The sequence below is a fragment of the Rhodococcus sp. no. 34 genome (assembly GCF_054589475.1).
The window spans coordinates 249,602-294,446 of the sequence record NZ_BAAILK010000023.1 but is presented as its reverse complement, the minus strand read 5'-3'; the positions used below and the strand labels follow the sequence as shown (position 1 = coordinate 294,446).

Genomic DNA, 44,845 nt, shown 5'->3' with positions numbered 1-44,845 from the left:
CGGCTCGGAAGAGAAGTCATACCCGCCAGTATTCCAGTAGGTCAGCTAACGATCACACATCTGTGCTGAAGCGCACGCCACCGTCCGGCAGCGTCACCCCCGGCCACACGCGTGCGCCGCGCAACAATTCACACCGCGCACCGATGTCCGCGCCGTCGCCGATGACAGCGTCGCGGACCAGCGCTCGGGGTCCGATACGGACGCCGAATCCGAGGATCGATCGTTCGACCACCGCCCCGGCTTCCACAACGGCGCCGTCGAAGAGAATTGCACCGTCGAGGCGAGCGCCTGCACCAACTTCTGCGCCTCGACCGACAACCGTGCCGCCGATCAGAACAGCGCCCGGCGCGATTCCGGCTCCGGGGTGAACCAGCGACTCGCCGCGCGGACCTTCGAGAGCCGGCGAAGGTGCGATACCTCGCACCAGGTCGGCGGAACCGCGAACGAAGTCCTCGGGGGTTCCCATGTCACGCCAGTACGACGAGTCGACGTGGCCGAACACCCGCTTGCCCTCAGCCAGGAGATTCGGGAACACCTCGCGCTCGACCGATACCGGTCGTCCTTCGGGGATCTGTTCGATGATCTCGCGCTTGAAGACGTAGCAGCCGGCGTTGATCTGATCCGTCGGCGGATCCTGGGTCTTCTCCAGGAATGCCGAGACTCGTCCGTCCTCGTCGGTCGGAACACAACCGAATGCTCGCGGGTCTCCCACACGAACCAGATGCAGGGTCACGTCGGCGTCCGTCTTCTCGTGGGTCTCGAGAATGCCGTTCAGATCGGTGCCACCGAGCACGTCGCCGTTGAACACCATGACGTTGTCACCGCGCAACTTCGGCAGAACGTTGCGGATTCCGCCACCGGTGCCCAGCGGTTCGGTCTCGAAGACGTAGTCGATCTCGAGGCCCATCTTGGAGCCGTCGCCGAAGTAGTCCTCGAATACCTCTGCCTTGAAGGACGTTCCGAGCACGACGTGCTTGATTCCGGCTGCCTCGATGCGGGCGAGCAGGTGCGTCAGGAACGGCAGGCCGGCGGTCGGAAGCATCGGCTTGGGTGCCGACAGCGTCAGCGGACGCAGCCGAGTGCCTTTGCCGCCTACCAGGATTACGGCGTCGGTCGGATTCGGATCGGACATCATTTTCCCCCGTGGTTCGAAACTGATGGGTTGTCGGTCGAGTTGTCGGTGCGAGCGCGCTCGCGAACTGCAGAAGCTACGGCGATCTTGGATCGCACCGCGAGGCCACCGCGCAAGGCAAGTCGTAGCGGAGCCTGCCACCAGTGCGGATGGCGATCAGCCTGGAACTGGTACGCACTGCGATGATGGGCAGGCAACATCAGTTCCGGATGACGTCCTGCCGCATGGCCTTTGGCATGGGTGACGACGGCCGAGGGGACGAATACGTTGAGCCACCCGGCTTTTCCGAGGCGGTCACCGAAGTCCACGTCCTCCATGTACATGAAGTAACGAGAGTCGAAACCTGAGATGGTGTCGAAGGCGTCGCGTCGCACCAGCAGGCACGACCCGGAAAGCCACCCCACTGCACGCTCGGTGACGGCCTCGTTCTCCTGACGGTAACGAGCAGTCCACGGGTTCTTCGGCCATACGGTACCGAGCAACGCGTGCCCGACGCCCGAGGTGATGTCGGGCACCGTTCGCGCCGACGGATAGACACTGCCGTCCGGTTCGAGGACCTTCGGCCCCAGTGCACCGGCCCTTGGCCACCGATTTGCCGCAGCCACCAATTCGTCGAGTGAACCGGGTGCCCATTGGACGTCCGGGTTGGAAATCACGACGAATTCGATCGACGAATCGATCTCCGCTACAGCCCGATTTATCGCTCCCCCGTACCCGATGTTTCCGCCGGTTCGAAGCAGACGGACATGCTCGTACTTGGCATCGGCGGCCTCGGGGGCACCATCGGTCGACCCATTGTCGGCCATGATGACCTGGGGTTTTTCTGTCGTCGCCACAGCGAGCGTGCTCAAGAAATTCTCGAGATGCTCGCCTGGCGAGTAGGTCACCGTTACCACGGCCAGCTTGGGACTCACGCCGGTCAGCCTAGCCGTCCGCGGCCACTGTCCCGAACAATGCTCACGCCAGAGCGGCGTGCAGAGCCTCTCGCCACGGACGCAGCGGCGTCATTCCCGCGGTAACCCACGCGCGCTCGGACAAGACCGAATATGCCGGGCGCGGGGCAGGGCGTACGAACTCCGCACTACTGCACGGGCGCACCCGAGCAGGGTCTGCTCCGATCTCCTCGAAAACAGCTCGCGCCAACTCGTACCAACTTGCTTGCCCGCCGTTCGTCACGTGGAATGTCGACGCACCCGTGAAGTCCAGCAGCGCGAGTTCGACGATGCCGCCGGCCAGATCGACGCTGTACGTGGGTGACCCGATCTGGTCGTCCACGACGTTCACGAATTCGCGTTCGGCTTCGAGCCTTCTCATCGTGGCGACAAAATCCGTGCCGACACCGGAATACACCCACGCGGTGCGGACAACGGCCGCGTCAGCCCCCGACTCTCGAACAGCGATCTCGCCGTCCAGTTTGGTTCGGCCGTAGACCGTCGCGGGACCGGTCGGTGCATCGACGTCGTGTGGCGAGCTTGCATCGCCCGGAAAGACGTAGTCCGTCGAAACGTGGATCAACCGCGAACCCGCCCGCGCACAGGCTTGCGCGAGATTCCGCGGTCCGATCTCGTTGACCGCCCTCGCCGCCTCCTGGTCGGTCTCGGCAGCATCGACGGCCGTGTACGCAGCGCAGTTGATCAGCACCGAATCAGGCGAGACGAAGTCGTCGACCGCGCGGCTGTCGGTGATGTCGAGCTCGCGGGAACCGACGGCCGTCACAGTGTGACCCGCCGACGTTGCGAGAGCATCGATACGTGTTCCGAGCTGCCCTCGGGCGCCGGTGAGCAGGATATTCGTCACACGGTTGAGTCTGGCACGCCGCGTCGAGGTACCCGCGGCCGAGCATCGGACCAGTAACCTGAAGGGGTGTCCCACCAGCAACCGCAGCGCCGCGCGCGTCCACGACCTGCGCCGATTCGGACCAAGACGAGCCCGGCTCGCATAGCGGTCGCGGTGCTGTCCGTGCTCGTACTGCTGGTCACCGGGTTCGCGTGGCGGGGTGTGGACTCGTTGAGAAACAGCCTTGCCACTGCCAGCGGACTCGGCCTCGGTGGCGGCAAGGACGGCGCCATCGACATTCTGATGGTGGGAACGGACAGTCGAACGGACGCGCACGGCAACCCGCTCTCACAAAGCGAGCTCGACTCGTTGCGCGCAGGTGAGGAAGTTGCGTCCAATACCGACACCATCATCTTGATCCGCGTCCCCAACGACGGGAGTTCCGCGACCGCGATCTCGATTCCCCGCGACGCGTACGTCAACGTCCCGGGTATCGGTATGTCGAAGATCAACGCCGCGTTCGGTGCCACCAAGGAAACCGAGCGGCTGAAGTTGGTCAACAACGGGTCGTCCGACAGCGACGCAGACAAGAAGTCGACCGAAGCCGGCCGGACCGCGCTCATCGGAGCGGTGGCGAATCTGACCGGCATCACCGTCGATCACTACGCCGAAGTCGGACTACTCGGATTCGTCCTGCTGACCAACGCAGTGGGCGGAGTCGACGTGTGCCTCAACGCGCCGGTAGACGAACCGATGTCCGGAGCCAATTTCGCGGCCGGGAAACAGACACTCGACGGCGCCGACGCGCTGAGCTTCGTGCGACAACGACACGACCTTCCTCGCGGCGACCTGGACCGGATCGTTCGCCAGCAGGTGTTCATGGCTTCTCTCGTCAGCAAGGTACTCAGCGCAAAAACCCTCAGTGACCCCGGCAAGCTCAGTCAGCTGACCTCGGCTGTCCAGCGTTCCGTCGTGATCGACGACGACTGGGACATCATCGAGTTCGCCAAGCAGTTGCAGAATCTGGCCGGCGGCAAGGTGCAATTCGAGACCATTCCCGTTCTCGACATCAACGGCATGACCGACTACGGCGAGTCCATCGTCAAGGTCGATCCCAAGGCCGTCAAGAAGTACATCGCGGGATTGGTCGGCGCCGACAGCGAGGACTCGGAGGAGACCTCCGAAGCACCGACCACGGTGAATGCGTCCTCGATCACGGTCGACGTCGCAAACGCCAGTGACGTCGCAGGGTTGGCCAGCGGTGTTTCCGAAGCGTTGAGTGCCCTCGGGTACAAGCAGGGTCAGGTCGGCAACAACACCGGCTCGGACGTCACCGAATCGACGGTGTTCGCAAAGTCCGCGGACGACGACGCAGCACTCGCGGTGGCCGAGGCACTCGGCGGTCTGACGGTCAAGGAGGATTCGTCATTGTCCTCGGGCAAGGTTCGGGTTGTCATTGCCGAGGACTACAGCGGCCCGCAGTCCGCGGACGCGGTATCCCCGTCCGAAGGAGCGACAAGCACGACTGAATCGTCGAGCACCACCGAGACCAGCCCCACTCCCGCCCCTCCCGGTCCGCCGATCGACGCGGCCTCCAACGGCCCGCGCTGTGTCAACTGAACCGCTGCGTAAGCTGATTAGGTGCCTTCGCCTGTAGACAACCTGACCGACGCCCTCCTCGGACCGATCCTGGCTGCCGACCCGGCCGGCCCTCGCGTGACCTACTACGACGACGCCACCGGCGAGCGCATCGAATTGTCTGCGAGCACTCTGGCCAATTGGGCGGCAAAGACAGCGAACATGGTTCGCGACGAGTTCGCTCTCGAGCCCGGCAGCAAAGTTGCCGTGCTGCTTCCCGCGCACTGGCAGAGCGTCGCCGTCTTGCTGGGTGTGTGGTGGGCAGGCGGTGAGGTGGTCCTCTCCCCCGACGCCGACGCCGAACTGGCTTTCGTCACTGCCGACCGACTGGACGATGTTGCGGACGTACCGGAAGTAGCCGCACTCTCCCTCGACGCGTTCGGCAAAGGTTTGAGCGATCTTCCGCTCGGCGTCGCCGACTACGCAACCTCCATCCGTGTGCACGGCGACCAGTTCCGTAGCGCCGGGGCCGGTTCGGCGCTGGAAGGCCGGTCCGTAGCGGACACGATCGACGCGGCACGGGCATCGGCGAAGAACGTCGAATTGGTGTCGACGGATCGTGTCCTCTCCAATCGCACGTGGGACACGGCAGACGAAATGATCGACGGGCTTCTGGCAGTTCTCGCCGCGGGCGCCTCACTCGTGCAGGTGGCCCACCCGGACGCGGAAGCTACCGCGCGCCGAGTGGGCACCGAGAAGGTCACGAAACAGTTCTGAACGCTAGCTCGCGAGAGCTGTCACCGGTGACACCAGCCCCGCCCGCCTAGCGGGGAGCAGTGACGCGATCACACCGCAGATTCCGCCGATCAACACGATGGCTACCAACTGCACCCACGGCACTGCGCTGAGGGCGACGTCCTCGATCCCGAAAACCGATGCGGTACCGGCTACACCGAACACCATCCCGAACAGCACTCCGATCACCGATGCGACTCCTGCCACCAGCAGTGCTTCCCAGATCAACATGGCTCGAATTCCCTTCTTGGTCAGTCCGAGTGCGCGAAGCAGTCCGGATTCGCGGCGCCGTTCGAGAACGGACAGTGCCATGGTGTTTCCGACGCCGATCAAAGCGATCAACACCGCTACCGACAGCAATCCGGCAACCACCATGAGCATGGTGTCGAGGATCGAATCGAGAGCTGAACGCATCTCGGTCATGCCCTGAACATCGCTGCCCGGCGCTTCCTGGCGTGCCAGTTCCGTGATGCGGTCGGTGGCGGCCAAAGCCTGTTCGTCAGTATCCGTCCCCAGCCTTACCCAGTACGAATCGGTGGTCGGCGCGGTGGCCGCTGCACCGAGATCGCCTCGATCCAGTAGTGCTGGTTGACCTTTCACGCCCTCGACCACGCTGACGTTCACGACGCCGCGATCCCCACGCACCGTCGCCGTATCGCCCGCCGAAAGCTTGTATTCGGTCAGGTCAGCGGGCGAGAGCACCAACTGACCGGCCGCAGGTACCGAGATCTCGGTACGCAGAACATCTTTCACCCGAGCAGCGTCGACGCCGAATCCGGCCAACGAACCGCGCCCGTCGATCGTCAGTTCGGCCTTGTCCAGACCGCTCACCGCGCCGACACCGTTGACCGCGGCGATGTCTGTGCCCAACCCTGCGGGAAGCGGTGCCGAACCTGAACTGCTCACCATGACGTCGACGGGGAATTGACTGTCCATCGCCGCGGGTGCGGCTTCCTTGACCGTCGCGATTCCCACGACGAGCGTGCTCGTCAAGGCAACACCGATCAACAATGCGGTGGCCGTCGCCGAGGTGCGGCGTGGGTTCCGACCGGCGTTGCCTGCTGCCAGGCTTCCCACCGGACCGATCAGTCTCGCCAACACTCCGCCGGCCGCATTGATCAATGCAGGCACGATTCGACCGGACAGTGCCGCGATCCCCAGGAACGAGAACAGTCCACCGGCGGTTGCCGCCGGCACCTGCTGATTCGTCACTCCCAGGACGGTCATCGCGATGCCCGCGAGCAGGGTCACGACGCCGAGAACCCGGCGCACCACCGATACCTGAACGCTCTCAGGCTTGGACTCCATCGGCTGCAGTGCTGCCAGCGGGGAGAGCCTCGTTGCCGCCCGCCCGGGCGCAGATGCAGCGAGCATCGTCATCACGATGCCGACGGCAAGACCGACGAGCACGGTCACCGGGGTGACGCTCAGTGACGAAAGAGGAACCGGCACATCTGCGGCCGTTGCTACGCGACCGATTGCCCAGGCAAGTCCGACACCGAGTCCGACGCCGATCACCGAGGCGATCACGCCGACCGCCGCGGCTTCACTGCGAATGCTCCGGCGAACCTGTTTGGCCGTGGCGCCGACGCATCGCAGCAACGCAAGTTCCTGAGTGCGCGCCGCGAGCAGCACGGCAAATGTATTGGCGATCACCAGCGCGGCAACAACAACGGCGATGGCGCCGAAGGCGAGCAACACCGTGCTGAGGATCTTGGTGCCGCCCATGTATTCGGCTGCGGCGTTGTCTGTGGCTTCTTCGCCGGTCAGCACGGTGGAGTCCGCGGGCAACGCGCTCGCGATCGAATCCACGAGTTGTTGCTGAGAGCGTGAACCGTCACCGGCGACACGGAACTCACGTTCGGCACTGTCACCGGCCCACGCGCTCACCTGCTCGGCGGTGGTGAATATCTTGATCCCGCCCAGTCGTTGCGCCGAACCGGAGAGGTCGACCAGTCCGACTACCTCCGCGGTGGGTGCGGCGGCACCGACCGTCGAATCCCGTGCCGTGACTGTGATTCGGGCACCGATCGGTATCCCGGAGTCCGCGCTCACCAACACCTGCCCCAGACCGGCCGGAATCGATCCCTCCGACATCTTCTCCCAACGCAATTCGGGATTGTCGGCAATCGAGAGCGCATCCCCGTAGGACGCGCCCTTTGCCTCGGAGTCGACACGAACATACGTCGACACGTCGTCGGCCACCGCCGAGACGCCCGGCACCGCGCTCAGCAGAGCTTCCGTCACGCCTGGACCGGACGCGACGACATCTGTGGTTTCGTATTGCGTCGCAAGTGATTTGCTCACACTCGCGTCGACCGTCGAGCTCAAGGTCAAAGTCGCGACGATGTATCCGACGGCGATCACCACCGCGAGTATCGACGCCACATAGCGCCCGGCATGTGCCCGCGCCTGCGCAAAAGCCAGACCTCTCATCGCAGTGCACCCGAAACTGCAGGAACATCGGCCAGGTCGTCGGCACCGAGAGCTCGCATGGCACCGATCACCGAGTCGACGGTGGGATGGTCGATCTCTCCGGCAATACGCCCGTCCGCGATCAACACGACTCGATCCGCGTACGACGCCGCCACCGGATCGTGCGTCACCATGACGACGGTCTGACCGGTCTCCCGGACACTGGTCCGCAAGAGCCCCAGAACCTCTGTCCCGGAACGGGAATCCAGGTTGCCGGTGGGCTCGTCGGCAAAGATCACGTCGGGCTGCGGCAGTAGTGCGCGGGCGACGGCTACGCGTTGCTGCTGACCGCCCGACAATTCGTGCGGCAGGTGATCGAGACGCTGCGACAGGCCCAGCTTGCCGATCACCTCGTCCATCCACTCGGGCGAGGGTTCACTACCTGCCAGCTTCATCGGCAGCAGCATGTTCTCCCGAGCAGTGAGCACCGGTAGCAGGTTGAACGCTTGGAAGACGAATCCGATTCGCTCGCGTCGCAGTTCGGTGAGCTCCGTGTCGCCGAGTTTCGTGACTTCGGTGTCGCCCAGGAAAACCTGCCCACCCGAGACCGTGTCGAGTCCGGCCAGGCAGTGCATGAGCGTCGACTTTCCGGAGCCGGACGGGCCCATGATCGCGGTGAACCGCTCGCGACCGAAGTCCACGTCGACTCCGCCGAGCGCGTGAACCGTGGTCTCACCGGTGCCGTACACCTTGGTGACACCGCGGGCAGTGATCGCCGGCACTGCGGCTGGTTCCGTCGTGGTGTGCGCATGCATTCTTTTGCCCTCCGTAAAGCTTCTCGCTATGACGGAATCGACGTTATTGCAGCGCAAGTGGTCTCCGCGTCGGAGCGCGGGGCGATCTTGGAGAGCCCGGTGTCATCCCGGGGTAGGACTGAACAGAGCTGCTCGTCAGCCCTCGGTACCGAGGAGATCCGCGCGCCGGACAAGTCCGATCTGGAAAGCGAAGACGACTGCCTGCACACGATCACGAGAATGCGTCTTTGAAAGAACCCGTCCGACATGGGTTTTCACTGTCGTCTCGGAGACGTGGAATTTCGCAGCGATCTCCGAATTCGACAGCCCGTACGCCATGGCTTCGAGCACCTCGACCTCGCGCGGCGTCAACTCTTCGGGCAACTGCGCTTCGGGCGCCGAGCCTTCCAGGAGTGGCCCGACGTGCTGAAGCAGTCGCCGAGTGGCCCGGGCTTCGATCACCGCGTCCCCGCGGTGCACGGTGCGGATGGCGTCGAGCAACTGCTCCGGTGGCACGTCCTTGAGCAGGAAACCACTGGCGCCCGCCCGGATAGCCGACATCACGTACTCGTCGTTGTCGAAGGTGGTGAGCACCACGACCTTCGGCGCATCGGGGTCGGCCAGGAGCCGACGAGTCGCCTCGATGCCGTCCATCTTCGGCATCTGGACATCCATCAGAACGACGTCGACATGACGGGCGGCCAACTCGGTCAACGCCTGCTGACCGTCCGAAGCCTCGACAACCACCGACAGATCCGGCTGTGAGTCGATGACCATTCGAAAACCTGCACGGACCAGCTGCTGATCGTCGATCAGTGCCACTGCGATCGGAGCCACGTGTTCGTCCATGCCACTCACCTTAAGACCTTCGGACGTTTCAAGACCTACCCAGACGTTCGTTCGTACGGCAAGACGGCCCGGACGCTGTATCCGCCGCCTGATTTCGGTCCGGCGGTCACTTTGCCTCCGTGCAGCTTGGCTCGCTCGGCCATTCCGATCAGTCCCTGTCCGCCTGGTGACGATTCGACCAGCGCGGCGCTGCCGCCTCGTCCGTCGTCGGTGATACCGAGAACGAGTTCGGTTTCAGCCCATGTCATCTCGACGCTCGCCTGTGCTCCAGGCCCCGCATGTTTGAGAACATTCGTCAGCGATTCCTGCACGATGCGATACGCCGTCAACCCCGCACCCGCAGAGAGTTCGCGTGGTTCCCCGGTCACGCTGACGGCGATGTCGAGTCCGCTGCTGCGTAACTCGTGGAAGAGACTGTCGATGTCGCCGGCGCCCGGGATCACCGAGAAATCACGGGGCGTGTCCTCACGCAGGACGGACAGCAGCGATCGCATGTCGGTCAACGCCTGGCGGCCGGTGGAGGCAATTGTTTCGAGTGCCTGAATTGCAGCCTGAGGATCCTTGGCCGCGCTGTAGCGTCCACCGTCGGCCTGAGCGATGACAACGGTCAACGAATGCGCGACGATGTCGTGCATCTCGCGCGCAATCCTCGAGCGTTCGCTGATCGTCGCGATTTCCGCTTCCTGCGCACGCTCGAGTTCGAGCAACCGTGCGCGCTCGGTCAGACCTTCCAATTGTTTGGTACGAACTCGACGCAAATCACCGAACGCCCAGACCGCGAGCATGAAGATCATGACGGCCACGGACTGCATGACCTGCGAGGACACCGGGATTCCGTCGTAGCCGAAGTATCGAACAGTCCCGGCAATCGAGCCGAGCAACGCGAGCACCAGCCCGGTGAGTGAACTCCACCGAGCACCATAGGCGGCCAGCGCGTACAGGGAGATGGGGACGACAACGGCCGATGCGAGCAGTGTGTTGCCGATGAAGATCACGTGTAGAACTGCGAACCCTGCGATCACCATGCCGGAGAGTTCGGGGCGCGAGCGTCGCCACGCCAACGGAACGGTCATACCCAGCGAGATGAACACCGCCAGCGGACTCGCCTCGACCGCAACGACAACGCTGAACAGTGCGGCAACCGTCGCAATGCAGATGTCCACACCGCGAGCATGTTCCGCGCTCCAGCGGACGAAGCGTTCACTAGTCGGAAAACGAGCCATGCCGCCAAGAGTAGCTTTTACTGACGAGCTTTCACTCAGGTGCGGTAACCGCCGTCTTCGAGACCGGCCTCGATTTCGAAGCGGTTGCGCGGCCCGCGATGACGCAGTTCCTCACGCAGGTACAACAACCCGAATATGATTCCGTACCTGGCCCATTGGTCTGCATGAACGGCCTCGTGACGAAGGACGGATCGAGTCGTGTTCCGCCGCGTGAGATATACACCACCGAGAGTTGTTCCGCCTCTGGCGAACCCGCAGCGCAGTCCGGAGGCGACAAAGATTCCGAACTCGTCGTCGAAGCGGATGTCCGCGCCGAGAATCCTGGCGTACAGCAGGGCGACGCGGGTGACGAACGCGGACTGCGCGCTGCCCCGACTCGCTCGGATCAGCGGCAGCCCGCGTCGTGCACACACGAGAAGATCAGCCCAGCAGTTTTTCGCGGAGCGCCTTGTCCTTGTCGAGCACCATCGACTCGAGGCTCTCCTGGAACGCCACCATCCGCTGCTGCAGTGCGGGATCCGAAGCACCGAGAATCCGAGCAGCCAGCAGACCGGCGTTGCGAGCGCCGCCGATCGACACTGTCGCCACCGGGACGCCGGCCGGCATCTGGACGATCGAAAGCAGCGAATCCATACCGTCGAGGTACTTGAGCGGCACCGGAACACCGATGACGGGCAACGGCGTGGCCGAGGCAACCATGCCCGGAAGATGCGCGGCGCCACCGGCACCGGCGATGATGACCTTGATTCCGCGGCCGGAAGCTTCCTTGGCGTAGTCGAGCATCCGCTGAGGCGTGCGGTGCGCCGAGACGACACCGACCTCGAAGCGGATACCGAACTCGGCCAAAGCTTCGGCTGCAGCTTCCATGGTCGGCCAATCCGAATCGCTGCCCATGATCAGGCCGACCTGCGCGCTCTCACTCACCGTGTACATCCCATCCGTCGGTCCAAACTGCGTACGAAAGCCAATGTGCTGCGCGCTCGGCGCGTTCCCGAACTGCGGCAACGTAATTCGGATCGTCGATGGATCCGGCGACGCCCACGATGTTGACGTGTCCGATCTTGCGATCCTTGCGCTCACCCTTGCCGTACAGGTGGATCTTCGCGTCAGGCATCCGCGCGAACAGGTGATGGACGCGCTCGTCCATCGTCATCTCGGGAGCTTCCGGCGCACCGAGAACGTTGGCCATCACGGTGACCGGCGCGATCGGCGACGTATCTCCGAGCGGGTAGTCGAGAACCGCGCGCAGGTGCTGCTCGAACTGAGAGGTGCGGGCGCCGTCCATCGTCCAGTGACCGGAGTTGTGCGGGCGCATCGCCAACTCGTTGACCACGAGAGTGCCGTCGGTCGTCTCGAACAGTTCGACGGCCATGGAGCCGACCACACCGAGCTCCGACGCGATGCGCAGCGCCAACTGTTCAGCTTCCTCGGCAACGGCACTCGAAAGCTCGGGGGCAGGTGCGATCACGACGGCACACTGGCCGTTGCGCTGAACCGTTTCCACGACCGGCCAAGTAGCGCCCTGTCCGAACGGCGACCGCGCCACCATGGCGGACAGCTCCCGACGCATCGAGACCATTTCCTCGACGATCAGCGGAACACCCTTGTTCAGCTGCTCGGTGACGATGGCTTCTGCTTCGTCCTGATCGTCGGTGATCCAGACGCCGCGGCCGTCGTAGCCTCCGCGTGTTGCCTTGATGACGAGCGGCCAACCGTGTTCGGAGCCGAAACGCACGACGTCTTCCGCCCACGTCACTTCGGCGTACGCGGGTACGGGTGCGCCCAGTTCGGCAAGTTTGCGACGCATGAGCAGTTTGTCCTGAGCGAAGATCAGAGCCTGCGGCGGCGGCTGAACGTTCACGCCTTCGGCAACAAGAACCTCGAGGTGCTCGGTCGGCACGTGCTCGTGGTCGAAGGTCAGTGCATTGGAACCGACCGCTGCACGGCGGAGAGCATCGAGGTCGGTGTGGCTGCCGAGCACGACGTCGGGGCTGACCTGAGCTGCCGGCTCGTCCGAAGTCCCGGAGAGCACTCGGAGCGTCTGGCCCAGTGCCACCGCCGCCTGGTGAGTCATCCTGGCCAACTGTCCGCCACCGATCATGGTGACGACGGGCATGGATGCTTTTGCCGGTCGAGGGGTGGTCGGGCGGGCGGGGATCTGCGCGGGATCGTTGTTGCCGGTCACGGCTCTCTATGTTGTCATGTGCCGCGTTCGCCCGTTCATTCAGCGTTCCCAATCTGTGATTCTGCTGATGAATCCGCGGCAAATTGGTGGTAACGCGGTTTCGTTTCGTAAACTCATCTGTTGTGCCATTTGTCGACGGGGTCATTGCCCGCATACCCCAACCGTTTCGTGACATCGCTCTGCGTCACAGCGAGCTGATCAAATTCGCGATCGTCGGCGGAACGACCTTCCTCATCGACTCGGGCATCTTCTACACACTCAAGCTGTCGATCCTCGAATCCAAGCCGATCACGGCCAAGATCATCGCCGGCGTCGTCGCGGTGATCGCGTCGTACATTCTCAACCGCGAGTGGTCGTTCAAGAACCGTGGTGGCCGTGAACCAGCGCACGAAGCTGCGCTGTTCTTCATCATCAGCGCCATCGGTGTCGTCATCAGCTTCATCCCGCTGTACATCTCCAGTTACGTCTTCAACCTGCGCGTACCCGAAGTCAGCCTGGCGACGGAGAACATCGCCGACTTCATCAGTGCATATGTCATCGGCAACCTGCTGCAGATGGCGTTCCGATTCTGGGCCTTCCGCAAGTTCGTGTTTCCCGACGAGAATCCGGAACCGCTCGAGCTGTCCGACACCACAGGATTGTCCGAAACCACAGCGTTATCCGAAACCACGGCGCCTGACCCGGTAATTCCTGATGCCGAAGAGGAGCTCGGGCACTCCTGAGTTTTCCGTCTGCGCCGACCTTTCGGTCAGCGCGGTTCGCGGTGCGGAACGACGTCCGCGGTCGGCGCCGTGTTGGCCACCGGCAGGAAGACGGCGAACAAGGCAGGCTTACGCCTCTGCAGTTCCAGGCGGCCCCCGTCGGCTTCGATCAGTGCACGTGCGAGCGCCAACCCGACGCCGGTGGACCCCGCCCCCGAAAATCCTCTGTCGAAGATGTGCGGCGCCAGATCGTTCTCCACACCGGAGCCTTCGTCGGTGACCTCGACGCACACCATCGAGTCACGGCGAGACGAACTGCGACCCGTACCGTCGATCAATCGCACCGACACCGTGCACGTACCTTCACCGTGTTCGAACGAATTGTCGACCAGAACGGAAACAGCTTCACGCAGACGCGAACCTGTGGTCGCAGCCATCACCGTGCGATCGCCGCGTAGGCGCAGCCTGCGTCCCTCTCCGTCGAACTGAGCCTGCCAGTCGCGAGTCACCTGTTCCAGCTCGCCGACTACCGACACCAGACTCGCCGATGACCCACTGGTGCGCGACGAGCGAATCAGGTCGTCGATTCCGTCGGTGAGCCTGTCCACTTGCGCCATGGCTTCCTCGGCCTCGTTCACGACGTCAGGATCTTCGTGAACGGACAACTCGTCCAGGCGCAGCCGCACTGCAGTCAGTCGACTGCGCAGTTGATGCGAGACGTCCGCAACCAGCGCGCGCTCTCGTTGCAGCCGCACCGAAATCTCCACGGTTGCCGCATCGAGGACGTCGGACACGCGGTCGAGTTCGGGGATGTCGTGCCGACGAGGATCCGGCCGGAAGTCGCCTTCGGCGAGGCGCGCCGCCCGGTCGGCCACATCCTGCAGCGGATCGGCAAGCCGACGCGCAGTGACCACAGCAACCACGGTGCCTGCCGTGATGGACAGAAGCACGAGCACGCCGACAGCCATCACCGCCTGTTTCTGCTGGGTGCGCAGGTTCTCCGACGGCACCTCGAGGCGCAACGAGCCGGACGTTCCCATCGCGAGCGATTCGACGAGTGCGTTCTTGACCGTCGCCTCACCGACGTCGACGCGTGCAGCGCCGTCGACGACGGTCGGATACACGACGACGAGGCGCCCGTCGTTCGGGGTGAGAACCTTGAGCGAATCTGTGTTCAACGCACCTTCGACGAGTCCGTTCGTCCCCTCTTGCGCGATGACCTCAGCGGCCATCCGGTCGAGGCGCACCCGGAGATCACTTCGCGTCACGTCCTCCACCCAGAGCCACGCCGTGTAGATCAGCGGAACCCCCAGCAGCAACGCCGTCATGATCACGACAGCGAGAATCGACTGCAATATGCGACGCCGCATGCCGGCAGTTCCTGATTCTCGAGAAGTTAGTCGGTGTTGATTCGGAAACCGACACCGCGGACGGTGGCAATCCTGCGTTCCACGGCGGGGCCCTCGTCGCCGATCTTGCGGCGCAGCCACGACATGTGCATGTCGAGCGTCTTCGATCCACGAAGCTCGACGTCGCCCCACACCTCACGAAGGATCGTATCGCGCGAGACCACTTCCCCGGCGTGCTCGAGGAGGACCCGCAGAAGCTCGTATTCCTTGTTGGCCAAGGCGATTTCGGAGCCGTTGACGAGTACGCGTCGTGCCGCGGGCTCGAGCCTGATGCCACCGACCTCGACGATCGTGTCCTCGCGGCCACCGTGGCGACGCAGGAGTGCTCGCACACGTGCCATCAACTCGGCGAGACGAAACGGCTTGCTGACGTAGTCGTCGGCGCCCGCGTCCAACCCGACCACGAAGTCGACTTCGTCGGTCCTGGCGGTCAACATCAGCACGGCGAGCGAGGTGCGATGCGCACGAATCTGTCGGCAGACCTCGAGGCCGTCCATGCCCGGAAGGCCGAGATCGAGAATCAACAGGTCGAAATCACCTTCGAGCGCCTGCTGCAACGCAGCGGGTCCGGTCGGTTCGACCGTCACCGAATACCCTTCACGCCCCAAGGCGCGGGAAAGGGGTGCAGCAATGGCCTCGTCGTCTTCGGCTAGCAATACGGCAGTCACACGAACAGACTACGGACAACACGCCTTTGCACGTTGATTACCAGCCATTTCGATCATTCGGGTCGTCGTTTTCACCTGACGGCCACTGCGGTGCCTGCGATGGTGGCTGCTGCATGGAATCGAAAACCTGGTGATACAGCAGGGCGTGAACGTGCTCGACGTCAGGAATGTCGTCGAACTCGAGCGGATCGTCACTGGCAGATGCGATGACCAGAGTTCCGGTCTTGAGCATTCGATCGATCAGGCCGTGACGGAACTGAACATTGCTGATCCGTCCCATGGGAATGTCGATACCCGTGTGCGTGAGCACTCCGTGGCGGATGAGCACTCGCCGATCGGTGACGATGAAATGCGTGAACTTCCAGACCGTGAACGGCGCAACCGATCGCCAGGCCACGACACCGAGCCAGATGATTCCGACGGCAATGGACGACACGGTGCGAGCCGTGCCGTCCAATCTCGTCTGTGCGAGGCCCAACAAGAAACCGGCGACGGCCGTCGCAAGTACGAACGTCAGCGCCGGAAGCACCAACATCTTCCAATGAGGATGGCGATGCAGTATCAGTTCCTCGTCCTGAGCGAGGGCGTCTTCGGGATATCCCATGACGGGAAGTCTGCCACCCCGCACCGACTTTCAGGCATACCGACTTTCAGGCACACCGACTTTCAGGCACACCCGCCTTCAGGGCAACGCTCAGGGCTGCGCGATCTTTCGCAGCATCAACGGGGTCACGACGATGATGATGCCGTACAGCACCATCCACACGCCGACCACGATGCGGAAGACGTCGAGCGAGAGTTCGGGCTGCAGAAGGACGATTGCACCCGCGACGATGCTGATGACTCCGAGCACGATCGACAGACCGCGATCGACGGTGTGCCCGGACGCCGCGTCGACCAGATCGAGAACGCCACGGAATACCCACCAGGCACCGATCACCAACGCGATCAGAACCACCGTCTGCAAAGGGCTACGGAGAACCAAGAATCCGAGGAGCACTGCCAACGCGCCGGAGATCGCGACGAGCGTGCGAGTTCCACCCGAAGCCGTCACGTCCGCGAACGAACGGATGATCTGAACGATTCCGAATCCGAACAGCTGGATCGCAATGACAACCGCGACCACGAACAGGGTGGCATCCGGCCACGCGAGTACCGCGATACCCAGGCCCAATGTGAGGACACCGAGCAGCACCGTCACGCCGGTGAGTACGCGGCGAGCGCTCTCGGCCGTCTCGGCTTCGGTCGGAACAACGATCGGTGTGGTCATGACGCCCCTAGGCAGCTCGGTAAATCCCGCAGTTGAGTGAAATGAAGGACGGACGGTTGGTTCGAAAACCGGTCCGGGCCAAAAATTAGCACTTTGGTGCCAGAAAATCCGGCAACGTTCACGATTCGGTGACCGGGGCGGCGCGAAGGTGCGTGATATCACCTGCTGCGACCGCAAAGGTCTCCCCATCTGTTCCCTCGATTTCGATGACGACGCGTCCGGAAGTGTCGACGTCGGTCGCGATACCGAACACCTCCTTGTCGCCCGGCAAAACCGCGCGGACTCGTTTGCCCAGCGTCCCGCAGCGCTGCCGGTATTCGGCAGCCAACACAGATGTATCCCATTTCGACGATTCCCAAGCACGGAATTGCGTCGCCAATTCACGGGCGATTGCGCGAACGAGAGTGTCGCGGTCGACAGTCGATGCTTCTTCGATCAGCAGTGACGTAGCGGTCGGGACGGGCAGCTCCTCGACGCCGAGGCTCACGTTCAGCCCGATCCCCACCACCACCGCGGGATCGGGCGCCGTCCTCGCCACCTCGGCCAGAATGCCGGCGACCTTCTTGTCACCGATGAGAACGTCGTTCGGCCACTTGAGTTCTGCGGGCACTTCGGCCACGTTGCGCAGCGCGTCGACGACCGCGATTCCCGACAGTAGCGGGAGCCAACCCATGTCCGCGAGATTCATTCCGGGCATCGACAGCAGAACCGACATCGAGATCTGCGCTTGCGGCGGACTCACCCACGTGCGCGAATGACGGCCACGGGCACTCGCCTGATATTCGGCGATCAGAACGTGACGGTCGGCATCCGGATCTGCCGCTCGCGCAAGGAGATCCGCGTTCGTCGAACCGGTCTCCTCGACAACGTCGAGGCGGTTCCAGAAAACGCGCGCGTCGTCGTTGTCACTGCGCACGAGTGCGCGTCGTAGGGCATTGCCGTCGAGGGGCGGTCGGTTCAAGTCGGTCCACATAGCCCCAGCCTATGACGACGGCGAGAATGTACTGGTCAGTAGCTTGAGCCTGCAAGACAGCGACAATCGGACCTGCCTTCGAAGCCCCCCACGCACTCTCGTTAAGCTCACGTCCATGACCACTGTCCAAGAGCCGAACGCGCCGGAGGCGGCGGCCGCACCCGATATCCACACGACCGCGGGAAAGCTCGCGGACCTGCGGAATCGCCAAGCCCAGGCGCAGGCACCGAGCGGCGAAGCCGCCATCGACAAGGTGCACGCCAAAGGCAAGCTGACCGCCCGCGAGCGCATCACCGCCCTCCTCGACGAGGGCTCCTTCGTCGAACTCGACGCACTGGCACGGCACCGAAGTGTGAACTTCGGTCTCGCTGACAACCGCCCGGTCGGCGACGGCGTCGTCACCGGTTACGGCACCATCGACGGCCGCGACGTCTGTGTCTTCTCACAGGACGCCACCGTTTTCGGCGGATCGCTCGGCGAAATCTACGGTGAGAAGATCGTCAAGGTCATGGACCTCGCGATCCGCACCGGACGGCCCCTCGTCGGCATCAACGAAGGTGCAGGCGCGCGCATTCAGGAAGGCGTCGTCTCGCTCGGCCTCTACGGCGAGATCTTCCACCGCAACGTCCAGGCCTCGGGTGTCATCCCCCAGATCTCACTGATCATGGGACCCGCCGCCGGCGGCCACGTGTACTCCCCCGCACTGACCGACTTCGTCGTGATGGTCGACGAGACCTCCCAGATGTTCGTCACCGGCCCCGACGTCATCAAGACGGTCACCGGTGAAGACGTCACGATGGAAGACCTCGGCGGTGCTCGCACCCACATGGTCAAGTCCGGCGTCGCCCACTACGTCGCTTCCGGCGAGCAGGACGCACTCGACTACGTCAAGGACCTGCTCAGCTACCTGCCGTCCAACAACCAGGCAGCGGCTCCCCGCGGCGAGATCACCGACCCCATCGTCGGTTCGATCGAAGACAGCCTGACCGCCGAGGACATCGAACTCGACACCCTCATCCCGGACTCGGCCAACCAGCCGTACGACATGCACGAGGTCATCCGTCGCATCCTCGACGACGACGAGTTCCTCGAGGTCCAGGCCGAGCGCGCGATGAACATCATCGTCGGTTTCGGTCGCGTCGACGGACGCTCGGTCGGCATCGTCGCCAACCAGCCCACCCAGTTCGCGGGCTGCCTCGACATCGACGCCTCGGAGAAGGCCGCTCGCTTCGTGCGTACCTGCGACGCGTTCAACGTCCCGATCATCACGCTCGTCGACGTTCCCGGCTTCCTCCCCGGAACCGAGCAGGAATACAACGGCATCATCCGCCGCGGCGCGAAGCTCCTCTACGCATACGGAGAAGCAACGGTCGGCAAGATCACGGTCATCACCCGCAAGGCTTACGGCGGAGCGTACGACGTCATGGGCTCCAAGCACATGGGCGCCGACGTGAACCTGGCATGGCCGACCGCTCAGATCGCCGTCATGGGTGCATCCGGAGCAGTCGGATTCGTCTACCGCAAGCAGCTTCTCGAAGCCGCGAAGAACGGCGAAGACGTCGATGCATTGCGCCTCAAGCTGCAGAACGAGTACGAGGACACACTCGTCAACCCGTACGTCGCCGCTGAGCGCGGATACGTCGACGCTGTCATTCCTCCGTCGCACACCCGCGGACAAATCGTTTCCGCATTGCGACTGCTAGAGCGCAAGGCCGTTTCCCTTCCGCCCAAGAAGCATGGGAACATTCCCCTATGACCGCAACCACCGAGGACATTCTCAGCGAAGATGTCGCACTGGCGGAGACTGCACCGACCAACGGTGCGGTCGTCGAGGGAACCGCGACGGATGCTTCGCTCACGGAGCTGACCGAGACGTCGACCTCCGACGCGTCGGTCATCAAGATCGTCAAGGGTTCGCCCACGGACGTCGAGATCGCGGCACTGGTCAGCGTGCTTGCTGCGGCTGCCGGCAGCGGTCAAGCTCCCGAGTCGAACGTTCCCGCGGAGACCTGGGGCGATCCGACTCAGTTCCACCGCACGCGTGCGCCGTTCTCGCCGTACGCGTACCTGAACCCCGCGATCCGTCGCAGCTGACGATCACTCTGCTGACGTGACTCAACTGGTTCTAGCTTCAGCGTCCCCGGCTCGCCTCGCAGTTCTGCGGGCGGCCGGGGTTTCGCCGCTTGTGCGTGTCTCCGGCGTCGACGAGGACAAGATCGCCGACAATCTCGGACCCGACGCCGCCCCCGAAAAAGTCGTGACGGTACTGGCGGAGGCCAAGGCCGCCGAGATCGTTCCCGGTCTTGCCGCCGACAATCTCACCGACGTAGTCGTTGTCGGGTGCGATTCGATGCTCCTGATCGACGGGCAACTTCAAGGCAAGCCGGGCAGCGTCGATATCGCCCGAAAGCGATGGGCCGCAATGGCCGGACGCAGCGCCACTCTCTTGACCGGGCACTGTGTCCTACGCGTCGCCGACGGCCGCATCGTCCGCATGGCCTCGGATCACAGCGCAACAGTGGTTCATTTCGCGCAACCGTCCACCGAGGATCTCGAGGCATACCTGGCAACGGGCGAGCCGCTCCAAGTCGCCGGAGCATTCACGCTCGACAGTCTCGGCGGCTGGTTCGTGGAGAGGATCGAGGGTGATCCCTCGAGTGTCATCGGTATCGGATTACCTTTGGTACGAACACTTCTCGAGCGTGTCGGGGTTTCCGTCTCGGATCTCTGGCGCACGCAGAGCATCTTCTGACGCGTTTTCTCCAAGCACGTTTTCTCCAAGCACCAGTGACCAGCCCCGCATCGGGTCCATGCCGATGCGAAGCTGGTCGTTTTTGTTGTCACCGAAAAGGTTTGACCCTTCAGGTTTTGAAGGTGGTGTTCGCCGGCCTCGGTTGCTGTCCGGGGTCGATCGAGGGCGGCGGGACGAACCAGGGTTTGTTGTCGACTCCTATTCGGATTTCCCATTTCCCGACGAACCCGGATTTGAGGTGCATCAACCGATGGTGTGAACGGCACAGCAGGACCAGGTTGTTCATCACCGTCGGGCCACCGTTGGCCCAGTGCCGGATATGGTGCGCATCCGTCCACGCGGGCACGCATGTGCAGCCCGGGAAGGCGCAGCCTTTGTCTCGGGCGATGAGGGCGACGCGTTGTTCGGCGGTGACCAGCCTCTTTCCTGGTTTCGCATCCAAGGGCGCGCCGTGATCGTCGAGCAGGACGGTCGAGAGGAAACAATCACACCCGAGGAGCCTGGTCTGCGACACGGACAGCGGCCCCAGCCAGGGCATGTGCCCGACATCGAGATCCGACAGAGACTCTTCACCATCGGCGGGCGAGGCGGCGCAGTCCCGATGCTCAGCGAGATCACGCGCGTTGATGTGCACGTTCACGTGCGGTCGTTGACCACCATCTGTGCCAGTGTTGGCGCAGTCCAGGTAACGCCGGATCAGTTCGGTGAACCCGTCGGCAGTCCGCTTCGCTGCCGACCGAGCATCCGGCGTCCCGTCCGGTGCCTGGGTGGGCATCGTCAGATTCGACAGGGCCGAGAGCAGCATTTCTCCGGTGAGGGCGTCGAAATCCCCACGCACCACCACCCGACCATTGAGCGTCGACGCGATCCGCAACTCATTGAGATCGACATCTTCAGCGGGCGGAATCTCATCCGATTCGAACAACCGCTCCAACGTCGCGATCACGTTCCGCACCTTCGTCGTCGTCGCCTCCACACCCGACGCAGCAGCCAACAACAAATCGATACAGCGAGGGAGCGCCTCCTCCGGCATCCCCTTCGGCGGTGATTCACAGAACGCCACGATCAACACCGCGTGCTCGAACGAGCAATCCCCGCCATCGAACCGAGCCGCCACCGCCGGAAACGGCCGCAAAGCTGCACCGAGAGCGGCGATCTTTTTCCCGTCCCGAACCTGCAGCATCGTGTTGGCCGCCAACCACGCACCCACTCCGCGGCTGGCAATCACCTGATCATCCGGGCGCAACGACAACTCGTCCACCACCGCCACCCGCACAGCTTCCAGGCGCAGAATCTCCGCACTCGCCTCGACAGCAGCAGCACGCAACTCAGAAGCAGACAACCGCCACAACCGTCCGCGCAACCCCACCGCAGAACCAGACACCACATCCGACAACAAGACACTCATTGAATCCCCCGATCCCCTGCACACAGGGTACTCGAACACCCGTTCGAGTCAAGGGCAATTTTCAGACCGGCGAATTGACCCGCGGCAGAGCAGTCGACGCCAATCCGATACCGAGCGCAATTGCTGCGATGATCGCGAGCACACGGCGCTGCGCTTGGAGAAATGCTTCGCCGGCCGCCGCGCGAGTCGATGCGTACGCGGCATCAACTGCCACCTGAACGGATTGACCCCCGGCACCGGCGGAGCCGTCCCGGCGACATTCCGGCGCCACCTCCATCGGTGTTCCGGATGCCAATTGGCTTGTTGCGCAATCGACAAAGGCCTTTTCGGCGATGTCGATCAGGCCGGGACCAACGCCGGCAGCTTCAAGGTTCGCAACGTACTCGGGCCGCTCCCCCTGCACTGCTTGCGGAGCTTGCCCCGCGACGAGCGAGAAGAACACCACTCCGATCAAGGCCAGTCCGATGGAGCTGCCAACCTGCTGAACGGTAGGAAGCAGTCCCGACACCGAACCCGCGTGCGCGGGTTCGACCGTCGCAAGGATCGCGGTTTGCAGTGGTGCCACGAACAGTCCGAGACCTGCGCCACCGAGAAGCAGCGGACCGGCGAGCGCGAGCCAGCGTGGATCGGTTCCTTCGCGTTCGAGGATGATCGACAGCGCGATCAGCGAGCCGGCAAAGACGACCATCCCCAGGATCAGAACACGGTTTCCGAGCATCCGGTACACCGCCGATGAGAGAACCGCCGCCACGCCCATTCCGACGGCCCACGGCAGCGTCATGACGCCCGCTCGCAATGCGGAGAACCCGAAGCCGAACTGAAGGGTGAGACTGATGGTGAAGATCAAGGAAGTCAGGGTTCCGAAGAAAACGAACGCAAGAACCGCGCCGATTGTGAAGGCTCGGTCGCGGAAAAGCTCGAGACGAAGGACCGGATCGCCGCCTCGTTTCGCCAAACGCGATTCGTAGAGCACAAACGCCACTGCCACCGGCGCCGACATCGCGAGCATTACGACAAGACCTGTGGGCCATCCGCGCGCCCTTCCCTCGGCCAGGGGAAGGATCAGCAGGAACAGCGCCAGTGATGACAGTGCGGCGCCGATGAGGTCCAGTGAGCGCACATGCTCAGCGCGAGCATCGACGAGATGGAAATATCCGAGAATCAAGGCGGCGATGCCGATCGGGATGTTGACGAAGAAGATCAGGCGCCAGCCCCAGTCGAACAGATTCCACTCGATCAGCAGCCCACCGATCAGAGGCCCACTGACTGTTGCGAGCCCGATGGTCGCACCGTAGATCCCGAAGACTCGCGGATGCCTGGCCTTCGGAAACAGACCCGAGATGATGGCAAACGTCTGGGCTGACATCGAACCGGCCGCCAATCCTTGCAGACCCCGGAAGACGATCAACATCGTCGCGCTCTGCGCGAGCCCGCACAGCAACGAGGCAACCACGAATACGGACAGGGCGGTCAGAAAAACAACCCTACGGCCGAACAGGTCCCCCAGCCGCGCTGCAGTGATCAACGAACACGCGAAAGCCAGGATGTACACGCTGACCATGAGCAACTGCGCCGATACGCCTGCTTGAAGATCGACGGCGATACTCGGAAGCGCGACGTTGACGATTGTCGCGTCGAGCAATTGCATGAATGCCGCCGCCAGACTCGTCGCCAACCCGAGCCAGGGCGTCAGAGAACCAGCTCGCCGCCCGCCCTTGTGGTCGGCGCCGACAGCGTCACCTAAAGGGTCCGGAAGCACCGAATGATCCTAATCGAATACAACGCTTCTAGAACCTGTTCTTGTTTAGATTGTAGTATTTCGGACAATTCAGTCCCCCAGATGGGATAGTTCGTCGTCTGCCCATTTTCTGAGCAGGCTTCTCGACGACACACGCAGGAGTTCTACTCGATGGATCTGAACTTGATCACCCATTGGCACCCGCTTCCTGGGCGGGTAATCGAATGGGGCGTCACGCATGCTTCCGCTCAACGAGCCGCCGAAGCCGAGATCGACCGAGAACTACCCCCGACCACGATGCAGGATCGCCACCTGCGACGCGCCCGCGTCACCGCAGAGAAGGGCGATCCGCAGTCTCCGTGGATCGGTATCGCCTTCGATTTTGCAGGAACACTGGACCGCGACGCCATGACGCGAGCCCTTCAGCGCTACATCCGTCGCCACGACACGCTGCACAGCTGGTTCTCGTTCGACGAAGCAACCACCGACGCTGCGGACACCTCGTTCGAGGTCCGTCGACACGTGGTGCCGGTCGAAAGCATCGAACTCGAGTACCGCGTGGGCGACGACGTCTCCGAATCCGAGGCGATCCGCGCGCTCGTCGCGACCAAGTTCGCCACCGAAACCAGCGCGCTGCAGTGGCCGGCCTTCGTGTTCGGTGCCGTCGAGCACCACCATGCCGACCTCGAAGCCGATCCGAGCTTCACCCTGTTCCATGCGGTCGACCACGCCCATTCGGACATGAACTCGATGGTGTTGATGTACGCGGAATTGCGTCAGCTCTACGCAGCGGAAACGACCGGGTCACATCCCGAACTGGGCCCCGCGGGAAGTTACGCACAGTTCGGTCGCGTCGAACGCGAGCGAACAACCGAACTGACGATGCAGTCACCCGAAGTGCACCAGTGGCTCGGTTACCTCATGCGCAGCGGCGGCTCGTTCCCCGGATTTCCGCTCCCGCTCGGGGCCGAAGACGCGCCCAAACCGGCAATCGGTTCACGCTTCGACCTGGCCGATGACATCGAGTGCGAGAAGTTCGGTGCGGTCTGTAAAGCCAACGGCGCCAACTTCATCGGTGGAATATTCACCGCGCTCGCGATTGCGGAATTCGAACTGGCCGGGCGCGACAAGTACATCGCCCTCTCGCCGGTCAGCACACGAACCGAGGCCGACTCGTTTGCACAGGGCTGGTACATCAACCTGATCCCGGTCGGCATCGACGTCGACGACAAGCGACGCTTCACCGAGTTGGCAAAGCTCGGGCAGCAGGGGTACCACGACGGCAAGGCACTCCTCGATGTCTCCGTGCAGCAGGTCATCGATCTGGTTCTGTCGAGCTTGGCCGAGTCGGATTCCGCACCCGGCGGACTGTCGAAGACGCTCACCCCGCCGCCGATCGTCTCGTACATCGACGGCCGCCGCATGCCGGATCCGTACAGTTATGCCGAGACGAAGGCAACGGGAATCGTCGGCGGCAAAGAGACTCAGATCGCGTCGATGTGGATCAACCGGATGCACACCGGAACCTGGATCGCCGTGTCCCACCCTGACACCCCCATTGCCCACGAATCGGCCACCCGCTTCGCCGAGCACGTCTCCAAGATCATCAAAACTGTTGCAGCTCAGGGCGACTACTCGTTCGCGGCACCAGAGGGAGCGGCCTGATGCATGTCACCTCGATCGATCGATACGGACTCGAGCCCGGAATCGTCACCGAATGGTCGCTCCAGCCCGCGGACGGCGCCGTCACCGAGTCGGAAGTACCACCGTCGTACAACCAGCATTTTCACCTCGAGACTGCGCGAACACACGGCATGGGCCGAAGTGTGTGGATGGCAGCCGCATTCGACCTTCCCGGAGAACTGAATCGGCCTGCACTCGATCTCGCGCTGCGCCTGTTCATCAGTCGCCATGACACTCTGCACACAGGATTCGAGGTGGGCGAGTTCACCACCACCCGAATGGGACTCGATCCCGACGGCACACACATCGAGACTTCGGAACCTCTGAAATTCGATTCGACCGAAGACCTCCGAGCGCATCTCAAGAAGCGATTCACGACGGTATGCGATCCACTGACCTTCCCTGCATACACGTTTGCCACGGTCGAACGCGAAGAGCACTACACGGTCCTGAGCGCGTTCGATCACACACTCGTCGACGGCTACTCGTTGGTCATCGCTCTCGGGGAACTGCGACAGATCTACGAGGGACTGATCGCCCTACCCGATCTGACCGACCACGAGGCCGTCGACGCAGTGATGAGCCGACTGGGTGACCCGGGAAGTTTCGTGCGGTACTGCGAACTGGAGGCAGACGCTCTGCTTCCAGTCGACAACGACCCTCGAATCCGCGAGTGGGCAAGGTTCTACGAGATCTGCGGTGGCACATCACCGAGTTTCCCCTTGGATCTCGGCGTCGAGGGCGGAAAGCCCGCGCCGCAGGGCGCCGATGTGCGCGTGCTGCTCGACGAGGAGTTGACGGCGACGTTCGACGAGATCTGCCTATCCGCCGGCGGTAGCGTGTTCACCGGAATCCTCACTGCGATGGGACTTTCCGTCCACTCGTACACCGGGCAGTCGACGCTTCCGCTGCAATTTCCGCTTCACATTCGCAAAGATCCGCGTTGGGCCGACGCGATCGGCTGGCTCACCACCAGCGCGCCGATCACGGTCCAGATCACTCCCGATGCGGATTTCGGTGCATCCCTTGCACATACGCACGCGTCGTTCCGAGTTGCGTTGACGCTCGAGGGCGTCACCATGGCCCAGGTTCGAGATGCTTTGGGCGACAAGATTCGACGCACGCGCACCGACGTCTTCATGGTGTCCTACATCGATTACCGCAAACTACCCGGCACAGACGATCATGATCTCCTCAACGCCCATCACATCAGCAATGTGACGGTCGCCGACGATGCCCAGTTCTGGATTTCGCGAACGAACCGTGGTCTCTCGCTGCGTTCACGCTTTCCCGACACCGAGACGGCAAACGACACCATGGTGAATTTCCTCACCGAACTCGACCGGATTCTGAGAGAGGTCTGCGCCCGGGGCGTGACGCCGATCGGAAGTGTCACCGAACAATTGAGAGATTCGAGCGTCGGAGCAGGAACACCGAGGATTTAGGGTCGGCAACGGGCACGAGCAGGCAGAACCTGCTTCCGGGCGTCTCACCTTGCGCACAGCGCATAGAATCGATCAAGTCCGTGTTCGAACCGAACGATTCGTCTTCAGGAGTACGCCCGTGCCCGTTGCCCCCGATCCCTCAACCGCGTTTGCCGAGTTCGCGCATCCCGACCGGTTGGTCTCGACGGAATGGCTCTCGGCGAATCTCGGTGCGCCGGGCCTCAAGGTTGTCGAATCCGACGAAGACGTGTTGTTGTACGACGTCGGCCACATCCCCGGAGCCGTGAAGATCGACTGGCATCTCGACCTCAACGATCCGGTCACCCGCGACTACATCGACGGTGCGAAGTTCGCAGAGTTGATGAACCGCAAGGGCATCGGCCGCGACGACACCGTGGTCATCTACGGCGACAAGAGCAACTGGTGGGCGGCCTACGCACTGTGGGTCTTCACTCTTTTCGGCCACGAGGACGTCCGTCTTCTCGACGGTGGCCGCGATGCGTGGATCGCCGAGAACCGCGACACCGCTTTCGACGTTCCCGACATCACGTCGACCGATTACCCGGTCGTCGAGCGCAACGACGCTCCCATCCGCGCATTCAAGGACGACGTTCTCGCGCACTTGGGCGACGGGCCGCTCATCGACGTGCGATCTCCGCAGGAGTACACCGGCGAGCGCACCCACATGCCCGACTACCCCGAAGAGGGTGCGTTGCGTGGTGGACACATTCCCAGCGCGCTCAGCATCCCGTGGGCGAAGGCAGCGGCACCGGACAGCCGCTTCCGCACCCGTACCGAACTCGGCGAGATCTACGGCGACCTGTCGGCCGACGACAACATCGTCGCGTACTGCCGCATCGGTGAGCGTTCCAGTCACACCTGGTTCGTGTTGACTCATCTTCTCGGCTACCCGAACGTTCGTAACTACGACGGTTCGTGGACCGAGTGGGGCAATGCCGTGCGCGTCCCGATCGTCCAGGGCGAAGAGCCCGGCGCCGTTCCGTCCTCTGTATCGGCGTCATGAGCGCTCTTCCTTCGGCTCTGGCCGAGATCGTCGACGACTTCGCGGCCGTCGGCGCCTCGGACAAGCTCACCCTTCTTCTCGAGTTCAGCCGAGAGCTGCCGCCGTTGCCGGCGGAGCTCGAGCAGAGCGCGATGGAGCCGGTCCCCGAATGTCAGTCGCCGCTCTTCCTCTCGGTCGACGATTCGGATCGCGACAACGTCCGTCTGTACTTCAGCGCTCCCCCCGAGGCTCCCACGACGCGTGGTTTCGCATCGATCCTCGCGCAGGGGCTCGACGGCCACAGCGCCGACGAGATCCTCGGTGTACCCGACGACTTCTATTCGGCGCTCGGTCTCGCAGAAGCCGTGAGCCCGCTCCGTCTGCGCGGAATGTCGGCCATGCTCGCGCGCATCAAGCGGCACTTGCGGGGCTGAAAACATGGAGTTCACCGAACTGGCCGACTATGCGATTCCGGCCGGCGCACTCGTCGAATGGTTGCCGTGCGCAACCGGGCCCTGGGTTCCGGATCCGCGGCCCGTCTCCTACATTCACGAGGCACATCTCAACCGTTCCGCTGCAGGCGCAGGCGACAAGTCTTGGCTGGGAACAGCTTTCGAGATTTCCGGCCCGCTCGACGTCGATGCGTTCCGAGTCGCTCTCGGCCGGTGGATCGACCGTCACGAAGTTCTGCGCTCGCATACCGTCCTCGAGCCCTCGAGCGGCGAGATCACCCGGCACACGGTCCCGCTCGGCGGAATCGACATCGGGGTCGTCAGCCACGGCTACGACGCGTCCAGCCAGGACAACTTCGACCACCTTCACCGCCTGTTCGACGATTACGCGTCCCCGCACAGTTGGCCGTCGTACGTCTTCGCGACGTTGACGCCCCGCGGTGGCGACGGTCCGTTCACCGTGTTCTTCGCGGCGGACCACTCGATCATCGACGGGTTCTCGATCGTGCTGGTCGCTCACGAGATCGCAGCTCTCTACCGCGAGGCCTCGACCGGTAGTGCTGCAAATCTGTTTCCGGTGGGCAGCTACGTCGATTTCGGTGCCGTCGAACGCGAGCAGATGGCCGACATGGAAGCCGAGAAGGCTGCGGTCGAGATCTGGCGAAAGGCTCTCGGCACGGACGGTCTACCCCAGTTCCCGCTACCGATCGGAGACCGTGGAACCGATTCTCAGAACGGCCTGTCGACCTGGCTGCTCGACGCCGACCAGTCCAAGGCCTTCAGTTCGACGTGTGCAGCCACCGGCGTGGGGTACTTCGCCGGACTTCTCGGCGGACTTGCCGCTGTAGGTCGCGAAGTCGCGGGATCCGATCGATTCGAGGTCGTGACGCCAGTTCACACCCGCAGCGCTCAGGAGTGGGCGGGCGCGCTCGGCTGGTTCGTCGGACTGTGCCCGGTCGAGTTCGCCGTTGGATCGGACTGTTCGTTCGGCGACCTCGCGACACGCGCCGCCGAATCCATCGCTTCGGTCAAGCCTGCCGCAGCTGTCCCGTTCGATCGGATCGGTGAGCACCTCGAAACCCCGATCCGACCGCGATTCGTCGTGTCCTACATGGACGTTCGCTTCGTGCCCGAAGCCGCACAATGGCCCGAATGGAACGCCAGAGCACTTCGAAGCAAGGCATATACGCACGACGTCTACATCTGGATCAACCGCACACCCCAGGGACTCAACCTCGCGGTCAGGTACCCAGGCAACGAGACGGCGAACGCCGCGGTTCACGCCTACGTGGCCGCACTGCGCCGGACCATCGAAGAAATCGTCACCGAACCGGACGCCGCCACCTCCGACAGCTACTCATCGGTAGTTTTCGAAACCGTTTCCTAAGCCGGAGTGGGCTTTAGCGATCCGGTTACAACCAGCGCCGAAGCGATGCATACACTCCGAAGTGATGCCAATCCCCCGATGGTGAAATCCCAGAGGAATACACCGCGGAGACAGACTATGCGAACCACAGGAGGCTCAGTGCCCAGTCATGCCAGCGCGCACATTACGAAGGTGCTTGTCGCGAACCGCGGTGAAATCGCGGTACGGGTCATCCGGGCGGCCAAGGATGCCGGCTACGGCAGCGTTGCCGTTTACGCCGAGCCCGATGCAGACGCGCAGTTCGTGAAGCTCGCAGACGAGGCATTTGCCCTCGGTGGACAGACGTCCGCCGAGTCCTACCTCGTGTTCGACAAGATCCTCGACGCAGCCAAGAAGTCCGGCGCCGACGCCATCCACCCCGGCTACGGTTTCCTCTCCGAGAACGCCGACTTCGCCCAGGCCGTCATCGACGCGAACCTCATCTGGATCGGTCCGTCACCGCAGTCCATCCGCGACCTCGGCGACAAGGTCACGGCACGCCATATCGCAGAACGCGCGAAGGCGCCGATGGCAGCAGGCACCAAGGATCCCGTCAAGGGCGCCGACGAGGTCGTCGCATTCGCCAAGGAATACGGCGTCCCGGTTGCGATCAAGGCTGCCTTCGGTGGCGGTGGACGCGGCATGAAGGTCGCCCAGACCATCGAGGAAATCCCCGAGCTGTTCGAGTCGGCCACCCGTGAGGCCATCGCAGCCTTCGGTCGCGGCGAGTGCTTCGTCGAGCAGTACCTGGACAAGGCCCGCCACGTCGAGGCTCAGGTCATCGCCGACCAGCACGGCAACGTCGTCGTCGCCGGTACCCGCGACTGCTCGCTGCAGCGTCGCTTCCAGAAGCTCGTCGAAGAGGCTCCCGCTCCCTTCCTGACGGACGACCAGCGCGCACGCATCCACGCATCCGCCAAGGCCATCTGCAAGGAAGCCGGCTACTACGGCGCCGGAACGGTCGAGTACCTGGTTCAGGGCGACACCATCTCCTTCCTCGAGGTCAACACCCGCCTGCAGGTCGAGCACCCCGTCACGGAAGAGACCGCGGGCATCGACCTCGTGCGTCAGCAGTTCCTCATCGCCAACGGCGAAGAACTCTCCATCAAGGAAGATCCCACCCCGCGTGGACACTCCTTCGAGTTCCGCATCAACGGCGAAGACGCCGGCCGCGGCTTCATGCCTGCCCCCGGCCCGGTCTCCGTCTACCGTGAGCCCACGGGCCCCGGCGTTCGCGTCGATTCCGGTGTCGTTGCCGGCGACGTCATCGGCGGACAGTTCGACTCCATGCTCGCCAAGCTCATCGTCACCGGCGCCACCCGCGAAGAAGCCCTCCAGCGGGCATCGCGCGCTCTGGCCGAGTTCGAGATCGACGGCCTCGCGACCGTTCTCCCGTTCCACCGCCACATCGTCGAGAATCCGGCATTCATCGGCGACGGCGAGAAGTTCGACATCTACACCAAGTGGATCGAAACCGACTGGGTCAACCCCATCGAGCCGTACGCAGGCGCCGGTGCTCCCGTCGACGACGAGGACGAGGCTCTGCCGCGTCAGAACGTCGTCGTCGAGGTCGGTGGACGTCGCGTCGAGGTTTCCCTCCCGGGCCAGTTCTCGCTCGGCAACGGCGGCGGCGCTGCCTCCGGTGCGATCCGCAAGAAGCCGAAGGCGCGCAAGCGCGGCGGCGCCGGCGGAGGTGCAGCATCGGGTGACGCTGTCACGGCTCCGATGCAGGGCACCGTCGTCAAGGTTGCAGTGACCGAAGGCCAGGAAGTCGCAGAAGGCGATCTGATCGCCGTTCTCGAAGCCATGAAGATGGAAAACCCCGTCAACGCGCACAAGGCCGGTGTCGTCACCGGACTGTCCGTCGAGCCGGGTGCAGCAATCACGCAGGGAACGGTTCTCGCAGAACTGAAGTAGGGCCTCCGGCCCCGTGCGCCTTTCCGGTAGTCCCCACTACCGGAAAGGCGCACAGTCGTTTGAGTAGGCTGTAACGATGGCTGACGTCCCCGACATTCGCATCGGCACTGCAGAACGCGAGCAGGCACTCGATCTCCTGAGCGAGCACTTCGCCGCAGGCCGCCTCACCGTCACCGAGTTCGACGAGAGAAGCGGAATCGTCAGTGCCGCAACAACTCGCAGTGAACTCGTTCCGGTGTTCGCCGATCTTCCGGGCAACTACCAAGCCCCCGGCACCGCTCCCCTGTCGATGGTGACGCCTCCCGACGCGCCGGCGGAGCGAGGCTTCAACCCCGACTGGTCCGGTCGCGTCATGGCCGTCGTCCCGATTCTCGCGGTGATCCTGTTCTTCGTCACCGGTACCTGGTTGTGGTTCCTCGCGATTCCCCTGGCCGGTGCACTGCTGTTCGGTACCGACCGGGAACGCAAAGCCAAGCGCCGCCGCGAGCGGGACTCCGACTGATGGAGCCGATCGAGATCAACGCAGGCGGCTGGTATCTACGCGCACTACGCGCAGACGAGCGTGTGGACGACCGCCCCGCCCTTGCCGATGGTGGTATCACCGACCCCGATTACGTGAGTCAGCGAAGCGCTCAGTGGCACGAAAACAGCGTCTACTCCTGGGCAGTGTGCCAACCCAACACCGGTGAGCTTCTCGCCGAGGTCGTTCTGACGCCTCTCGACTCCACCGCCCTGCTCACCGGCTGGGCCCGCGACGGGCACACCGAGGCGCTCACGACGGCCGCCGACGCCGTCACCAGATTCGCCGAAGGTGCACTCGGACTCGTCGTCGTCGAGGGGCAGACGAATTGAAGAACAACCGATACTGGCCGTTGGCGATCGCCGTGGTCATTGCCCTGATCATGCTCTTCTCCCCGGGTTCCACCGTGCCCTCGAGCCCGGAGAACACCGACAAGATCACTCACACGCTGATGTTCGCGGTATTGGCGATCACCTCGTTGCACGCGCGGATCCCGGTGTGGCTCACGGCTGTTTGGTTGTTGATCTTTGCCGCGACGTCCGAGGTTCTTCAAGCAGCGCTGCCCATTTCGCGTTCCGGTTCGATCTGGGACGGCAGCGCCGACCTGCTCGGCATCGCCATCGGGATCGGTATCGTCAGCCTCTTGACGAGGCGACGAACTTCCCGCCGAGACGAACCGAGCAGGTCCTGATCAGCTGAGCAGGTTGCTCCGCAATTGGTCCTGGGTCGACGCGTCGATCTTCAAGCCGTCGGTGAAGTAGGCCTCGATGGATCCGTGTACCTGCGCGAGCTCTGCCATCGACGCCTCCAGGTACTCGCGCCTGACACCGAGGACACCCTCGAGCAGGGTCGGGTCGATCCCCTTGGCCTCGAATCGCTCGAGGAGCGGCGCGAACATCGGCAACAAAATCTTGTTGGTTTCGAGGTAGTCCGCGAAGACCGCGTCCTCGGAAGCGCCCAGGAACAGAAGTAACGCGGCGGCGGCCCAACCCGTCCGATCCTTGCCCGTGGTGCAGTGAATGAGTGCCGGCGAGCTGGGCGGCTGGGCCAAGTCGACGAACAGTTGCCGGTACGACGCGACCGCACTCGGCAAGCTCACGAAATCGCGGTAACTTCCCTGAAAGTACTCGAGCGCCTGGCCGCTGCCCAATGCTTCGGCAGCAAACGCCGGGTCGGCGATCATCTGCTGCATCTGAGCCGGAATGGCGCGATACTGCTTGTCCGCCAATACGTCCAGGCCGATTTCTCGGATACCGTCCGGCGTCAGATCCGGTGCCGTCTCGCGTTCGGATTCGGTGCGCAGATCGTAGATCGTGACGATGCCCAGATCGGCGAGGGTCTGTGCGCCGTCCGCACTGAGCGATGCCAGATCGGTGGAACGAAACACGATCCCGGTGCGGACGGTGCCACCGAAGCTCGATTCGGGGCCACCGATGTCTCGGAGGTTCGCCAGGGACGGTACGACGGAAGACAGCTTCGGAGTATCGGTCATACCTGAGAATGTATCGGTCGCCGAGAAACCGTGATCGGGGAAGAGCAGCCGGAGAAATAAGATCGAGACACATCATCTCCCGTAATTGCTGCGCTACAGATCCGTAACATGCTCAAGTAATCCTGTGGACATGCCTACAACGAATTCCAGTGGTCTCGGAGCCTTCGATGCGCTCGGTGACCACCAGGCAGTCGCGGCGCTGCTCGAGTGTTGCCATTCCGCCGTGTGGGCACAGGAAATCGCCTCGTCTCGCCCGTTCGCCGATCTGGAAGCTCTGTTCGACAAAGCAGATGCGGTGCTGGCCGAGCTTCCCGAGTCCGAGATCGACGACGCTCTCTCCGGCCACCCACGAATCGGTGAGCGAAGCGAGAGCACGGCCTCTACCCGTGAACAGTCGGGAGTCTCGTCGGCGACAGAAGACGTACTCGCGGAACTTCGACGGAAGAACGCCGAGTACGAAGAGACATTCGGCCATGTTTACCTGGTCTGCGCGTCGGGGAAATCTGGAACGGAGCTCCTCGACATCCTTCGAGGTCGTCTCCGAAACGACCCGGCGACCGAGCGTTCCGTGCTTCGAACCGAATTGGCCGCCATCAATCGGATCAGACTCGCCCGTCTGATCGATGCACTCGCCGGAGGCACAGCATGAGCAAGACCCTCAGCACGCACGTTCTCGACGCGACGACGGGCAACCCCGCGGCGGGGATTCGCGTCGAACTTCGTGATCGAGACGGCGCCTCCGTCACCACTGCGGAGACCGACTCCGACGGCCGCATCCCCGAACTTGCTCCCAGTGGCCTGACCGCCGGTCACTACACCCTGACTTTCGACACCGGAACGTATTTCGAGACCAACGGACAAGAAAACTTCTACCCGGAAGTGACAGTGACCTTCCGGGTGGACGACACGGCACGGGGCTATCACGTCCCACTGTTGCTGTCGCCCTTTGCTTATTCCACCTATCGCGGGAGCTGAACACGTGACTACCGAAAACATCACGACCGGCAACATCACAACCGGCAGTACGAACACCGAACGGTTGAGCGGATCGATCGAACTATCGGGTCACCAGTACGGCAAAGCGGAAAATCGAGTAGTCCGAATCTATCGAGACACCCCCCGTCACGAAATTCACGACATCAACGTCTCCACCTGCCTGCGTGGAGATTTCGCCGACGCATACCTCACCGGTGATCAATCGAAGGTTCTGCCGACCGACACGCAGAAACAAACGGCCTACTCCTACGCCAAGGAAAAGGGTCTGATCTCGATCGAGACGTACGGACTCGAACTCGCCCGTCATTTCGTCGACGACATCGAACCGGTCAGTGGCGCGCGGATCGAGATCGAGGAATACGCCTGGGAGCGTGCGATTGTCGACGGCAGCGAGCACGACTACACCTGGATTCGGAAGGGTCAGGAAGTTCGGACGGCGTCGATCACCATCTCCGATACCGGGACATGGGTGATCGGCGGCTTGAAGGACCTGGTGATCCTCAAATCGACCGGTAGTGAGTTCTCGGGTTTTCTCGAAGATCCGTACACCGTTCTCGAGCCGACCGACGACCGCGTCATGGCGACGACGTTGGTCGCCCAGTGGCGATTCGTCACCACCGACGTCGACTGGGAATCGGTCTACGCGGGCATCAAGGCACAGATCGTCAAGCAGTTCGCACAGGTACATTCACTTGCCCTGCAGCAGACGCTCTTCCACATCGGCAAGGCGATCCTCGAGGAATTCCCGATCATCGCGGAGGTTCGACTGTCCGCACCCAACAAGCATCATTTCGAATATGCACTCGGCCGCTTCGGAGTGGAGAACGACAACGAGGTGTTCCACGCTGCGGACCGTCCGTACGGCCTGATCCAAGCTGCGGTCAGCCGATCCGACGCACCAGACGCGGGACCGTCGTGGACCACCTACGCCGGTTGGTTGTCGTGACCGAATCAGCTCTCGGGGCAACACTCGTCGTGGCGGGCGCTCATGTGGTCACGATGGACGGCGACCGCTCCGAGTACTCAGACGGCTATGTGGTGATCTCGGGCAACAAGATCGTCGACGTCGGCGCCGGAACGCCACCCGAATACCCGGGTGCGCAAGTGATCGACGGGAGTGGTTGCCTGATCACGCCGGGTCTGGTCAACACACATCATCATCTCTACCAATGGATCACCCGAGGCCTGGCCGCGGACTCGACGCTTTTCGAGTGGCTGACCACCCTGTACCCCGTCTGGGCAGGTATCGACGCCGAAGCCGTCCACGTGGCGGCCACCGGCGGCCTCACGTGGTTGGCGAAAACCGGATGTACGACCACCACCGACCACCACTACGTCGTTCCCCGCGACGCCGGCGACGTTTTCGAGGCCGAGATCACCGCGGCTGCGCAGGTCGGCCTTCGATTCCACCCGTGTCGTGGGTCGATGGATCTCGGCCAGAGTTCCGGCGGCCTGCCACCGGATCACGTCGTGGAAAAACTCGATGACATCCTGACCGGCACGCAGTCAGTGATCGACCGTTGGCACGACCCGAATCCCGGATCGATGCTGCAGATCGCGGTAGCTCCCTGCTCACCCTTCTCGGTGACGGAGGCATTGCTCCGCGAGTCCGCCACGCTGGCCCGCGAAAACGGCGTGCGTATGCACACGCATCTGGCCGAGACACTGGACGAGGAGAGATTCTGCCGCGAGCATTTCGGTTGCACGCCGGTCGAATACATGGAACGAGTCGGCTGGGTGGGCCCGGACGTCTGGTACGCCCACGCAGTCCATCTCGACGACGCCGGTATCGAGACGATGGCGCGAACCGGAACTGCGGCGGCGCACTGCCCGACCTCCAACGCGCGCCTGGGAGCCGGTATCGCCCGTGCCGCCGATCTGGTGAACGGCGGGGTCACCGTGGGGCTCGGCGTGGACGGCGCGGCGAGCAATGAAGCTTGCAGCCTGATCGAGGAGTCTCGTCATGCACTTCTGTTTGCTCGCGCGAAGGGCGGACCGCAGACGATGACGGTGCGAAAAGCCTTGGAATTGGGAACGATCGGCGGCGCACGAGTTCTGGGCCGCGAGGGCGAAATCGGATCGATCGAGGTCGGAAAACTTGCCGACCTGGCGGTGTGGAAACTCGACACCGTCGCGCATGCCGGCATCACCGATCCGGTGGCGGCGCTCGTACTCGGCTCGACTCCCCCGCTGAAGTTACTGCTCGTCAACGGGCGAATCGTAGTTGCCGACGGACGAGTCACCACCGTCGACGAGGACGTCGTGGCCTCGGATGTCGCACGCGCACACCGCGATCTACTCGGAAAGGCTTGAGGTCGCGATGGACCTGCACAGCGTCGACGAAGTTCTGGTGCCGCGGACCCGCGCCGAACTCCCCTGTGCGTCACCCGGCATCGGGTTCATCGGTGGCGGCACCTGGCTGTACTCGGAACCGCAGCCGCACCTGACCACCCTTGTCGACCTTGCGGGCTTCGACTGGGAAGCTGTGGCGGTCGGCGATCTCGGTCTCGAGATCGCGGCCACCTGCACCATCGAGGAACTGTGCCGCGCCGAACTTCCCGCATCCTGGCGCGCCGCAGCGCTGTTCCAACACTGCGCTGACGCACTGCTCGCATCGTGGAAGGTGTTGCGATACGCGACAGTCGGCGGCAACATCGCGCTCTCCTTCCCGGCCGGAGCGATGACGACTCTGTGCACCGCTCTCGACGCCGAACTGACGATCTGGCGTCCGGACGGTACCGAATACTCGTTCCCCGTAGTCGATTTCGTCATCGACGATTCTCGAAACGTACTCAGGTCCGGTGAGATCATCCGCAGTGTCCGGATTCCCGTGCATGCATTGACTGCACGTACCGCGATGCGAAAGCTGGCTCAGACGTCACTCGGGCGATCGGCCGTAGCCGTGGCCGGACGCTGCGGCGCCGACGGTTTCACGCTGGCGATCACCGCCGCGACCCGCCGTCCGTACGCTCTGAAATTCGACGAACTCCCCGACGCCACAGCACTTGCGGATGCGTTGCGCAGCAGGATTCCGGAAGACGCCTACTTCACCGATGTCCATGGAACTGCGCCGTGGCGGAAGGCGATGACCGAGCTTCTTGCCGAAGAAATCCGAGGTGAACTGGAATGAAGTACTCGGTGGACGGAGTTCCGCGCGACGACCAGGCCCGCCCAGGACAGTGCCTGCGAACCTTCCTCCGTGAGCACGGAGCGAACTCCGTCAAGAAGGGGTGCGATGCCGGAGACTGCGGCGCCTGCTCGGTGCTGGTCGACGGACACCCCACCCATTCGTGCATATTTCCCGCCCATCGCATCGACGGCCGCGACGTCGTCACCGCCTCCGGTCTCGGAACCCCGGAGAAACTTCACCCCATTCAACAGGCATTCGTGGACGCGGGCGGATTCCAATGTGGTTTCTGTACAGCCGGAATGGTAGTCACCGCATCAGCGTTGTCGGTCGAGCAAAAATCCGATCTCGCGTGCTCGATGAAAGGTAACCTGTGCCGCTGCACCGGTTATCGGTCCATTCGTGACGCTCTCGCCGGTACATCCAATACAGAGACCGCCAAAATAGGCGGGGCACAAGGGCGTTCGATCGCAGCACCGGCGTCCGCGCGCATCGTCACGGGAACCGAGCAGTACACCATGGACTTCTCCCCGGGTGAGAAGCCGGTCGACCTGCTTCACGTCGCAGTACTCGGCAGTCCGCACGCACACGCACACATAAGCCGGATAGACACGGCAGCAGCCGAAGCGGCGCCGGGCGTCACCGCGGTCCTCACTTTTCATGACAGTCCGGACGTGCTGTTCTCGACCGCCCGGCACGAGGACCGCAACGACGATCCGGACGACACGCGCGTGTTCGACAGCACCCTCCGTTTCCGCGGCCAGCGCGTAGCCGCGGTCATCGCCGAAACCCCGACGCAGGCGGAACGTGCACTCTCGCTGATCGAAGTCGACTATGAGGTACGCGACGCGGTATTCGAACCAGATCTGGCGCGTTCCCCCGGCGCTCCACTCCTGCACGGCGACAAGGACGAGAGCTCGCGGATCGCCGAGGCCCCCCGCAACGTGGTTGCCGCGCTTCACGATGGCGTCGGCGATCTGGACCGTGCGCTCGCAGATGCGACTGCAGTCGTCGAAGGTACGTGGAAAACTGCGCGAGTCCAGCACGTGGCCTTGGAAACTCACGGCGCAGTGGGGTGGCTCGACGAGGAGGGCCGTCTCGTCATCAGAAGCAGCACACAGGTGCCGTTTCTGGTTCGGGACGAATTGGCCCACATCTTCGATCTCGATCGCAGCCGAATCCGGGTGTTCGCAAAACGGGTAGGCGGGGGTTTCGGCGGGAAGCAGGAATTACTCACCGAGGATCTGGTCGCACTGGCCGTCTTGAAGACCGGCAAGCCCGTAGCCTACGAGTTCAGCCGAAGCGATCAGTTCACCATCGCACCGTCACGGCATCCGATGCGAGTATCGGTGCGTGCGGGAGCCGACGCCGACGGAACTCTCACTGCGCTCGCTATCGACGTGCTTTCCGACGCGGGGGCGTACGGGAACCATTCGATCGGAGTCATGTTCCATGGGTGCGCCGAATCCATGGCGGTCTATCGCGCTGCGACCAAACGCGTCGACGCCGAAGCGGTCTACACGAACAACGTTCCCTCCGGGGCCTTTCGTGGTTACGGGCTCGGCCAGATCATCTTCGCCGTCGAGTCGGCCATGGATCAGCTCGCGGATCGTCTCGGCATGGACCCCTTCGAGTTTCGGCGGCGCAACGTCGTCGTTCCCGGAGACGATTTTGTCGACTGGCACGTCGAAGACGGTGATCTCGAATTCGGCAGCTACGGACTGGACCAGTGCATCGACCTCGTCGACAGTGCACTGTCGAGCGGGCGCGGAGAGGCTGCACCGGCTGGGTCGCGTTGGCAGATCGGTCGGGGCATGGCAATTGCCATGATCGCGACGATCCCGCCGCGTGGTCACTTCTCCGACACCACCGTCGCACTCGAGGCCGACGGTCGGTACGTCGTGAACATCGGCACCGCTGAGTTCGGCAACGGAACCACTACGATTCACCAACAGATCGCGGCCACCGAATTGCGGACGACAGTCGATCGCATCACGATTGTTCAATCCGACACCGATGCCGGCGGATACGACACCGGAGCATTCGGGTCGACAGGAACGGTGGTCGCCGGAAAGGCGCTCCTGATCGCCTGCGAGCGCCTTCGCGAGCGGATACTGACCCGTGCGGTGCGATCGAGCGGTCGCGGCGCGCAGATCGACGACCTTTCGCCGGACGGTGTCGAAACGTCCCACGGTTGCCTCGATTTCGCGACGCTACTCGAAGGTGGCCCGCTCGCCGCTGACGGTCGCCACGACGGGACACCGCGCTCGGTCTCGTTCAACGTTCACGGTTTTCGCGTTGCCGTCGACACGAACACCGGCCGGGTGAAGATCCTGCAGTCGGTTCAGGCCGCCGATGCCGGCACTGTCATGAACCCGGCACAACTGCGAGGGCAGGTGGAAGGCGGTGTGGGACAAGCGCTCGGCGCTGCGCTGTCGGAGGAGATCGTCATCGAAGAAGGTCGGGTGATCAATCCGCAGTTGCGCAATTATCACGTTCCCCGGATCGGGGATTTGCCGATCACCGAAGTACTGTTTGCCGACACGTACGACAAGCTCGGGCCTTTCGGCGCGAAATCGATGAGTGAGGCCCCCTTCAATCCTGTAGCACCGGCGTTGGCAAACGCGATTGCCAACGCGTGTGGAGTGCGTATGTACTCCACACCGATGACACCGGATCGAGTGTGGGAACAGCTACAGAGGCCCTAGGTCTCGCGTGCGAGCACGCGATCGACCGCGTCGACCGCGTCGTCCAGCTCACTGGTGGTCACCGTCAGCGCGGGCCGGAATCTGATTCCCCTCTTCCCGGTAGGCAGTATCATCACGTGCTCGTCTTCACGCAGTCGCTGTACGACGCGATCGCGAAGGTCACTGTCTTCCAGAGTGATCGCGCACATGAGGCCACGACCGCGCGGCTCGGTTGCCGCCGCGTACCGCCCGCAGACTTCGGTCAACCGGGCAAGGAGATGCGCACCCGTGAATCGCACGCGGTCGATCAGTCGGTCCTGCTCGACGACTTCGAGTATCCGCCGGGCACGAACCATGTCGGTGAGGTTGCCACCCCACGTCGAATTGATCCGAGAACTGACGTGAAACACGTTGTCATGCACTTCATCCACGCGCCCGCCGGCCATGATTCCGCACACCTGCGTTTTCTTGCCGAACGCCACCACATCCGGACTGAGACCCAATTGTTGGTAGGCCCAGGCAGTTCCGGTGATTCCGCAACCGGTCTGTACTTCGTCGAGAATGAAGAGGGCGTCGTTTTCGTGGCACAACTCCTGCATCGCCTGCAGAAATTCCGGCCTGAGGTGATGGTCGCCGCCCTCGCCCTGGATCGGCTCGGCGATGAAACAGGCAATGTCGTCGGGGTTGTCGGCGAAAGCTCGGCGCGCTTGATCGAGAGCTTGCCTCTCCGCAGCTTCGACATCGCGGCCGTCTGCCAGGTACGGCGAGTCGATACGTGGCCAGTCGAACTTGGGGAATCGCGCGACCTTGCCCGGTTCGGTGTTGGTGAGCGACATCGTGTAGCCACTGCGGCCGTGAAAAGCCTCGGTCAGGTGCAGGACCTTTGTCCCCAGATCTGCTGACAACCCACGGCTTTCGTTCCACCGACTCTTCCAGTCGAAGGCAACCTTGAGTGCATTTTCCACCGCCAGGGCTCCGCCGTCGACGAAGAACAAGTGTGGGAGTGCCGAATCCCCCAGTACCCGAGCGAAAGCCGCAACGAAGCGCGCCATGGGTTCGGTGTAGATGTCGGAGTTACTCGGCTTGTTGGAGGCCACGACAGCCAACTCCTGTTGAAACTCCTCGTCGCCTGTGATCGCAGGGTGATTCATACCCAGGGCCGAAGAGCCGAAGAAACCGAACATGTCCAGATACTCGGTTCCGTCTCGCAGGTCACGGAGATAGGAACCCCGCGACCCTTCGACGTCGAGAATCAGATCGAATCCGTCGACGAGGATGCTGGCCTTCAACACGTCGTAGACCGGAAAGAGCGCACTGTCACCGAAGTCTCGCATCGCAGTACTCATACGCGAAGGTTATGTCAATTTTCCGGGAGTGTCGATAGAGGACCGTAAAAGTTATTGAACAAGCGTCATTCGTCGTAAAAAGTTTGTAGGATGATGGTGCTTCGTGTGTTGACGTTGGCTGCCGTACGGATCTCCTGCAGCAATCGCTCCAACGCCCGAGGTGACGCCACCCGGACCAGGAGGACGTAGCTTTCGCTCCCGGCTACCGAGTGACACGAGACGACCGCCGGCAGATGACGCAAGCGGGCAGGCGCATCGTCGGGCTGCGAGGGATCGAGAGGAGTGATGGCGACAAATGCGGACAGATTGTGACCGAGTGCCTCCGGATCGATCTTCGCGGAGTACCCACGGATCACCTTGCGAGATTCCAAACGACGCACTCGCGACTGGACTGCGGAGATCGAGAGTCCAGCCTTCTCAGCAAGACTCGCGAGAGTGGCACGGCCGTCCAAGACCAATTCACGCATCAAAAGTCGATCGGTTTCGTCGACCGGAACACCGGCAACGTCACTGGTTTCTGTTTCTCGCACCTGCGCAGGCTAACGCAATCGGACATTCGTATGGTTGAAACCTGGGAGCTACGTGCACGGTTCGCAGCGGCCCTCGCCAAGATGTATGGCGACGAGGTCCCCGCTTACAACACCTTGGTAGATGTAACGATGCAGGTGAACCGTGATTTTGCCGCCGAACATCCGGATTCTGCGGAGCGCCTGGGCAGCCTGGCGAGAGTCAGCGCCGAGCGTCACGGCGCCATCAGACTGGGGACTCTCGACGAACTACGTGACGTAGCCACCGTCTTCGGCGGATTCGGTATGTTTCCGGTCGGCTATTACGACCTCCGGCTCACCGACTCCCCCATTCCCGTTGTCTCGACGGCATTTCGCCCCACCGATCCCGCCGAACTCGCCCGGAACCCGTTCCGCGTTTTCACCTCGGTGCTGACCAGTTCCGATTCCAGGTTCTTCGACACCGACCTCGAGCGTCGGATCACCGGGTTTCTGCGTCGCCGGACCCTGTTCTCTCCCGAACTTCTGCAGTGGGCACGTCAATCGAGTCGCGAGGGCGGCCTGACGGAGCCCGAGGCGACACAGTTCGTCGATGCAGCGACCTCGGCGTTTCGGCTCGGCACCGATCCCATCGACGCGGGCTGGTACCGCGAACTCGCCGCAATCTCGCCTGTCGCTGCAGACATTGCGGGGCAGGGCTCGACCCACGTCAATCACCTCACCCCGCGAGTGCTCGACATCGACGAGTTGTACCGCCGCATGACCGAGCGCGGTATCACCATGATCGACCGCATCCAAGGCCCGCCGAGATGGAGCGGACCACCACTACTTCTGCGGCAGACGTCGTTTCGTGCATTGGCCGAAGACAGACTCTTCCGTCAGCACGACGGATCGGTCACCACTGAGCCCGTCCGCGTCAGATTCGGCGAGGTGGAGGCACGCGGAATCGCGTTGACCCGCAGCGGGCGAGCGATCTACGACCGACTGATCGCCACGCCCGAGGACGCCGACTGGGACAGCGAATTTCCGCACTCCGAAAGCGAACTCGATGCCGCGGGGTTGGCGTACTTCACGTACCGAAACGAAGGAACTGTTGTCGTCCGCGACCCGATCGTCTACGAGGACTTCCTACCTGCCTCCGCGGCCGGGATCTTCGCATCCAATCTCGATTCCGTGACCGGATTCGTTTCCGATGCGCCCGGCGCCGAATACGGGCAGGATCGATTGGAGGGCGCCATCGACCGCACCATCGAAGATCCGTTCGAGCTGTACCGCGCACAACAAGAGGCGTCACGTGCCGTGCTGCCTCCCGCCCACAACAACAGAGGACTCCCCAGTGAACCTGCCTGATTCTTCGAGCCTCGCCGATCGCGCCGAAAGCGCCCTTGCCGCGTGCGGTGTCGAGTGGCCCGCCGGCGACCTGAGCGCACGAACCCCCATCACCGGTACGCAACTGCGTACCGTTCGGCAGCACTCCGGTCGAGAGGTCGACGACGCCGTCGAGGCGGCTCATCGAGCGTTCCTCACCTGGCGAACCGTTCCCGCTCCGGCGCGCGGCGCGGTCGTACGCCGGCTGGGCAGCTTACTGACCGAGCACAAGGATGACCTCGCGGAAATCGTGACGTTGGAGGCCGGGAAGGTCACCTCGGAGGCTCTCGGCGAGGTACAGGAGATGATCGACATCTGCGAGTTCGCCGTCGGTCTCTCCCGGCAGCTCTACGGACGCACCATGCCGTCCGAGCGTCCCGGACACCGGTTGACGGAAACGTGGCACCCTCTCGGCGTTGTCGGAGTCATCTCCGCGTTCAACTTTCCCGTCGCGGTGTGGTCGTGGAATACCGCCATTGCTCTCGTGTGCGGCGACGCCGTCGTCTGGAAGCCTTCGGAGACCACGCCGCTGACTGCACTGGCATGTGACGCCCTCCTCCGACGCGCACTCGCCGACTGTCAAGCACCGATCGACGTTCACCAGTTGGTCGTCGGCGGACGTGACGTCGGTGAGGCTCTCGTGGACAACCCACTCGTGGCCTTGGTCAGCGCCACCGGTTCCGTGAGGATGGGCCGCGCCGTGGCTCCGCGGGTCGCCGAGCGCTTCGGACGAAGTCTCCTGGAGCTGGGTGGAAACAACGCCGCAGTCGTCACGCCGTCAGCGGATCTCGAGCTTGCCGTGCGCGGAATTGTCTTCTCCGCCGCTGGAACTGCCGGGCAGCGCTGCACCTCACTGCGCCGGCTCATCGTTCACGAGTCGATCGCCGACAACGTCGTCGACCGCGTTGCGTCCGCGTACGCGCAACTCCAGGTCGGTAGTCCCTTCGATTCCGGTGTTCTGGTCGGGCCGCTGATCAACGAAGCCGCGTTCGAGACGATGCAGAAATCGCTCTCGGCCGCACGCGCGGACGGCGGAACTGTGGTGTGTGGCGGGGACCGCGTCGGCGATTCCGGGTTCTACGTGACACCTGCCCTCGTTCGTATGCCCGCACAGACCGAGGTGGTGCGGGCGGAGACTTTTGCACCCATCCTCTACGTCTTGACCTACACCGACTTCGACGACGCCATTGCGCTGCACAACGGCGTACCTCAAGGACTTTCGTCCTCGATCT

43 protein-coding genes are annotated in these 44,845 nt (G+C 63.2%); 23 read left to right on the top strand and 20 right to left on the bottom strand.

The window, feature by feature from the left end:
* Window positions 1–52: 52 nt before the first annotated feature.
* From manB to rfbD, 3 genes are read right to left on the bottom strand one after another with little or no spacing between them, the layout of a single operon-like run.
* Entirely contained in the window at window positions 53–1,135 is a 1,083-nt protein-coding gene (gene manB, locus ACYP01_RS07360) for a mannose-1-phosphate guanylyltransferase (protein ID WP_037125580.1), read from the bottom strand.
* On the bottom strand, window positions 1,132–2,046 hold the full coding sequence (locus ACYP01_RS07355) for a glycosyltransferase family 2 protein (RefSeq protein ID WP_003940999.1): 915 nt from the start codon (window positions 2,044–2,046) through the stop codon (window positions 1,132–1,134). The genes manB and ACYP01_RS07355 overlap by 4 nt, the downstream gene beginning before the upstream one ends.
* A 43-nt stretch (window positions 2,047–2,089) precedes the next feature.
* Entirely contained in the window at window positions 2,090–2,929 is an 840-nt protein-coding gene (gene rfbD / locus ACYP01_RS07350) for a dTDP-4-dehydrorhamnose reductase (protein WP_328600153.1), read from the bottom strand.
* Between the two features lie 66 nt (window positions 2,930–2,995).
* Here rfbD and ACYP01_RS07345 point away from each other — a divergent pair, with 66 nt between their 5' ends.
* Both ACYP01_RS07345 and ACYP01_RS07340 read left to right on the top strand, forming a co-directional pair.
* Entirely contained in the window at window positions 2,996–4,528 is a 1,533-nt protein-coding gene (locus ACYP01_RS07345) for an LCP family protein (RefSeq protein ID WP_269609992.1), read from the top strand.
* Window positions 4,529–4,549: 21 nt separating this feature from the next.
* Window positions 4,550–5,263 carry a TIGR03089 family protein gene (locus tag ACYP01_RS07340; RefSeq protein ID WP_054827248.1) on the top strand — a complete coding sequence of 238 codons (714 nt, stop codon included), beginning with the start codon at window positions 4,550–4,552 and terminating at the stop codon, window positions 5,261–5,263.
* A 3-nt stretch (window positions 5,264–5,266) separates the two neighbouring features.
* On the opposite strand, the gene ACYP01_RS07335 is transcribed toward ACYP01_RS07340, so the two are convergent.
* The 7 genes from ACYP01_RS07335 to ACYP01_RS07305 all read right to left on the bottom strand — a co-directional run bounded on the left by ACYP01_RS07335 (window position 5,267) and on the right by ACYP01_RS07305 (window position 12,678).
* Window positions 5,267–7,717, bottom strand: coding sequence for an ABC transporter permease (locus tag ACYP01_RS07335; protein WP_214514449.1), 2,451 nt, complete (start codon window positions 7,715–7,717; stop codon window positions 5,267–5,269).
* Window positions 7,714–8,511 carry an ABC transporter ATP-binding protein gene (locus ACYP01_RS07330; RefSeq protein WP_042450120.1) on the bottom strand — a complete coding sequence of 266 codons (798 nt, stop codon included), beginning with the start codon at window positions 8,509–8,511 and terminating at the stop codon, window positions 7,714–7,716. The genes ACYP01_RS07335 and ACYP01_RS07330 overlap by 4 nt, the downstream gene beginning before the upstream one ends.
* A gap of 135 nt (window positions 8,512–8,646) precedes the next feature.
* Window positions 8,647–9,339: a response regulator gene (locus ACYP01_RS07325; RefSeq protein ID WP_003940960.1), complete on the bottom strand. Its 693-nt coding sequence runs from the start codon at window positions 9,337–9,339 to the stop codon at window positions 8,647–8,649.
* 35 nt (window positions 9,340–9,374) lie between these two features.
* Window positions 9,375–10,562 carry a sensor histidine kinase gene (locus tag ACYP01_RS07320; protein ID WP_030535022.1) on the bottom strand — a complete coding sequence of 396 codons (1,188 nt, stop codon included), beginning with the start codon at window positions 10,560–10,562 and terminating at the stop codon, window positions 9,375–9,377.
* A 35-nt stretch (window positions 10,563–10,597) separates the two neighbouring features.
* Complete coding sequence (locus ACYP01_RS07315) at window positions 10,598–10,975, bottom strand: hypothetical protein (RefSeq protein WP_058039082.1); 378 nt, start codon at window positions 10,973–10,975, stop codon at window positions 10,598–10,600.
* A 7-nt stretch (window positions 10,976–10,982) separates the two neighbouring features.
* Window positions 10,983–11,495 (bottom strand): 5-(carboxyamino)imidazole ribonucleotide mutase, encoded by a 513-nt coding sequence (gene purE, locus ACYP01_RS07310; RefSeq protein ID WP_039973205.1) that lies wholly within the window; start codon window positions 11,493–11,495, stop codon window positions 10,983–10,985.
* Window positions 11,479–12,678 (bottom strand): 5-(carboxyamino)imidazole ribonucleotide synthase, encoded by a 1,200-nt coding sequence (locus ACYP01_RS07305; RefSeq protein ID WP_207623930.1) that lies wholly within the window; start codon window positions 12,676–12,678, stop codon window positions 11,479–11,481. The genes purE and ACYP01_RS07305 overlap by 17 nt, the downstream gene beginning before the upstream one ends.
* Window positions 12,679–12,869: 191 nt before the next feature.
* Between ACYP01_RS07305 and ACYP01_RS07300 the strand changes: the two genes are divergently transcribed.
* Window positions 12,870–13,469, top strand: a complete 600-nt coding sequence (locus ACYP01_RS07300; protein ID WP_007731156.1) for a GtrA family protein — start codon at window positions 12,870–12,872, stop codon at window positions 13,467–13,469.
* A gap of 26 nt (window positions 13,470–13,495) precedes the next feature.
* Here the strand turns inward: ACYP01_RS07300 and ACYP01_RS07295 are convergent, their stop codons facing one another.
* From ACYP01_RS07295 to ACYP01_RS07275, 5 genes are all read right to left on the bottom strand, one after another.
* A complete protein-coding gene (locus ACYP01_RS07295) occupies window positions 13,496–14,818 on the bottom strand; it encodes a sensor histidine kinase (RefSeq protein ID WP_007731154.1) in 1,323 nt (440 codons plus the stop codon).
* 26 nt (window positions 14,819–14,844) lie between these two features.
* On the bottom strand, window positions 14,845–15,525 hold the full coding sequence (locus ACYP01_RS07290) for a response regulator transcription factor (protein WP_003940916.1): 681 nt from the start codon (window positions 15,523–15,525) through the stop codon (window positions 14,845–14,847).
* Window positions 15,526–15,562: 37 nt separating this feature from the next.
* Window positions 15,563–16,129, bottom strand: coding sequence for a PH domain-containing protein (locus ACYP01_RS07285; RefSeq protein ID WP_003941034.1), 567 nt, complete (start codon window positions 16,127–16,129; stop codon window positions 15,563–15,565).
* Window positions 16,130–16,219: 90 nt separating this feature from the next.
* On the bottom strand, window positions 16,220–16,795 hold the full coding sequence (locus tag ACYP01_RS07280) for an HdeD family acid-resistance protein (RefSeq protein WP_459679153.1): 576 nt from the start codon (window positions 16,793–16,795) through the stop codon (window positions 16,220–16,222).
* A gap of 118 nt (window positions 16,796–16,913) precedes the next feature.
* A complete protein-coding gene (locus ACYP01_RS07275) occupies window positions 16,914–17,768 on the bottom strand; it encodes a biotin--[acetyl-CoA-carboxylase] ligase (protein WP_003940755.1) in 855 nt (284 codons plus the stop codon).
* A 115-nt stretch (window positions 17,769–17,883) separates the two neighbouring features.
* Here ACYP01_RS07275 and ACYP01_RS07270 point away from each other — a divergent pair, with 115 nt between their 5' ends.
* Genes ACYP01_RS07270 through ACYP01_RS07260 form a run of 3 tightly spaced genes read left to right on the top strand, consistent with a single transcriptional unit; the run spans window position 17,884 to window position 20,520 of the window.
* Window positions 17,884–19,524, top strand: coding sequence for an acyl-CoA carboxylase subunit beta (locus tag ACYP01_RS07270; protein WP_003940853.1), 1,641 nt, complete (start codon window positions 17,884–17,886; stop codon window positions 19,522–19,524).
* Window positions 19,521–19,862: an acyl-CoA carboxylase subunit epsilon gene (locus tag ACYP01_RS07265; protein WP_007731147.1), complete on the top strand. Its 342-nt coding sequence runs from the start codon at window positions 19,521–19,523 to the stop codon at window positions 19,860–19,862. Before ACYP01_RS07270 ends, ACYP01_RS07265 begins: the two co-directional genes overlap by 4 nt.
* Before the next feature lie 16 nt (window positions 19,863–19,878).
* The gene (locus ACYP01_RS07260; RefSeq protein ID WP_007731146.1) at window positions 19,879–20,520 is read left to right on the top strand and encodes a Maf family protein; all 642 of its coding nucleotides are present in this window, start codon (window positions 19,879–19,881) and stop codon (window positions 20,518–20,520) included.
* 109 nt (window positions 20,521–20,629) lie between these two features.
* Here the strand turns inward: ACYP01_RS07260 and ACYP01_RS07255 are convergent, their stop codons facing one another.
* Both ACYP01_RS07255 and ACYP01_RS07250 read right to left on the bottom strand, forming a co-directional pair.
* Window positions 20,630–21,928, bottom strand: a complete 1,299-nt coding sequence (locus tag ACYP01_RS07255) for an HNH endonuclease signature motif containing protein (protein WP_065352219.1) — start codon at window positions 21,926–21,928, stop codon at window positions 20,630–20,632.
* Between the two features lie 61 nt (window positions 21,929–21,989).
* Window positions 21,990–23,687 (bottom strand): MFS transporter, encoded by a 1,698-nt coding sequence (locus ACYP01_RS07250; RefSeq protein WP_003940674.1) that lies wholly within the window; start codon window positions 23,685–23,687, stop codon window positions 21,990–21,992.
* A gap of 150 nt (window positions 23,688–23,837) precedes the next feature.
* On the opposite strand from ACYP01_RS07250, the gene ACYP01_RS07245 reads away from it, so the two are divergent.
* From ACYP01_RS07245 to ACYP01_RS07205, 9 genes are all read left to right on the top strand, one after another.
* Window positions 23,838–25,331 carry a condensation domain-containing protein gene (locus ACYP01_RS07245; RefSeq protein ID WP_003940824.1) on the top strand — a complete coding sequence of 498 codons (1,494 nt, stop codon included), beginning with the start codon at window positions 23,838–23,840 and terminating at the stop codon, window positions 25,329–25,331.
* Window positions 25,331–26,794, top strand: a complete 1,464-nt coding sequence (locus ACYP01_RS07240; protein ID WP_075832831.1) for a condensation domain-containing protein — start codon at window positions 25,331–25,333, stop codon at window positions 26,792–26,794. The genes ACYP01_RS07245 and ACYP01_RS07240 overlap by 1 nt, the downstream gene beginning before the upstream one ends.
* A 118-nt stretch (window positions 26,795–26,912) precedes the next feature.
* A complete protein-coding gene (locus ACYP01_RS07235; protein ID WP_003940962.1) occupies window positions 26,913–27,818 on the top strand; it encodes a sulfurtransferase in 906 nt (301 codons plus the stop codon).
* Window positions 27,815–28,231, top strand: coding sequence for a SufE family protein (locus ACYP01_RS07230; protein ID WP_003940804.1), 417 nt, complete (start codon window positions 27,815–27,817; stop codon window positions 28,229–28,231). Before ACYP01_RS07235 ends, ACYP01_RS07230 begins: the two co-directional genes overlap by 4 nt.
* Before the next feature lie 4 nt (window positions 28,232–28,235).
* On the top strand, window positions 28,236–29,636 hold the full coding sequence (locus ACYP01_RS07225) for a condensation domain-containing protein (protein ID WP_003940858.1): 1,401 nt from the start codon (window positions 28,236–28,238) through the stop codon (window positions 29,634–29,636).
* A gap of 138 nt (window positions 29,637–29,774) precedes the next feature.
* Window positions 29,775–31,571 carry an acetyl/propionyl/methylcrotonyl-CoA carboxylase subunit alpha gene (locus ACYP01_RS07220; RefSeq protein WP_030535031.1) on the top strand — a complete coding sequence of 599 codons (1,797 nt, stop codon included), beginning with the start codon at window positions 29,775–29,777 and terminating at the stop codon, window positions 31,569–31,571.
* Window positions 31,572–31,647: 76 nt separating this feature from the next.
* Window positions 31,648–32,073: a DUF1707 SHOCT-like domain-containing protein gene (locus tag ACYP01_RS07215; protein WP_003940708.1), complete on the top strand. Its 426-nt coding sequence runs from the start codon at window positions 31,648–31,650 to the stop codon at window positions 32,071–32,073.
* Complete coding sequence (locus ACYP01_RS07210; RefSeq protein ID WP_003940792.1) at window positions 32,073–32,423, top strand: hypothetical protein; 351 nt, start codon at window positions 32,073–32,075, stop codon at window positions 32,421–32,423. Before ACYP01_RS07215 ends, ACYP01_RS07210 begins: the two co-directional genes overlap by 1 nt.
* Window positions 32,420–32,782 (top strand): VanZ family protein, encoded by a 363-nt coding sequence (locus tag ACYP01_RS07205; protein ID WP_003940977.1) that lies wholly within the window; start codon window positions 32,420–32,422, stop codon window positions 32,780–32,782. Before ACYP01_RS07210 ends, ACYP01_RS07205 begins: the two co-directional genes overlap by 4 nt.
* On the opposite strand, the gene ACYP01_RS07200 is transcribed toward ACYP01_RS07205, so the two are convergent.
* Window positions 32,783–33,583: a tyrosine-protein phosphatase gene (locus ACYP01_RS07200; RefSeq protein ID WP_003941008.1), complete on the bottom strand. Its 801-nt coding sequence runs from the start codon at window positions 33,581–33,583 to the stop codon at window positions 32,783–32,785. It abuts the gene before it with no gap.
* 130 nt (window positions 33,584–33,713) lie between these two features.
* On the opposite strand from ACYP01_RS07200, the gene uraD reads away from it, so the two are divergent.
* The 6 genes from uraD (at window position 33,714) to ACYP01_RS07170 (ending at window position 40,414) form a co-directional block, all read left to right on the top strand.
* Window positions 33,714–34,232, top strand: coding sequence for a 2-oxo-4-hydroxy-4-carboxy-5-ureidoimidazoline decarboxylase (gene uraD / locus ACYP01_RS07195; protein WP_459679144.1), 519 nt, complete (start codon window positions 33,714–33,716; stop codon window positions 34,230–34,232).
* Window positions 34,229–34,558 (top strand): hydroxyisourate hydrolase, encoded by a 330-nt coding sequence (uraH, locus tag ACYP01_RS07190; RefSeq protein WP_003940720.1) that lies wholly within the window; start codon window positions 34,229–34,231, stop codon window positions 34,556–34,558. Before uraD ends, uraH begins: the two co-directional genes overlap by 4 nt.
* A 64-nt stretch (window positions 34,559–34,622) precedes the next feature.
* A complete protein-coding gene (gene pucL / locus ACYP01_RS07185) occupies window positions 34,623–35,525 on the top strand; it encodes a factor-independent urate hydroxylase (RefSeq protein WP_037129153.1) in 903 nt (300 codons plus the stop codon).
* Between the two features lie 53 nt (window positions 35,526–35,578).
* On the top strand, window positions 35,579–36,892 hold the full coding sequence (locus ACYP01_RS07180; RefSeq protein ID WP_232508911.1) for an 8-oxoguanine deaminase: 1,314 nt from the start codon (window positions 35,579–35,581) through the stop codon (window positions 36,890–36,892).
* A gap of 7 nt (window positions 36,893–36,899) precedes the next feature.
* Window positions 36,900–37,709, top strand: coding sequence for an FAD binding domain-containing protein (locus ACYP01_RS07175; RefSeq protein WP_003941021.1), 810 nt, complete (start codon window positions 36,900–36,902; stop codon window positions 37,707–37,709).
* Complete coding sequence (locus ACYP01_RS07170; RefSeq protein ID WP_003940681.1) at window positions 37,706–40,414, top strand: molybdopterin-dependent oxidoreductase; 2,709 nt, start codon at window positions 37,706–37,708, stop codon at window positions 40,412–40,414. Before ACYP01_RS07175 ends, ACYP01_RS07170 begins: the two co-directional genes overlap by 4 nt.
* On the opposite strand, the gene lat is transcribed toward ACYP01_RS07170, so the two are convergent.
* Entirely contained in the window at window positions 40,411–41,739 is a 1,329-nt protein-coding gene (gene lat, locus ACYP01_RS07165; RefSeq protein ID WP_037129069.1) for an L-lysine 6-transaminase, read from the bottom strand. The genes ACYP01_RS07170 and lat overlap by 4 nt on opposite strands.
* A gap of 65 nt (window positions 41,740–41,804) precedes the next feature.
* Window positions 41,805–42,269, bottom strand: coding sequence for an Lrp/AsnC family transcriptional regulator (locus ACYP01_RS07160; protein ID WP_003940830.1), 465 nt, complete (start codon window positions 42,267–42,269; stop codon window positions 41,805–41,807).
* Between the two features lie 30 nt (window positions 42,270–42,299).
* Between ACYP01_RS07160 and hglS the strand changes: the two genes are divergently transcribed.
* Window positions 42,300–43,595 (top strand): 2-oxoadipate dioxygenase/decarboxylase, encoded by a 1,296-nt coding sequence (gene hglS / locus ACYP01_RS07155; protein ID WP_064074932.1) that lies wholly within the window; start codon window positions 42,300–42,302, stop codon window positions 43,593–43,595.
* A partial coding sequence (locus ACYP01_RS07150) for an aldehyde dehydrogenase family protein (protein ID WP_459679139.1) occupies window positions 43,582–44,845 on the top strand: 1,264 nt, incomplete at its 3' end. The genes hglS and ACYP01_RS07150, both read left to right, overlap by 14 nt.

Excerpts from the sequence above, each read along its gene's own strand:
- ACYP01_RS07330 (WP_042450120.1), bottom strand. The coding sequence starts at position 8,511 with ATGCATGCGCACACCACGACGGAACCAGCCGCAGTGCCGGCGATCACT.
- lat (WP_037129069.1), bottom strand. The coding sequence starts at position 41,739 with ATGAGTACTGCGATGCGAGACTTCGGTGACAGTGCGCTCTTTCCGGTC.
- ACYP01_RS07210 (WP_003940792.1), top strand. The coding sequence starts at position 32,073 with ATGGAGCCGATCGAGATCAACGCAGGCGGCTGGTATCTACGCGCACTA.
- ACYP01_RS07215 (WP_003940708.1), top strand. The coding sequence starts at position 31,648 with ATGGCTGACGTCCCCGACATTCGCATCGGCACTGCAGAACGCGAGCAG.
- ACYP01_RS07275 (WP_003940755.1), bottom strand. The coding sequence starts at position 17,768 with ATGTGGACCGACTTGAACCGACCGCCCCTCGACGGCAATGCCCTACGA.
- hglS (WP_064074932.1), top strand. The coding sequence starts at position 42,300 with ATGGTTGAAACCTGGGAGCTACGTGCACGGTTCGCAGCGGCCCTCGCC.
- ACYP01_RS07280 (WP_459679153.1), bottom strand. The coding sequence starts at position 16,795 with ATGACCACACCGATCGTTGTTCCGACCGAAGCCGAGACGGCCGAGAGC.
- ACYP01_RS07170 (WP_003940681.1), top strand. The coding sequence starts at position 37,706 with ATGAAGTACTCGGTGGACGGAGTTCCGCGCGACGACCAGGCCCGCCCA.
- ACYP01_RS07295 (WP_007731154.1), bottom strand. The coding sequence starts at position 14,818 with ATGCGGCGTCGCATATTGCAGTCGATTCTCGCTGTCGTGATCATGACG.
- ACYP01_RS07335 (WP_214514449.1), bottom strand. The coding sequence starts at position 7,717 with ATGAGAGGTCTGGCTTTTGCGCAGGCGCGGGCACATGCCGGGCGCTAT.
- ACYP01_RS07320 (WP_030535022.1), bottom strand. The coding sequence starts at position 10,562 with ATGGCTCGTTTTCCGACTAGTGAACGCTTCGTCCGCTGGAGCGCGGAA.
- uraH (WP_003940720.1), top strand. The coding sequence starts at position 34,229 with ATGAGCAAGACCCTCAGCACGCACGTTCTCGACGCGACGACGGGCAAC.
- ACYP01_RS07200 (WP_003941008.1), bottom strand. The coding sequence starts at position 33,583 with ATGACCGATACTCCGAAGCTGTCTTCCGTCGTACCGTCCCTGGCGAAC.
- ACYP01_RS07285 (WP_003941034.1), bottom strand. The coding sequence starts at position 16,129 with ATGGGATATCCCGAAGACGCCCTCGCTCAGGACGAGGAACTGATACTG.
- ACYP01_RS07245 (WP_003940824.1), top strand. The coding sequence starts at position 23,838 with ATGGATCTGAACTTGATCACCCATTGGCACCCGCTTCCTGGGCGGGTA.
- ACYP01_RS07265 (WP_007731147.1), top strand. The coding sequence starts at position 19,521 with ATGACCGCAACCACCGAGGACATTCTCAGCGAAGATGTCGCACTGGCG.
- ACYP01_RS07180 (WP_232508911.1), top strand. The coding sequence starts at position 35,579 with ATGGACGGCGACCGCTCCGAGTACTCAGACGGCTATGTGGTGATCTCG.
- ACYP01_RS07225 (WP_003940858.1), top strand. The coding sequence starts at position 28,236 with ATGGAGTTCACCGAACTGGCCGACTATGCGATTCCGGCCGGCGCACTC.
- ACYP01_RS07325 (WP_003940960.1), bottom strand. The coding sequence starts at position 9,339 with ATGGACGAACACGTGGCTCCGATCGCAGTGGCACTGATCGACGATCAG.
- uraD (WP_459679144.1), top strand. The coding sequence starts at position 33,714 with ATGCCTACAACGAATTCCAGTGGTCTCGGAGCCTTCGATGCGCTCGGT.
- ACYP01_RS07305 (WP_207623930.1), bottom strand. The coding sequence starts at position 12,678 with ATGCCCGTCGTCACCATGATCGGTGGCGGACAGTTGGCCAGGATGACT.
- ACYP01_RS07270 (WP_003940853.1), top strand. The coding sequence starts at position 17,884 with ATGACCACTGTCCAAGAGCCGAACGCGCCGGAGGCGGCGGCCGCACCC.
- manB (WP_037125580.1), bottom strand. The coding sequence starts at position 1,135 with ATGATGTCCGATCCGAATCCGACCGACGCCGTAATCCTGGTAGGCGGC.
- ACYP01_RS07230 (WP_003940804.1), top strand. The coding sequence starts at position 27,815 with ATGAGCGCTCTTCCTTCGGCTCTGGCCGAGATCGTCGACGACTTCGCG.
- ACYP01_RS07255 (WP_065352219.1), bottom strand. The coding sequence starts at position 21,928 with ATGAGTGTCTTGTTGTCGGATGTGGTGTCTGGTTCTGCGGTGGGGTTG.
- ACYP01_RS07175 (WP_003941021.1), top strand. The coding sequence starts at position 36,900 with ATGGACCTGCACAGCGTCGACGAAGTTCTGGTGCCGCGGACCCGCGCC.
- ACYP01_RS07240 (WP_075832831.1), top strand. The coding sequence starts at position 25,331 with ATGCATGTCACCTCGATCGATCGATACGGACTCGAGCCCGGAATCGTC.
- purE (WP_039973205.1), bottom strand. The coding sequence starts at position 11,495 with ATGTACACGGTGAGTGAGAGCGCGCAGGTCGGCCTGATCATGGGCAGC.